Annotated in this window: 43 protein-coding genes, 1 tRNA gene and 2 pseudogenes (1 of these 46 running past the window's edge); 35 read left to right on the top strand and 11 right to left on the bottom strand. The window is 55.2% G+C overall.

Features of this window, described 5'->3' with window-relative positions; all coding sequences use genetic code 11:
- Nucleotides 1–203 precede the first annotated feature (203 nt).
- Nucleotides 204–1,289, bottom strand: coding sequence for a TRAP transporter substrate-binding protein (locus tag LBR61_04145; protein MDR1731266.1), 1,086 nt, complete (start codon nt 1,287–1,289; stop codon nt 204–206).
- 294 nt (nt 1,290–1,583) lie between these two features.
- Between LBR61_04145 and LBR61_04150 the strand changes: the two genes are divergently transcribed.
- A complete protein-coding gene (locus LBR61_04150) occupies nt 1,584–3,599 on the top strand; it encodes a sigma 54-interacting transcriptional regulator (protein MDR1731267.1) in 2,016 nt (671 codons plus the stop codon).
- A gap of 3 nt (nt 3,600–3,602) precedes the next feature.
- Here the strand turns inward: LBR61_04150 and rpoN are convergent, their stop codons facing one another.
- The gene (rpoN, locus tag LBR61_04155) at nt 3,603–5,051 is read right to left on the bottom strand and encodes an RNA polymerase factor sigma-54 (GenBank protein MDR1731268.1); all 1,449 of its coding nucleotides are present in this window, start codon (nt 5,049–5,051) and stop codon (nt 3,603–3,605) included.
- Between the two features lie 295 nt (nt 5,052–5,346).
- Here rpoN and LBR61_04160 point away from each other — a divergent pair, with 295 nt between their 5' ends.
- On the top strand, nt 5,347–6,267 hold the full coding sequence (locus LBR61_04160; protein MDR1731269.1) for a diguanylate cyclase: 921 nt from the start codon (nt 5,347–5,349) through the stop codon (nt 6,265–6,267).
- Between the two features lie 76 nt (nt 6,268–6,343).
- On the opposite strand, the gene LBR61_04165 is transcribed toward LBR61_04160, so the two are convergent.
- A complete protein-coding gene (locus LBR61_04165; GenBank protein MDR1731270.1) occupies nt 6,344–6,844 on the bottom strand; it encodes a hypothetical protein in 501 nt (166 codons plus the stop codon).
- A 163-nt stretch (nt 6,845–7,007) separates the two neighbouring features.
- Between LBR61_04165 and miaB the strand changes: the two genes are divergently transcribed.
- From miaB to LBR61_04270, 21 genes are all read left to right on the top strand, one after another.
- Complete coding sequence (miaB, locus tag LBR61_04170; protein ID MDR1731271.1) at nt 7,008–8,357, top strand: tRNA (N6-isopentenyl adenosine(37)-C2)-methylthiotransferase MiaB; 1,350 nt, start codon at nt 7,008–7,010, stop codon at nt 8,355–8,357.
- Nucleotides 8,358–8,403: 46 nt separating this feature from the next.
- Complete coding sequence (locus LBR61_04175) at nt 8,404–9,264, top strand: helix-hairpin-helix domain-containing protein (protein ID MDR1731272.1); 861 nt, start codon at nt 8,404–8,406, stop codon at nt 9,262–9,264.
- Between the two features lie 98 nt (nt 9,265–9,362).
- Nucleotides 9,363–9,449: transfer RNA gene (locus tag LBR61_04180), tRNA-Leu, on the top strand.
- 275 nt (nt 9,450–9,724) lie between these two features.
- Entirely contained in the window at nt 9,725–10,783 is a 1,059-nt protein-coding gene (locus LBR61_04185; protein ID MDR1731273.1) for an ABC transporter permease, read from the top strand.
- A gap of 1 nt (nt 10,784) precedes the next feature.
- On the top strand, nt 10,785–11,714 hold the full coding sequence (locus LBR61_04190; protein ID MDR1731274.1) for an ABC transporter permease: 930 nt from the start codon (nt 10,785–10,787) through the stop codon (nt 11,712–11,714).
- A 145-nt stretch (nt 11,715–11,859) separates the two neighbouring features.
- On the top strand, nt 11,860–13,413 hold the full coding sequence (locus tag LBR61_04195; protein MDR1731275.1) for an ABC transporter substrate-binding protein: 1,554 nt from the start codon (nt 11,860–11,862) through the stop codon (nt 13,411–13,413).
- Nucleotides 13,414–13,500: 87 nt separating this feature from the next.
- Nucleotides 13,501–15,459: an ABC transporter ATP-binding protein gene (locus LBR61_04200; GenBank protein ID MDR1731276.1), complete on the top strand. Its 1,959-nt coding sequence runs from the start codon at nt 13,501–13,503 to the stop codon at nt 15,457–15,459.
- Between the two features lie 37 nt (nt 15,460–15,496).
- Entirely contained in the window at nt 15,497–16,399 is a 903-nt protein-coding gene (locus LBR61_04205) for a phosphatidylglycerol lysyltransferase domain-containing protein (GenBank protein MDR1731277.1), read from the top strand.
- A 215-nt stretch (nt 16,400–16,614) separates the two neighbouring features.
- Entirely contained in the window at nt 16,615–17,628 is a 1,014-nt protein-coding gene (locus tag LBR61_04210) for a C4-dicarboxylate TRAP transporter substrate-binding protein (protein MDR1731278.1), read from the top strand.
- Nucleotides 17,629–17,724: 96 nt separating this feature from the next.
- Complete coding sequence (locus tag LBR61_04215) at nt 17,725–18,231, top strand: TRAP transporter small permease subunit (GenBank protein ID MDR1731279.1); 507 nt, start codon at nt 17,725–17,727, stop codon at nt 18,229–18,231.
- 40 nt (nt 18,232–18,271) lie between these two features.
- On the top strand, nt 18,272–19,552 hold the full coding sequence (locus LBR61_04220) for a TRAP transporter large permease (protein ID MDR1731280.1): 1,281 nt from the start codon (nt 18,272–18,274) through the stop codon (nt 19,550–19,552).
- A 198-nt stretch (nt 19,553–19,750) separates the two neighbouring features.
- The gene (locus LBR61_04225; protein ID MDR1731281.1) at nt 19,751–20,722 is read left to right on the top strand and encodes a pyridoxal-phosphate dependent enzyme; all 972 of its coding nucleotides are present in this window, start codon (nt 19,751–19,753) and stop codon (nt 20,720–20,722) included.
- A gap of 171 nt (nt 20,723–20,893) precedes the next feature.
- Nucleotides 20,894–22,741, top strand: a complete 1,848-nt coding sequence (locus LBR61_04230) for a TRAP transporter permease (protein ID MDR1731282.1) — start codon at nt 20,894–20,896, stop codon at nt 22,739–22,741.
- Nucleotides 22,742–22,776: 35 nt separating this feature from the next.
- Complete coding sequence (locus LBR61_04235; GenBank protein MDR1731283.1) at nt 22,777–23,739, top strand: TAXI family TRAP transporter solute-binding subunit; 963 nt, start codon at nt 22,777–22,779, stop codon at nt 23,737–23,739.
- Nucleotides 23,740–23,752: 13 nt separating this feature from the next.
- Entirely contained in the window at nt 23,753–24,571 is an 819-nt protein-coding gene (locus tag LBR61_04240) for an aspartate dehydrogenase (GenBank protein ID MDR1731284.1), read from the top strand.
- Nucleotides 24,572–24,766: 195 nt separating this feature from the next.
- Entirely contained in the window at nt 24,767–25,744 is a 978-nt protein-coding gene (locus LBR61_04245; GenBank protein MDR1731285.1) for a tripartite tricarboxylate transporter substrate binding protein, read from the top strand.
- A 45-nt stretch (nt 25,745–25,789) separates the two neighbouring features.
- Nucleotides 25,790–26,221: a tripartite tricarboxylate transporter TctB family protein gene (locus LBR61_04250; GenBank protein MDR1731286.1), complete on the top strand. Its 432-nt coding sequence runs from the start codon at nt 25,790–25,792 to the stop codon at nt 26,219–26,221.
- Nucleotides 26,222–26,228: 7 nt separating this feature from the next.
- Nucleotides 26,229–27,737: a tripartite tricarboxylate transporter permease gene (locus LBR61_04255; protein MDR1731287.1), complete on the top strand. Its 1,509-nt coding sequence runs from the start codon at nt 26,229–26,231 to the stop codon at nt 27,735–27,737.
- Nucleotides 27,730–28,113 carry a VOC family protein gene (locus tag LBR61_04260; GenBank protein MDR1731288.1) on the top strand — a complete coding sequence of 128 codons (384 nt, stop codon included), beginning with the start codon at nt 27,730–27,732 and terminating at the stop codon, nt 28,111–28,113. The genes LBR61_04255 and LBR61_04260 overlap by 8 nt, the downstream gene beginning before the upstream one ends.
- A gap of 53 nt (nt 28,114–28,166) precedes the next feature.
- Complete coding sequence (locus LBR61_04265; protein ID MDR1731289.1) at nt 28,167–30,143, top strand: TRAP transporter permease; 1,977 nt, start codon at nt 28,167–28,169, stop codon at nt 30,141–30,143.
- Between the two features lie 36 nt (nt 30,144–30,179).
- A complete protein-coding gene (locus LBR61_04270; GenBank protein MDR1731290.1) occupies nt 30,180–31,151 on the top strand; it encodes a TAXI family TRAP transporter solute-binding subunit in 972 nt (323 codons plus the stop codon).
- Nucleotides 31,152–31,251: 100 nt separating this feature from the next.
- On the opposite strand, the gene LBR61_04275 is transcribed toward LBR61_04270, so the two are convergent.
- The gene (locus LBR61_04275) at nt 31,252–31,980 is read right to left on the bottom strand and encodes a GntR family transcriptional regulator (protein MDR1731291.1); all 729 of its coding nucleotides are present in this window, start codon (nt 31,978–31,980) and stop codon (nt 31,252–31,254) included.
- A gap of 357 nt (nt 31,981–32,337) precedes the next feature.
- Between LBR61_04275 and LBR61_04280 the strand changes: the two genes are divergently transcribed.
- The 5 genes from LBR61_04280 to LBR61_04300 all read left to right on the top strand — a co-directional run bounded on the left by LBR61_04280 (nt 32,338) and on the right by LBR61_04300 (nt 38,731).
- Nucleotides 32,338–34,287, top strand: a complete 1,950-nt coding sequence (locus LBR61_04280) for a TRAP transporter permease (GenBank protein ID MDR1731292.1) — start codon at nt 32,338–32,340, stop codon at nt 34,285–34,287.
- Between the two features lie 20 nt (nt 34,288–34,307).
- Complete coding sequence (locus LBR61_04285; protein ID MDR1731293.1) at nt 34,308–35,507, top strand: M20 family metallopeptidase; 1,200 nt, start codon at nt 34,308–34,310, stop codon at nt 35,505–35,507.
- 22 nt (nt 35,508–35,529) lie between these two features.
- Nucleotides 35,530–36,315: a class A beta-lactamase-related serine hydrolase gene (locus tag LBR61_04290; protein ID MDR1731294.1), complete on the top strand. Its 786-nt coding sequence runs from the start codon at nt 35,530–35,532 to the stop codon at nt 36,313–36,315.
- Between the two features lie 170 nt (nt 36,316–36,485).
- Nucleotides 36,486–37,448 (top strand): TAXI family TRAP transporter solute-binding subunit, encoded by a 963-nt coding sequence (locus LBR61_04295; protein ID MDR1731295.1) that lies wholly within the window; start codon nt 36,486–36,488, stop codon nt 37,446–37,448.
- Nucleotides 37,449–37,618: 170 nt separating this feature from the next.
- Nucleotides 37,619–38,731: an ABC transporter substrate-binding protein gene (locus LBR61_04300; protein ID MDR1731296.1), complete on the top strand. Its 1,113-nt coding sequence runs from the start codon at nt 37,619–37,621 to the stop codon at nt 38,729–38,731.
- A gap of 101 nt (nt 38,732–38,832) precedes the next feature.
- Here LBR61_04300 and LBR61_04305 read toward each other — a convergent pair whose 3' ends face one another.
- The 3 genes from LBR61_04305 to LBR61_04315 all read right to left on the bottom strand — a co-directional run bounded on the left by LBR61_04305 (nt 38,833) and on the right by LBR61_04315 (nt 45,125).
- Complete coding sequence (locus LBR61_04305; GenBank protein MDR1731297.1) at nt 38,833–40,827, bottom strand: methyl-accepting chemotaxis protein; 1,995 nt, start codon at nt 40,825–40,827, stop codon at nt 38,833–38,835.
- 109 nt (nt 40,828–40,936) lie between these two features.
- Nucleotides 40,937–44,026 (bottom strand): response regulator, encoded by a 3,090-nt coding sequence (locus LBR61_04310; protein MDR1731298.1) that lies wholly within the window; start codon nt 44,024–44,026, stop codon nt 40,937–40,939.
- Between the two features lie 7 nt (nt 44,027–44,033).
- Nucleotides 44,034–45,125: a response regulator gene (locus LBR61_04315; protein MDR1731299.1), complete on the bottom strand. Its 1,092-nt coding sequence runs from the start codon at nt 45,123–45,125 to the stop codon at nt 44,034–44,036.
- Between the two features lie 1,241 nt (nt 45,126–46,366).
- Here LBR61_04315 and LBR61_04320 point away from each other — a divergent pair.
- The 6 genes and pseudogenes from LBR61_04320 (at nt 46,367) to LBR61_04345 (ending at nt 53,304) form a co-directional block, all read left to right on the top strand.
- On the top strand, nt 46,367–48,814 hold the full coding sequence (locus LBR61_04320; GenBank protein MDR1731300.1) for a response regulator: 2,448 nt from the start codon (nt 46,367–46,369) through the stop codon (nt 48,812–48,814).
- 433 nt (nt 48,815–49,247) lie between these two features.
- Nucleotides 49,248–49,559, top strand: a pseudogene (locus tag LBR61_04325) (PAS domain-containing protein).
- 161 nt (nt 49,560–49,720) lie between these two features.
- Nucleotides 49,721–49,873, top strand: a pseudogene (locus tag LBR61_04330) (hypothetical protein).
- Between the two features lie 226 nt (nt 49,874–50,099).
- On the top strand, nt 50,100–51,314 hold the full coding sequence (locus LBR61_04335; GenBank protein MDR1731301.1) for a response regulator: 1,215 nt from the start codon (nt 50,100–50,102) through the stop codon (nt 51,312–51,314).
- A gap of 49 nt (nt 51,315–51,363) precedes the next feature.
- Nucleotides 51,364–51,981 (top strand): hypothetical protein, encoded by a 618-nt coding sequence (locus LBR61_04340; GenBank protein MDR1731302.1) that lies wholly within the window; start codon nt 51,364–51,366, stop codon nt 51,979–51,981.
- A gap of 300 nt (nt 51,982–52,281) precedes the next feature.
- A complete protein-coding gene (locus tag LBR61_04345; protein MDR1731303.1) occupies nt 52,282–53,304 on the top strand; it encodes a macro domain-containing protein in 1,023 nt (340 codons plus the stop codon).
- Nucleotides 53,305–53,416: 112 nt separating this feature from the next.
- On the opposite strand, the gene LBR61_04350 is transcribed toward LBR61_04345, so the two are convergent.
- Nucleotides 53,417–54,241, bottom strand: a complete 825-nt coding sequence (locus LBR61_04350) for an alpha/beta hydrolase (protein MDR1731304.1) — start codon at nt 54,239–54,241, stop codon at nt 53,417–53,419.
- A 205-nt stretch (nt 54,242–54,446) separates the two neighbouring features.
- Here LBR61_04350 and LBR61_04355 point away from each other — a divergent pair, with 205 nt between their 5' ends.
- The gene (locus tag LBR61_04355; protein MDR1731305.1) at nt 54,447–55,118 is read left to right on the top strand and encodes a VWA domain-containing protein; all 672 of its coding nucleotides are present in this window, start codon (nt 54,447–54,449) and stop codon (nt 55,116–55,118) included.
- A gap of 69 nt (nt 55,119–55,187) precedes the next feature.
- Here the strand turns inward: LBR61_04355 and LBR61_04360 are convergent, their stop codons facing one another.
- The 3 genes from LBR61_04360 to LBR61_04370 form a co-directional block, all read right to left on the bottom strand.
- Nucleotides 55,188–56,429 carry an ABC transporter substrate-binding protein gene (locus LBR61_04360; protein MDR1731306.1) on the bottom strand — a complete coding sequence of 414 codons (1,242 nt, stop codon included), beginning with the start codon at nt 56,427–56,429 and terminating at the stop codon, nt 55,188–55,190.
- A 62-nt stretch (nt 56,430–56,491) separates the two neighbouring features.
- Nucleotides 56,492–57,199, bottom strand: coding sequence for an ABC transporter ATP-binding protein (locus LBR61_04365; protein MDR1731307.1), 708 nt, complete (start codon nt 57,197–57,199; stop codon nt 56,492–56,494).
- Between the two features lie 44 nt (nt 57,200–57,243).
- Nucleotides 57,244–57,671, bottom strand: partial view of an ABC transporter ATP-binding protein gene (locus tag LBR61_04370; GenBank protein ID MDR1731308.1) — the 3' portion only. It continues 316 nt past the right edge of the window; only the last 428 of its 744 coding nucleotides appear in the window; its start codon lies off the right edge, out of view; the stop codon is at nt 57,244–57,246.

The following is a 57,671-nucleotide window of genomic DNA, read 5'->3' on the forward strand; positions in this document are numbered from 1 at the left end:
TAATGTTTGAATATCACTGCTTTTAGCTATTCTAACTTTATAAGCAGCGAACCGGTGAAGTATGAGCCGCGTGAGTCGCTTAGTTTCTTCATCAGGCCTTTTATTTCAAATTGGTATGATACCCTCACTGAAAATATTGGAGAATATTGGCCCTGTCAGAAAGCGGAACGGCCCCGGCTGACAGGGCAAATCGATTCTGAGATTTACTTTTTCTTTTTCTCCGCGACCTGCTTACGGATGGAGTCCAGCTCCGCGCGGATTTTCTCTCCCATCTTCTCGCCCGGCCAAACCTTATCGAGCCAGGGGTCGGCCAGTCCGGCCCAGATGGAGGGCATATCGGCTCTGTCCTTCCACACGGACACCTCTTCCGGGGTGAGCTCCGTCAGGGTCAGATTGGGGTAGTTCGTCTTCATGGCCTGGATGTATCGTCTGTCTTCCGCTTCGAAAAGGTCGCAGAAATTCCGCTCGGCTTCGCTGCCGGCTTTGAAGAGAGCCTCCTGATATTTGGGCTCCAGACCGTCCCACAGCTCCTTGTTGATGACGATGTTGAAAGCGTTCCATCCGCCCATGATTTCATGGGTGTAGTATTTGATGACCTCTCCATGCCGGCTGTCCACCATGCCCACGTAGGTGTCCCAGCAGCCGTCCACCACGCCTCTGGACAGGGCGTTGTACAGCTCCGCCCAGGCGATGGTCTCGAAAGTCAGGCCGACGCCCTTACCCAGGTTTTCCAAAGCCCGGACGTAGGCCAGAGAGGAGGAGACGCGAAGTTTGAGATTTTTCAGGTCCTCCGGCGTTTTCAGGGGCCGCACGTTGTTGGCGATGCCGTAACCGCCCTCCGATGAGTTGAAAATCAGCTCCATGTTGACCTCTCTCCAGGCTTCCTGCATCACTTTGAAAAGGATCCCATCGGGATAAGCGTAGGCAATGCGCGCCTCGTCGTAATTCGAGACCGTCCAGGGCATCCAGTTCAACATGCCGCCCGGAACCAGGTTGACGTAGGGGCACAGCATGGCCATTTCGATGATGCCGTCCCGGACGCCGTGAAAGGTTTCGTCGTGGGAGCCCAGCAGTCCGTTGGCGTAATACGTCAGTTCGATGTCCCCGCCCGAATATTCCTTCACCTTTTCGATAAAAAACGTCAATCCCTTGTCCTTGACGGGATTATTGAAAGGCGAAGCAAGCTGCCATTTATACTTCGGCGCCGCCTCCGCCGCGGCGACGAGGCCGACGAAAATACAAACCAGCAACAATGCCACCGCTCCAACGCGCTTTGCCCTGCAATACATAAAAACTCCTCCTTTTTGTTCGATATTTCCGTTTTTCGCAACATACAGCAAAATAGATCCCACATATTTTATTGAAGCAATTTTCGTGCCAATGTTATAAGATTTCGATTTCCCATTCGTCATTCAATGTCGAAAACTCCGATTTTCAAAGAGATTTTTACGGTTTTTTCGCCTCGTTTTTTTCCTCGCTTCCCTGGCCCGGGCCGAACCGGAAACGCAAAAACAGGTCAGAATAACAGGCTTTTGGGATATAATGGGTTGGAACGATAACCTGTTCTTCGACAAAGGAGGAGCATGATGCGAATCGGCATGGTGATGTGGCAGGACAGGCGAATGGGACGTTTTTATCAGGACCTTCTGGAGCGCCTTTTCGACGGAGCGCTGACCGTGAAAGCCTATTTTCTGGACGACGGCGTTCCCGAATGCGACGAGGAGGAGTTTGCCCGCCTGGTGATCACCTCCTCCTATTCCACCGACATCATTGGAAAAATCCCCACGGATCGCCCCATCATCTCCGCCAGTCTCACGTTCCGCAGAGAAGGGCTTCTGGCCCTGAGGCGCTTTCCGCCGGGGACGAAGGCGCTTGTGGTCAACACAAGCAACAAAAATGCCATCGACACCACGGTGCTGCTGTGTCAGCAGGGCATCGCCAACATTGAGTTTCTGCCCTGGGGCCCCGACTGTCCCAGGTACGTGGACACGAAAGACGTTCGCCTTGCCGTCACGCCGGGAGAATCGCAGCTCGTCCCGCCGGAGATCGAACAGGTGGTGGACGTGGGCGACAGAATGCTGGACGTCCAGAGCATCATAGAAATCGCTTCCCAAACGGGACTGGAACACATCCTGAAGGGCAGGGCGTTTCGGGAGTACGATGAAAGCATCACCGGCGGGATCCGTGACGTGGCGACCCCCCTTCTGCGCTCCGGCCGTCTGAAAAACGAGTATGACACGGTGATGAACATGATCGACATCGGAGTCATCGGCGTGGACGCGAAAAACATCGTCTACGCCTGCAACCGGAAGGCGGAGTTTCTTCTCGGAAAAAGCCGCGGGGATATTCTCTACCTGAACATCGCTGAAATTCTTCCCGAAATTCCCGTGGGGCGGTCCGGAGCGGAAAACGCGCCCCTGACCTGCCGCCACGAAAAAGCGGGGAACCGCGCCCTCAACATCACGATCACCCCCATGCGTCAGGAGAACCTTTACAGCGGGGCGATGCTGATGCTGCTTCCCGTGGGCGAGGACGAAACCCTCAAGGCCCAGATCGTCGGCAAGTTCATGCAAAAGGGGCATCGGGCGCGTTACACCTTCGGTCACGTGGTGGGGCACAGCGCGGCCATCCGGCACAGAATCGACCTGGCGAAAAAAATGGCGGACGTGGACTCCGCTGTTTTGATCACGGGGGAAAGCGGCACGGGGAAGGAGGTCTTCGCCCAGTCGATCCACAACGCCTCCGCCCGCTCCGACAAGCCCTTCGTGGCCATCAACTGCGCCGCCATCCCGGACAGCCTTCTGGAAAGCGAGCTTTTCGGCTACGAGGGCGGCTCTTTCACCGGCGCGCGAAAACAGGGAAAGACAGGGCTTTTCGAGGCGGCCAATCATGGCACGATCTTTCTGGACGAAATCGGGGACCTGAGTCCGAGCCTTCAGGCCAAGCTGCTGCGGGTGATTCAGGAGCGGCAGATCATGAGGGTGGGAGGCGACGCCGTCATTCCCATCGACGCCCGCGTCATCTCTGCCACCAATCAGGATTTGCTGGGCCGGGTTCGGGCCGGGATCTTCCGGGTCGACCTGTACTACCGAATCAGCACGCTTCCAGTGGAGCTGCCTCCCCTGCGGGAGCGCGAAAGCGACCTGTTTCTCCTAATCGACCTGTTCCGTCGGGAGGTCGGAGCTTCTTTCGTCCTCTCCTCCGAGGCGAAAAAAACTCTGGGGGGCTACTCCTGGCCGGGCAACGTCCGGGAACTGCGAAACTGCGTGGAGTATCTGCACTGCCTGAAGACGGACCTCATCGAAAACCACCACCTGCCGTCCTTCATTCTGGACCGACGGGACTCCGGGGAAGAAAACCTCCCGCGGAAAAACGCAGCGGACGACGGCGTTCGCGCCGCCGCCGCCATTCTGAGCCAGGGTCCCTGCGGACGCGGAGTTCTGAGGTCGCGGCTGGCGGACCGGGAAGTTCGCCTCACCGAAGCCCAAACCCGCGCCCTGCTGGCGAACATGAAAGCGAAAGGCTGGGTCGAATCCTCCGGAGGCAGAGGCGGCTCGGCTCTGACAAAAACGGGAGAGGAGGCTTTGCTGAAAGACTGACGGTCACGTCCGACGGCGCAGGGAGGCGGCGGGAATGTCCATGGCCAAACGGTATTTCGTCACCGTACGCCTGGAAATATTTGCGCCCATTGAGCACAGGACCCCCCGAAGGTTTTCGTCGGACAGGGGATGCCGGGGGTCTTCGTTTTCTATGCAGGACTTCAGGCGTTTTTTGACGGCGACCGTCGAAAGGGCTTCCTTTTCCTCTTCCGCCCGGTTTCCGGAGGGCACGGCGGCGGTAAACAGGGACTTCAGCTCCACCGCGCCGACGGCGCAGACGATGTACTTCCCCCGCACGGCGCGGCTCACGGTGGAAACGTTCAAGCCCAGGTCCCCGGCCAGATCGGACATCTTCATCGGCGCGAGAGGGCCAGCCTCCCGAAAATACCGGGGCTGCTTCGAAACGACGAGGCGCAGAATCCGCAAAAGAGTCTTTTTTCGGTCCTCCAGGGCTCTGATGAGCCGTTTCGCTTCGCTTCTTTTCCGTCTGATGTATTTTCCCGTTTCCTCGTCCCTGCCCCCCCTTCCCGGAAGGCCTCCAGGGAAGAAGCTCTCGTCGATCCTCAACCCGGGCACAATTCTGTCGTTCATGACGATGGAGCACGCACCGCCTTCATACCGGACGGACGCCTCCGGTATAACGTTCAGGTTCTGTTCTCCCGTGTCATAACCCTGAGAAGGAATGGGGTTCAGACTTTTGACGACCTCGGAAAGACGGCGGGCCTCCTCCCGGTCGGTTCCCAAAAGGACGGAAACGCCGGCCAGGTCGTTTCGCGCCAGCAGGGGCAGACCCTCTTCGATCAATTTGACGAGCCTCGGGTCGGGGGAACGGCCTTCGGAGGGCAGCTGAAGCAGAAGGCATTCTCGCAGAGAGCGGGCCCCTACGCCGGGCGGGGGCAATTTTTGTATGATCCCCACAGCCCGCTCCGCGTCGTGAGGGGTACAGCCGCACTTTCCGGCCAGCGTTTCCGCGTCGTCCTCGAAATACCCCCGGCGGTTCAGGCACGCGATCAGGCGGCGGCAAAGCAGAGCCGTTTCCTCGTCCAGGGGCAGGACGTCGATTTCCTCCAGAAGCATGTCGAAAAAAGACCTCCGCGCACAGCTCAAACCCAAAACGTCCCAGTCGCCTTCCGCCCCGCCTGCCCGCCCCGGGGAGCCGTGGACCGCCTCAATCCGCACATCGTTTTCTTCGCTCTCCGGCGCGTCCATTTCCAAATCCTGCATTTCCATATCCTGAATCGCTTCGATGGACAGGCGCGAAAAATCCCCGTCAGACGGTTCTTCCGTCGTTTCGGTTTCAAGAAGCGGATTTTCAGAGAGATGCCGCTCCACAAACTCTTTCAGTTCAAGAGCCGGCATACGCAATATCTCAAGGGATTGAAGCACTTCGCCCGTAATCGCCAGTTGCTGTCCGACTCCAGGAACCAGCGCGAGTTTACCTCCAGGCCGCATATTCCCATCTGACCTCCCGGAATCTTTTTCGGTGAAAAATCTGCTTTCACCGGCCGTTGACCACAGTGAAATTATACCTCCGCCGACGCCTCGCCGGAAATGGTTGAAAAAAGGATGAGAAAAAAGGATGGGAAAAAATGGCGGGAAAAAAACTGCGTCGATATTTTACAGCTCTTTTTATATTGTGAAGTTTAAAGCTATAATAACTGATACTTACATGTTATAAAATAAAAAACCTGACTTTTAAAAAACCTGAAAATCCTGAATGTGACGAATTGGGAAAAGATGTGATGGCATGGAATTCGACCTGAAAAACACGATTCTGATCGTCGACGATGAAAAAGCGAATTTATTGGCGCTCAATGAAATTCTTTCTTCGGACTACTCCATCTTTTTCGCGAAGACGGGCGAAAGAGCTATCGAGCTCGCGGAGCTCAATCAGCCCGACCTCATTTTATTGGATGTCATGATGCCGGATATGGACGGATTCGAGGTTCTTGCGAAACTGAAGGCTTCGGACAACACGAGGAACACCCCCGTCATTTTTGTCACGGGGCTGGTCGATCAAAGCGACGAAGAAAAAGGATTTCTGCTGGGCGCGGTGGATTACATCAAAAAACCCTTCAACGGCGCAATCGTCAAGGCGCGGGTCAATACTCACATGCAGATCGTGCGTCAGCTGCGAGCCAGCGAGGAACTCAGCCGCATCGATCCCCTGACCGGCATTCCGAACCGGCGAAAATTCAACGAACATCTGGCGTTGGAATGGAAGCAGGCCATCCGGGAGCAAAAATCCATCGCTTTTCTGATGATAGACATCGACAAATTCAAAAACTACAACGACACTTACGGCCATCCGCAGGGAGACGCTCTGCTCAGGGCCGTCGCAAGAATCTTCGCCCTCGCCGCCAGACGTCCGGCCGATCTGGTGGCCCGTCTGGGCGGGGAAGAATTTGGCGTGCTGCTGCTCGACAGCGACCTGGAAGGAGCCTGCATCATCGCGGAAAAAATTCGCAAAGACGTGGAGGCCGCCCGCGTCGCCACCGCCGACAGAAAAATCCTTACCTCCGCAACAGTCAGCATCGGCGTGGTTTCCACGGTCCCCGGCGTGGATGACTCCCCGGAAGATTTTATCGCAAAGGCGGACGTGAACCTCTACACTGCAAAAGAAACGGGCAGAAACAGGGTCTGGGGTCCCTCACAGCAGACGTCCTGAAAACCGGCTTCGTGATTTTCTCCATAGAATATCTCCATTGGCGGCCGTATCTGAAAGCTGCGTCTGAAACGGGAGATCATCGGATGTTCTTTTCCAGTTCGACGACCAGGCGGGCGGCGAAAGTCAGAAGCTCTTCTTCAGAAACGCTTTTCGTTTCGAAGGTCAGCGTTCGATTTTTTCCAAACGCAACGGCCATGACCTGCCCCGTAACCTCCCCGCGTTCGAGAATCGCGGATTTTCCCGCAACGTCCAGCGTTTTATAAACCGAAACAAACCCCAGAGGCGCGTCATCGCGGGAAATTTCTCCCTCCGGAACCCGCAGCGTTCCCGGGCCGGCCCCCTCCATCCAGTCAACTCCGATACTCGCCGGGGGCGCGGCGCGGATGTAGGTACGATTCTCCCACACCCCCAGGTCATGAGAGGCCGTTTCAAAACGCACAGACACAGGCGGCTCGGTCCGCCATTCGCCCAGCGCGTCCGGCAGTGGAGCCCCCTCCGCGGGAGAAACGACAAAAGCCCGCAAAGAGAAAATCATTGCGGAAAACAGGACGAAAAGAGGTACAGAAAAATTCTTCATCGCGAAATCAGCTCCCGGTCAACTCATAATCGACGCATACGCCACTTTTGTGACAACGGAGTTATTATAGGCGAAGCTTTCTTTTCCCGTAAGCTATAATTATTTGAAAACAAACGGATGTCGGCCCCTCATCGGCGTCCGGCACGGAGTGGAGGAAACTTTTTTGTATCATTTTCACATGAAGATTTACGGCTGTCAGATGAACGTCTACGACAGCGACAGAGTGCGTACGGCTCTCATAAAGCGCGGATGGAGCGAGGTTCCGGAAGAAGAAGCCGATATGATCATATTCGTCGGGTGCAGCGTCCGGGACAAGGCCGAACAAAAAGTCTGGAGCGAGCTGGGGCGTTACGCTCCCTCCTGGAACAAAGACCGGCGGCCCCGGGTGGCCCTGACGGGCTGCATCGCGCAGACTCTGGGGGAAAAAGCCTTCGTCCGCTATCCCTGGGTACGCCTGGTTTCCGGCCCCCGACACATCGGACTTTTGCCGGAGGGGCTGGAACGCGTTATGGAGGACGGCAGACGCGTCACCCTGCTGGACGAGAACCCCAGGGAGTTTTTCGACCTCGACGAATTCAGCGGCATTCGAGACAATAAATACAGAGGCTACGTCACCATCGCTCACGGCTGCGACAATTTCTGCACGTTCTGCATCGTTCCCCACGTGCGGGGCCGCTTTCTGTCCCGCCCGCCCCTGGACGTCCTGCAGGAGGTTCGCCGCCTCACAGACAACGGGGCGAAAGAAATCACCCTGTTGGGGCAGAACGTCAACAGCTACGGGAAGGACTTCCAGGAGGGCTGCGGGTTCGCCGGCCTGCTTCGGGACGTCGCCCGGACGGAGGGCGTGGAGCGGGTCCGTTTCGTGACTTCCCTGCCTCAGGATTTTACGGAGGACATCGTGCAGGTCATGGCGGAAGAGCCAAACGTCTGCCCGTCGCTGAACCTCCCCATCCAGGCCGGAAACGACAGAATACTCAAACGCATGAATCGCAAATACACCCGGGCCGAATACATGGAAAAGGTGCGGATGGCGCGCTCCCACCTCCCCGAACTGGGGCTTTCCAGCGACCTCATTGTGGGATTCCCCGGCGAAACGGAGGAAGAGTTCCAGGACTCCATGAGCGCCCTGGAGGAAATCCGTTTCGACATGGTTCACACGGCGGCCTACTCCGAGCGGCCAGGCACCCCGGCCGCCGCCATGCCCGACGCCTTACCCGGAGAAGTCCGTCTGGAGCGTCTCAACCGCATCAACCGGCTTCAGGACAGCATCACCCTTTCCATCAACAAAACGCTGCTGGGGCGGCGCTGTTCCGTGCTGACAGAGGGACCCGCGCCCAAAGGCGAAGGGCTTTTGCAGGGGCGCACCCCCACGGATAAAGTGGTCCTGTTTCCGGGAGACGAATCCCTTCTCGCCGGGCGTTTCGTCTCGGTGGAAATCACTGAGGCGGAATCCTGGTGTCTGCGGGGAAAAATCGTCAATGATACGCTGACGGCGGACAGATCTCTCAGATAACATAGAGGTGGATATCGAAAGGAATTTCACAGGCAGGAGAATTGAAATGTGGCGGGAACTCTGGAAAAAATATGGCGCGGCGTTGTGTCTGTGTGCGGGGATGCTTTGTTTTATCGTGGCGGGGCTGGCCGTTCGCGCTCTGCCTGGGGTGAGAGAAAAATTAATCGTGACGGAAACGGTTCGCCCTCAGCCCAGGCAGGAGCAAACGTCCGGGCAGGTCCGACCACAGCCTCAACTCCAGTCTCAGACTCAGGCGCAGGGGCCGGCGGAGGCTCAGCCCCAGCCCGTGGAATCCAGGGGACCGGAAATCGTCGGCCCTTCCCCGGAGCCGACCCCTCCCGCTCCCCGACTCCGGCAGAAAAGCGCGGTGAAAGCAACGGGCCTTTACGGGACTCCGGCAAACGAAAATGAGGAAGAAAACGAAGATGGATGGGTCCTGTACATCACAGGAAGTGTGCGCAAACCCGGTGTTTACAGAGTTCCTCGGGGAGCGAGGCTCTACCAGCTGGTGGAAATGGCCGGAGGACTCCAGTCCTTCGCCGATTCCGCATCGGTCAACATGGCCGCGCCTCTGGAGGACGGCCTGCATATCCATATCCCCCGCAAAGGTCAGCGTTATTACGGAAACTCGACGATCGTCGTCCAGCCGGAAGTCCGCTATCCCGCCTCGGCCGTTCCGCGTCCCGGTTCCGGAGGGTCTTCTTCGGCGGGCGTTCTTGACATCAACCGGGCCACCGCGGAGGAGCTGACGCGTCTGAAGGGCGTAGGCCCCGCTCTGGCCAGGCGCATCGTGGAATACCGCTCACAAAACGGCCGTTTTCAAAACATCAACGACCTGCTTCAGGTTCGGGGGATCGGGGCCAAAAAACTGGAAAAGCTCCGGAAATTCGTCACCCTGGGACCATAGCTCAGGCTCGGGACAAGGCTCAGGAAGGAGGTTGACGTTTCCGGCCAAATAAGGTAGACTTTCCTCCGTTTGATGCCATCGGGCAGGGTTTTAAAAGTGCGGGGGTGGCGGAATTGGTAGACGCGCAAGACTAAGGATCTTGTGGCTGTAAAGCTGTGGGAGTTCGATTCTCCCCCTCCGCACCAGTACACAGCATTCGGAAATTCGCAAAAACATTAAAGCCCCGTTCGGAAGCGGGGTTTTTTCGTTATCCAAACCACATCAATCTAATCTCAGAGAAAATGCAGATAAAGAAACACATCATGGACGTAAACTTGTTCGACCGTTCGAGGCGCGGTTTTTTACAAAATCATCTTTATTACGAAATCATCGGTGAATGAACTTTAAAATATAAGTGTTACCTTTTATATTTTTTGTGCTATTATAGGGCCCTGTACAAGATCGGATCAGGGGGCCGGAAATGAATTCTGCGGTTCAAACGGGAAAAATCGCTGTCTGTTCCAGAACGATCAGGACGCCGAGACGACAGTGGACGTCTTTTTGTCCGGCAATGACCTATATCGGGAAAAAGGCGCTGATGTTCCTCCTCATGATGTTCCTTTTGTCCACCATCGTGTTTTACATCTCGCGCCTCGCTCCCGGAGACCCGCTGGAGGCTTTTTACGGCGGAGCTGTGCAGTCCATGACCTCCGAAGAACTGGACGCGGCGCGGATTCGGCTGGGACTGGACGGCTCCATAACTTTGCAGTACGTCAGGTGGCTTGACAGCGTCATGCACGGCGACTTCGGCATGTCCCTGCGGCACAAACGACCGGTGATGGACGTGGTGCGGCCTCTTATCGGAAATACCCTCATTCTGGGGGGAACGGCGTATGTGCTGGTGTTCCTGCTTGCGACCGTTCTCGCGCTCTTCTGCGCCCGATTCGAAGATTCTCCCGCCGACCGTTTCATCTGTAAAGCGGGTACCGCGATTTTCTACGTTCCGGCCTTCTGGCTGGGGACCGTACTGGTGCTGGTGTTCAGCGTAAACCTGAAGCTGCTGCCCTCCAGCGGAGCCTACGACATTGGCAGGTCGCACGACGTGGGAAACCGCCTGCGCCACATGATTCTGCCTCTCACGGTCATGGTGGCGAGCCATCTCTGGTATTACGCTTACATGATCCGAAACAGGCTGCTGGACGAAACGCGCCGGGACTACGTGCTGCTGGCGCGCTCCAAAGGGCTCGGCAAAACCCGTATCCTCCTCGCCCACTGTCTGCGCAACGTTCTGCCCACCATCGTGAACGTCATGGCGATTTCCATCCCCCATGTGCTCAGTGGAACGTATATCGCCGAGTCGGTTTTCAACTACCCGGGCATCGGCTCTCTGGCGGTATCCAGCGCGAAATATCACGACTACAACCTGCTGATGCTCATGGTGCTCATCACGGGAGTTCTCGTCATCGTCAGCAGTCTGACGGCTCAAGTGATCAACGAAAAAATAGACCCCAGGATGAAGGTCAGAGCGGAGGTCGATTGACGTGAACGAGGCAAAAAAAGCGGACTCCGACAGCAGCGAAGATTTCACTCTGGTCGGGGCGGGATACAAATCTCACGAAGTCGTCGTTGAACGTCAGGGATTCTGGCGTGGCCTTCGACTATCGCAAAAGCCCGTATTTTCAGTCCTTATTTTTTCCATGATTCTTCTGGGCTGTCTTTTTTCGGAGAGCCTCGCCAACCATGACCCCGGGCAATTCTACCTCTCCAATATTTCCCAGCCGCCCAACAGGGAATTTTTCTTTGGAACGGACTCCCTGGGCAGGGACATTTACTCGATTATCTGGCGCGGGGGGCGAGCGTCGCTTCTTATCGGGCTTCTGGCCGCCGGCGTGTCCACCGTCATCGGCGTCACCTGGGGCTGCGTCGCCGGCATGTCCTCGAAAACCCTGGACAACGCGATGATGCGGGCCGTGGAGCTGGCGCAGAGCATTCCGGTCCTCCTCACCGTCCTTCTGATCGTGTCCATCATGGGCGAGCAAAACGTTCTTTCGATTTCTCTTGTCATCGGCGTCACCTCCTGGTTCACCCTGTCGAGGATCGTGCGCGGCGAGGTCCGGCAGATACGCGGCAGCGAGTACGTCCTGGCCGCAAGGTGCATGGGGGCGAGTTTCTGGCACATCATGCGCAGACATCTGATTCCCAATTTTGTGTCGGCCATCCTGTTCGTGGTGATTTCCGGCGTCAGCCAGAGCATGACGATGGAATCGACCCTCAGTTTCCTGGGGTTCGGACTGCCCGTGGGCACGCTCTCCTGGGGCAGTATGCTGGCCCTGGCGGATCGCGCTCTCCTGCTCAACACCTGGTGGGTCATCGTCATTCCCGGCCTGTTCCTGGTCGTGACCCTGCTCTGCATAACCGGAACAGGCAATTATTTTCGTCGTGAAATCAACAAGCGCCCCGGCAATTTATAGCCTGAAAAAGCCTGAAAAAGAATCTCCGGCCCAACCGAACCTGCAGGCGGAGCCGGCTGGAGTGTAATGGCAGTGTGGTGGCAGTGTAAGCAGTGTAAATGGATGGAATATGGACATGTGATGAATAAGGAAGGGGAATCGACTCATGAAAAAAACGCTGATCGTCTTTATGATGGCGCTTGTCCTGTTTTCAGGGTACTTTGCAGACCCCGACAGGGTGGACGCGGCGGGGCCGGCAAACACGCTGATTTACGCCGGAGAAAATGAAGACACTCTGAACCCCGTTCTGAACACCCACGGGGAACTTCCGAGCATCCTTTTCTCGGGCCTGATGAAATATGACGCGAAAGGAACGCCCGTCACGGATTTGGCTGAAAGTTTCACTTACGACAGCGGGTCCCTCACCTGTACCTTCAGGCTCCGTCAGGGCGTGAAATGGCACGACGGAAGGGATTTCACGGCAGAGGACGTCGTTTTCACCTACAAACTCCTGACCTCCGACGAAAACCTCACCGCCGCCATCAAAAGCAACTACGAGGACATTTCCGAGGTCTCCGCTCCGGACGCGAACACCGTCGTTTTCAAATTGTCCCGTTACAACGCGGCCATGCTGAATCATTTCACCATAGGCATACTCCCGGAACATCTTCTGAAAGGTCAGAACATCGCCACCGCGGCCTTCAATCAAAATCCGACGGGAACGGGACGTTACAAATTCGTGGAGTGGGACGCCGCCGGCGGAACAATAACGGTGGAGCGCAACGAGAATTATTATGGAAAAATTCCCAATATCGAGCGCGTGGTATACAAAACCGTAGCGGTGGAGAGCACCAAGGCCCTTATGCTGCAATCCGGCGAAGCCGATCTGGCCTGGCTCAACGCCAATTACGCGGAGCGTTTTCGCGGCAACTCCGCGTTCAAAAACTTCGATTTCGTTACGGCCGATTTCCGCTCCGCCGCCATGGACTTTCGCACCGATTTCTGGAAGCAAAACGGAGATTCCATCGGAGTGCTCAACTACGCTCTGGACAAACAGGCCATCATCAACGCCGTGCTGAACAAACAGGGCGTCGCCGCATTCAGCCCGATACAGCTCAACGCCTTCGGAGGCAACAGGCAGGCCGACGTTTATTCTTACGACCTGGAGAAGTTTGCCGGAGAGATGAAAAAACTCGGCTGGGTGAAGGGAAACGATGGCGTTTACGAGCGGAACGGGCAGAAATTTTCCTTCACGATACAGGTGCGGGACTACGAGGAAGAGCGCGTCGACATCGCGAACATCGTCGCCAGCCAGTTGAAGGCCGCGGGAGTCGATATGCGAATCGCGCTGGTGACCCGTTTCGACTGGAAAGCCGGCTACAACGGATTTCTTGCGGGGTACGCGGTGGAGTTCGACCCCGACGGGGCCTACGCCAATTTCGTCACGGGGGCCAGCGGAAACACGATGGCGTACTCCAACCCCGAAGTCGACGAACTGCTGAAGCGCGGACGACATACCCCAGACCCCGAAGAACGCCGCAAAATTTACGGAGCGTTCGAGGTCGCCTGGGCAAAAAAGCCGGGACATCTGCTGGTCGCCTATCTTCACGGGAACTACGTCGGGACGGCCGGCCTGAGCGGTCTCGATACGGCGCGGGTGCTGGGACACCACGCCGTGGGCGTCATGTGGAACATCGAGGAATGGACTCTGACGCGGTGACGAAGCTCTCCGGGCGGCGAAGGCAGGGAAAATCCGTTTCCCTCCCCGCCGCCGCTTCGTGAAATCTTTCTCTCGCGGGTTTGCCTTATGATTTTGGAACTGCGTAACCTTTCGGTGAGTTTTTATACGCCTTCGGGCGAGGTGGAGGCGGTGCGGGATGTTTCGCTGTCGCTGGAGGAGGGCGAAACTCTGGCCCTTGTGGGAGAGTCCGGCTGCGGCAAGACGGTGATGTGTCAGTCGGTCATGAAACTGCTGCCGAAAACCGCAAGGATAAAAGGGGGGCGGATTTTCGCCTGCGGCGAGGACGTCACGGACTACGGAGAACGGCAGATGCGCCCGCTGCGGGGAAACATTTTCTCCATGATCTTTCAGGATCCCATGACGTCCCTGAATCCCACCATCCCCATAGGCGCTCAGATCACCGAAGCCATCCGCAGGCACAAAAAGGTCGGGCGTGAAGAGGCCCGGCATCGCGCGGAGGAACTGCTGACCCTGGTGGGCATCGACGACCCTCTGCACAGGATGGAGCTTCAGCCGCACTACTTTTCCGGCGGAATGCGTCAGCGCTGCGTGCTCGCCATCGCGCTGGCCATGAACCCAAAAATCCTCTTCGCCGACGAGCCGACCACGTCTCTGGACGTGACCGTTCAGGCCAACATACTGGACCTGCTGCGGGATCTGCAGAAAAAAACCGGCGTCGGCATCGTCTTCATCTCCCACGACCTGGGCGTGGTAGCTCGCGTGGCGGATCGCGTGGCCGTCATGTACGCCGGAAGGATCGTCGAGGTGGGAACAGCGGAGGAAATTTTTTACGATCCGCGCCATCCTTACACCTGGGGGCTTTTGAGGGCTTTGCCCGCTGTGGCGGCGGAGACGGGAACTCTGCGTCAGATTCCCGGCGCGCCGCCTTCGCTTCTGTCGCCGCCTCCGGGGGACGCCTTCGCCGTTCGCAACGAATACGCCCTGGCCATCGACTACAGAGAAGCCCCGCCCATGTTCAGAATTTCCGACACGCACAGCGCCGCCACCTGGCTGCTGGACCCGCGCGCGCCGAAGGTATCCCCGCCCCCGCGGATTTTCTCCGGAACGACGCGGACGCGGCCCACTGGCGGAGCCGGCAAAACGACGCCCCACAATGAGGAAACAATCGTCAGCGTAAGGAATTACCGGCAGAATTTTCGTGTCAGCCGTTCGTTTGCGGTGGAGGCGGTGCGCGGCGTGAGCTTCGACCTGCGCCGGGGCGAGGTGTTCGGCCTGGTGGGAGAGTCCGGCTGCGGGAAATCCACAATCGCCCGGGCGATGATGGGGCTTTACACTCCCACGTCGGGAGAGATCTGTTTCCGGGACAGGCTCGTTTCCGAAAAACGCTCCTACCGGCGGAACCGGCGTGAAATTCAGCGGGGTATGCAGGTGATCTTTCAGGACTCCGCCGCAGCTCTGAACCCGCGGATGACCGTGGAAGATATCATCGCGGAACCTTTGATCATCCATCATGTTTATCGAAAAAAACAGGACCTGCAGGCAAAAATAGAGGAACTGCTGCTGATGGTGGGGCTGAATTGTCTGGATCGCACCAAATATCCGCCGGAAATATCGGGCGGGCAGCGTCAGCGCGTGGCCATCGCCCGAAGCCTCGCCCTGACGCCGGAGGTCATCGTCGCGGACGAGCCGGCAGCCTCCCTGGACGTTTCGATACAGGCTCAGATCATGACGCTGTTTCAACGCCTGCAAAGAGAACGCCGGTTCACGCTTTTCTTTATCACCCACGACCTCTCCATGGTGCGTTTTCTCTGCGACCGGGTGGCCGTTATGCACGCCGGCCGCATTGTGGAGCTCGCTCCCACGGACGAGCTGTTCGGCAATCCCCTGCACCCCTGCACCCGGGCGCTCCTGTCCGCCACGCCTCTCCCCGATCCCCGGTCGGAGCGCTCCAAAAAAATCCTGCCCTTCGAGCAGAAGTTTATTGCAATCGAAGAGGAAATGTATGAAACTGTTCCCGGACACTTTGTACTGACTCCGAAGAGACAGGGCCGCAGCGTGTTGTGAAAGTTTGCAGCTTTATGAAATCAGGGGCGAAATCGATTTGACTTTGGCTTTTACTCCGCTGTCAACGGACAGCATAAAGGAATATCACGAGCTTTTCAGCAAATGCCGGGAAAAAGCTTCCGACTATACTTTCATCAATCTGTGGGGATGGTCAGAGGAACGCCGCTATATCTGGGCCTTCAGAGACGGTTTATGCTGGCTGCGGGCAACCGCCGGCGCCTCCCCCGCCTGGTGGGCCCCCGTGGGAGACTGGAGACGGCCGGACTGGGCGCAAATCATGGAGGACAACGTTCCGCCGGAGACGGCGTTCGAGCGGGTCCCTCAGGAGCTCGCGGAGATCTGGTCCGAGCAGCTGCAGGGGCGCTGCCGCATGGAAGAACAGCGCAACGAATGGGAATATCTTTACGACTTCGACAAAATGGTCTCTCTCTCCGGCAATAAACTGCACAGGAAAAAAAACCTGCTGACTCAATTCAAAAAAAAGTACGACTACACCTATTCCCCCGTGTCCTGCCAAAACATCGGAGCCATTCGAGAGATGCAGGCAGAGTGGCGCCGGTGGCGCGGCTGCAGAGAATCTCCCGGGCTTGAGGCCGAAAACATCGCCATCACGCGGGTGCTCGACGAATGGGAAAGACTTCCTGGCATTTTGGGCGGAGAAATTTCCGTGAACGACAGGATTGCGGCCTACACCGTGGCGGAAGACCTGGGGAACGGGACTGTCGTCATTCACTTCGAAAAAGGGTTGGAGTTTTACAAAGGCGTCTATCAGGCCATCAATCAAATGTTTCTTTCCAGCCTTACCAGTCCCGCCGGTTCCGCGGGATTCCATACGGTGAACCGCGAACAGGACATGGGCGTCCAGGGCATTCGTCAGGCCAAGGAATCCTACAGCCCCACAGGTTTTTTAAAAAAATACAGAGTGACCTGGACGGGCTGATGATCGCGGTCGCGGGCGGACGAGATGCTTTCTTTATGTTTTTTATGCGTAAAATTTGAGGTATAATCTGAGAAAACTGGAAAGGAGGGACTGTGCTTCTTTCAGAGTTAAAATCTGTTTTTTGCGAACCATCGTCAGATTTCAGCATCAGAGTTTACGCGTCGGTTTTCCGGGTATCGAAGAGCAACGGCAAAAATAATACTGGAGGGATAACGGTGAAAAGGTTTCCTGGAGTTTTGTCTGTGGTTTTCGTGCTTCTGCTGACACTGGCAGTTCCTGCTTTCGCGGCATCGGCTGGCGCTCCCGTGGAGGGGGACGGTAAGGAGTATACCCTGCGGGTTTCCACGCAGATGGCGGATTCCGATCCTTACTGTGACGGATTTCGCGCCATAGCGGAACGCGTGGCGGAGCGCACCGGCGGAAAGCTCAAGGTGCTGGTTTACCCCAGCGCGCAGCTGGGCAGCGACGAGGATGTCATCGAGCAGGCGCTTCAGGGCGTCAACGTGGCGGTGGTCACGGACGCGGGCCGCATGGCCAACTACGTGAAGGAAATCGGTATCGTCGGAGTAGCGTATTTTGCCGACAGTTACGACGAACTGCTGAAAGTGGAGAAAACCGGCTACTGGGAGGACTGCATTCGCAAACTGGCTGACGAGAACGGTATCCGCCTTTTGGCGTTCAACTGGTTTGCCGGCGCCCGTCATTTCCTGACGAACAAGCCGATAAAAACCCCGGCGGACCTGAAGGGCCTTCGCATCCGCACCCCCGGCGCTCCCGCCTGGTCCGAGTCGATCCGCTCCCTTGGGGCCACGCCCGTGGCAATGGGCTGGACCGAGGTCTACACCGCCGTACAGCAGAAAGCCATCGACGGCTGCGAAAGCCAGCACTCCGCAAACTGGGGCGCGCGGGTGTACGAGGTGCTGAAGTACATCGATAAAACGGGACATTTCCAGCTTCTCAACGGCCTCATGGTCGGGGAAAAATGGTTTAAGACCCTTCCGGAATCCTACCAGAAACTGTTGGTCGAAGAATTCACCAAACAGGGCGAGCTGACCTCTCAGGTCAACATCAAGCTGGGCGACCAGTACGAGGCGCAGATGGTTGAAAAGGGCATGGAGGTCGTTCAGGTGGACCTCGACGCCTTCAGAGAAGCCGCAAAGGCCGCCTACGAAGTGCTGGGATTCACCGAGCTCCGCAAACAGATTTACGCGGAAATTGGCAAAAAGTAGACCGCACCGTCTGCAGGAAGAAGCCGCGGCAGCGCAAAGAAGGGTTGCCGCGGCGTTTTATGCGGCTGCTTTTAAATAAGAAAGGAGTGCTCCGGGATGGATGCGGTAAAACGCTTCTATGACATCGTCTGCAAAATGGAAGAAACGCTGGCGACAGCGGGCCTCATCGTGATGACCCTCCTGATCCTCCTCTCGGCCGCGGGCAGGTCCATCGGGCATCCCCTCAACTGGGCGGTGGATATTTCCCTGCTTCTTTTTTCGTGGGTCTCGTTCATGGGAGCGGATGTGGGCATTCGTCAGAACAGAATCATCAACGTGGATTTCCTCACCTCAAGGTTTTCTCTGAAAACCCAAAAGAAAATCTTCGTCCTCTGGTCCGTGATTATCATCCTGTTCCTCGTCATCCTGATCATTTACGGAATTCCACTTTGCATCAGCAACGCGAAACGCCAGTTCCAGAACATCACTCTGAGCTATTCCTACGTGACCGCGAGTCTTCCGGTCTGTTCCTTTTTCATGATCGTCTCCATGTCGATCAAACTGAAAAAACAACTCTGCGATTTTCCCTCAACTCTGAAATCGATTGAACGGGACTCCGTTTAAAATAATTTTGAACAAAGAAACCTGAAGGGCGTGAATCCTTATGACTTTACTGGTTTCCGTATTTCTCCTGCTGCTGTTTTTGGGAATGCCGGTGGCCTTCGCCATTGGTCTCGCGGGGTTCGTTTTCATCGTCAACAATCCGGATATTCCGGCCTCCGTGACCGTGCAGCGAATCGTCGCTCAGACCCAGAATTTCACCCTGCTGGCCATTCCGCTGTTCATCTTTGCCGGAAACCTGATGAACTCCAGCGGAATCACCGAGCGGCTGGTCAATCTCTCCAGAGTGCTGGTGGGGCACCTGCCGGGCAGTCTGGCGCAGGTCAGCGTCATCCTGAGCACCCTGATGGGCGGAGTCTCCGGTTCGGCCAACGCCGACGCCGTCATGGAAAGCCGTATCCTGGGCCCCGAAATGGTCAAACAGGGCTACTCCCGGGGTTACGGAGCCGCCGTCAACGGCCTGACCGCCCTGATCACCTGCACCATTCCGCCCAGCATGGGATTCGTCATCTACGGATCCGTGGGGGAAGTTTCCATCGGGCGGCTCTTCGTGGGCGGCGTCATTCCCGGACTGCTGATGATGGTATTTTTTATGCTGACCGTTCACTTCACCTCCAAACGGCGGGGGTATCGGCCCATCACCGACCGGCCTCCCACATTCAGAGAAGTGACGCGGGCCCTGAAGGAAAACGTCTGGGCACTGGTTTTTCCCTTCATCCTCATCGCGGGAATCCGTTTCGGCCTGTTCACTCCTTCGGAATCGGGGGCTTTCGCCGCGGCCTACGCCATATTCGTGGGGGTCGTGATCTACAAGGAAATGACCCTCAAAACATTCTGGGCGACCTCGAAGCAGACCCTGGTGGACGTGGGCGTTCTGATGCTCATTCTGGGACTTTCCGGAACTTTCGGATACGCCATCGTGTTTGGCCGGATCCCCCAGACCATCGCGGAAATCCTGCTGGGCCTCACGTCGAATCAGCACATGCTTCTCATCCTGATTATTTTCCTGCTGGTTCTGGCGGGCATGTTCATTGAGACCGGAGTCATTGCCCTTCTGCTCACGCCGGTGTTCGTCCCCGTGATCACGAAGATCGGCATCGATCCGGTGCACTTTGGCGTCGTCATGATGACCACGGTGACTTTCGGCATCATGACGCCTCCTGTGGGCGTAGCGCTCTATTCCACCTCCGAAATCATGGGCTGTTCTCCCCAGGAAACGACCAGGGAGGCTCTGCCCTTTTACGCCATGATTATCCTTCTCGTGGGATTTCTCATCTTTTTCCCGCAACTCGTGCTGTATCTGCCGAATCTCATCTTCGGATAAAAACATCGACCGCCCTCGGACGACGGGCCTCCCGACATCCCAATGGTCCTGTCTTTTCCTCTCCGCCGCGGAGGGCGAAAGGGCGGGGCCTTTTTTATGTCAAAAACAATACACGTAATGTATAATACAGGAAAAAGAATTCACCGTTAATTTTGTCCTTAAAGTTCATTTTTTATTCCAGGAGGAGGTCCGAACGTCATGAGTACGGACGTGAGAATTGTCGGCATCAGCGACGTAAAGAAGGCAAGGGAGCGCATTGCGGGAAAGGTTCGACACACGCCGATTCTGAGGGCGGACAAACTGGACTCTCTGGTAAACGCACAGGTGTATTTCAAACCGGAGAACCTTCAGATCACGGGATCGTTTAAAATCCGGGGCGCGACGAACAAAATTCTGACTCTGACCGACGAGGAGCGGGGAAAGGGAATTATCGCCTCGTCCTCCGGAAACCACGCTCAGGGCGTCGCTTACGCCTCGAAAATGCTGGGCGTGCGGGCGATTCTCGTGCTGCCTGAAAACGCCCCGCAAACCAAGATCGACGGGACAAAGAGCCTGGGCGCGGAGGTCGTTCTCCACGGCTTTGACTCCATTCAGCGTTACAAAAAGCTTTACGAACTCAAGGCGGAGTACGGTTACACGCTGGTGCACTCCTACAACGATCCGGAGCTGATCGCCGGACAGGGAACCAGCGGACTGGAAATCGCCGAGGACCTGCCCGATGTGGACACGGTGGTCGTGCCTCTGGGAGGAGGCGGCCTGCTGGCGGGAGTGGCCGTCGCCCTGAAGGAATCGCGCCCCGGCATACGGGTCATTGGCGTCGAGCCCGAGCATATCGCGCGTTATTCGGAAAGCCGCAAAGCCGGAAAGCCCGTGACGGTGGAGATGGGGCCAACCCTGGCCGACGGTTTGATGATCACCGCCACCGGAGAATGCAATTATCCCCTGATCGAGAAATACGTGGACGAGGTGGTTGTGGCCTCGGACCCCTTCATTCGACAGGCCGTAACGGAAATTCTGTTCCGGGGCAAGGTGCTGGTGGAGCCCTCCGCCGCCATCGGCCTCGCGGCCGCTCTGGAGGGAACCTTTAAGGTGAAAAATGGAGAGCGCATCTGTTTCTTCCTCTCCGGCGGCAACATCGATCCGGACCGGCTGGTTTCCTTCCTGGAATAGATTCCGGTGACGGAGGCTTCATACCAATTTGAAATAAAAGGCCTAAAGTTAGAATAGCTAAAAGCAGTGATATTCAAACATTAGCTTCTTCATTAACGCTCGATTGAAAGCAAATTGGTATCAAACCTTCGTTCAGATCGATTTCAGATCGACTGAGGAAAGAGTGATAGCATGTCTCGGACAAAAACGAACGGGGCGATTACCGTTTTATCGCTGGGAATGGTGTTTTTTCACCTTTATACCGCTGCCCGTGGCGTATTGCCCGCAGTGGAACAGCGGGGAGTCCACCTTGCGTTTGCTCTTACAATCGCCGCTCTTTACGATCTGAAAAAAAGCGACTGGCCTCTGGGAAAAACTATTAACCTTGTGCGTATCGTCGCCCCAGGCGTCATCGTTTTTTACCTTTTGTACAATTTTCACAGTATCATGGAGCGTTTTGGCATCCCCAGCGGCCCGGACATGGCGGCAGGAATCGCGCTGATTCTGCTGGTGCTGGAGTTCACAAGGCGTATTACGGGACCGGTGCTGATGGGAATCGCTCTGGTGTTTCTGGTTTACGCCTTCGCCGGTCCCTGGCTGCCGGGAATGCTGTGGCACAGAGGGTACGATCTGGAGCGTCTCGTTACACAAATTTCCCTGAGCACAGAAGGCATTTTCGGAACGCCTCTGGGGGTTTCAGCCAATTATGTTTTTCTCTTTGTCATTTTCGGATCATTGCTTGATATTACAGGAATAGGACAATTTTATATCGACGTGGCCATGCGGGCTGTAGGAAAAAGCTGCGGGGGAGCCGCTAAGGCGGCCATTGTAGCAAGCTCCTGCTTTGGAACGATTTCCGGCTCCGCCGTGGCCAACGTCATGGGAACGGGCTCCATAACGATTCCCCTGATGAAATCTCTGGGCTACACCTCCGCTTTTTCCGGAGCCGTGGAGGCTGTGGCATCCACGGGGGGACAGATCATGCCGCCCATGATGGGAGCCGGAGCCTACATCATGGCCGAAATTCTGGGAATCCCCTTCCGCTCTGTCATTCTGGCGGCCCTGCTGCCCGCGGTCATTTTCTACTGCACCCTTTTCGTAACCGTCCATTTTACAGCAAAAAGGCAGCAGCTGGTTGGAGCGGACACCTCCGAACTTCCCGGTCTGCCGGAGATGTTCAAAAAAAAGGGATTGTGTATCGCTCCTCTTGTCGTGCTGATTGCCATGCTGGTCTTTCTGCGCGTCTCGGTCATCAAAGCGGCTGTGTGGGCCATTTTCACTACCCTGGCCGTAGGTCTTTTTTATTCCCGGCGTGATTTAAAGCATTATGCCCTCGGGCTGAAAGACGCCTTCATCAATGGCGCCAGGACCGCGCTGGTGGTCATCGCCTCCACAGCCTGCGCGGGGATCGTGGTGGCCGTCATCAACCTCACCGGGATCGGAATGAAGTTTACCGGCATCATCCTGGCCATTGCCGGGGGAAATCTTTTCCTTGTCCTGTTCTTCATCATGCTGGCCAGTATGCTGATTGGAATGGGTTTACCCACAACCCCCGCCTATTTGATTCTGGCGGTTCTGGGAGCACCGACCCTGGTCAGACTGGGCGTCGTCCCCATAGCGGCCCACTTATTCGTCTTTTATTTCAGTTGTTTATCCATGATAACGCCTCCTGTGGCTCTGGCGGTTTACGCGGCCAGCGGTCTCGCAAAGGCCAATTTCTGGAGGACCGGCATAGAGGCCTGCAAGCTGGGTCTGACAGCCTTTTTTATCCCTTATGTTTTCGTGTACGACCCCATCCTTATCTGGCAGGGTCCTCTGTGGCACATCTTCCTCTCGGCTCTGACCGCCATTTTGGGGTCCATAGGAATTGGAGCAGGCATATGCGGCTGGTTTTTCAGAAAAACTTTTGTGTGGGAACGCATTGTTCTCATAATCAGCGGATTTTTATTGATTTTGCCCAATATTATTTTTTCCGTAATCGGTTTTGTTCTCCTTGTCGCCGTTTATTCATGGCAAAAACGCAGCTTAAAAACAATTTAATATAGAAATATTTTTCAGAAGGGAGAGAAGTAATTTTGAAAAACAGGTTCGTTCAAATAACGCTTATGGTCACTGTGCTTACCCTGTTGTTCTGCGGCAGCGTGCAGGGAGGAGAGGTCCGACAGATTTCCATCGCCGGAGCCGGAACTTCCGGTACGTTTTATATTATGGCTTCCGGATTTGCGGATTTATTCCAGAAAAATTTAAAAATCACGGCAGTCTCTGAGGTTACGGCCGGAGCCGTGGAAAACGCCCGTCTGCTGGACGCGGGCAAGGTGGAAATGGGCGTCCTCCAGCTGGACGTCATGCTGGATGCGCTGAAAGGGCAAAACGCCACGTTCAAAGAGCCCGTCAAAATTTCTTCTCTGGTTCCCATGTACCCCAACATCGTTCAGGTTATCGCGCTGAAGGACTCCCCCATCAAAACCTTTGCCGACCTCAAAGGGAAAAAGGTTTCCGTGGGCTCTCCCGGAAGCGGCATTCTGGCCACGAATAAGATTATCCTCGAAACCATGGGGCTGTCCATGGAGACCATCGATCCGCGGTATCTTTCCTTTGTCGAAACCACGGACGCCTTCCGGGACGGGCAAATCGACGCGGCCATCGTCAATACGGCGGCGCCGGCGCCCTGGGTTGTGGACCTGGAGACCACCCATCCCGTCAAACTGATCCCCTTTACAGCGGAAGACATTAAGAAATTTTGCTCTCAGTACACGTATTTCGTTCCCATCTCTCTGACCAAAGATACGTACAAATCTTTGGACGGAGACGTGGATACCTTTGCCCTGTGGATTACGCTGGCGGCGCTGGACAGCTTCCCGGAACAGACAGCCTACGACGCCACGCGACTGATCTTCGAAAACGTGGAAACTCTGAAAAGCATTCACTCGGCGGCCAAATATATTTCCCTCGAAAACGTAAAATCCATCAACGTCCCCTTCCATCCGGGAGCGGCCAGGTATTTAAAGGAAAAAGGAATAGACGTCAGGGTGAAATAGAAGGTGAAAGAGAATGATAAAACTGGGATTAATCGGCTGTGGAACCATCGGCTCTTATCTCGTTAAACAAATTACGGAAAAACCGGAGCTGAATTTGGAAATAAAGGCGATCTGCGGCCGCAGCAGCACCTCAAGAGGCAGAGAACTGGCCGGGAGCAAGGGTATTTTCTGGACTACGGACATTGAGGAACTGGCGGCGCAAAAGCCGGACGTCGTTGTCGAAGCCGCCTCCCATGAGGCTCTCGCCTCCAGCGGGGCTTTCTGCCTTGAACGTGGAATCGACCTCGTTCCAGCCAGTGTCGGCGCTTTGGTCGACAATCATTTGCTGGAAAAACTGAAAAACGCCGCACAAAAAGGCGGAGCTGTATTCTACATTCCTTCGGGAGGAATAGGAGGTATGGATGCCCTTCAGGCAGCCTGTATCGCCGGTGTGGACAAGGTGACGATGACGACTCGAAAAATGCCTCGGGCGTGGAAAAACATCCCTTACGTGGAGCGTTTAAACGTCGATCTGACGAACCTGAAGGAGCCCTGCCTGCTTTATGAAGGCCCAGCCCGGGACTGCGTCAAAGAGTTTCCTCAAAATATCAACATTGCCGCCGTGCTGAGCCTGTCGGGCATCGGATTTGACCGAACCCGGGTTCGCATTCTGGCTGATCCTTCTGTCACGCTGAATACGCACGAAATTGCCTGGGAAGGGGCTTCCGGAAAAGGCCGCATCATTCTGGAAAACGTGGCGGACCCGGAAAACCCCAAAACGACTTACCTTGCGGCTCTGAGCATTCTGACCGTGCTGAAAAGAATCAAAGCGTCCTGGAGGGTAGGATCCTGAATTGACAGGTATTAGTAATCGTGTACTAAAAAAAGACGCTTAACACTGGTAAGTGACGCACAAAAATTTATATGAACTCCTGGAGAGACACCCCTGTTTACGTTACAAACTGCAAACAATCTGTCAATAAGATTTTGAATGAGGTTGGCTCAAAAGAATTTTTGGCTTTTCAAAATCGTAAGGGAGGGAAGAGTTATGCAGGTGAACAGACGGACAGAAAAAACAGCATTTTTCCTTATTATTCTCCTGGTGGTATCGCTGTGTGCGGTTATTTTTGAGGTTTCCCCCGCGAACGCGGCTTTTCCGGAAAAACCGATAACCATCATCAACTCGGCGACAGCGGGGTCTCCGACGGATGTGCTCGCGCGCCAGATCGCCAACTGCGCGGAACAGTTTCTCGGACAGCCCATGGTTGTCGTCAACAAGCCGGGGGGCGGCGGAGGCGCGGCCTTTGCGGCGCTGCTCATGGAACCCGCTGACGGGTATACCGTTGCGTCCATCAACGCATCTCAGATTACCGCCCTTCAAACTCAGCTCAAAAAAGATTTCTCCTACGACGATTTTGACTTCGTCTGCAGTACACAGTTGGATCCTTACGCGGTGGCCGTTTTGGCGGATGGTCCCTTCAAAACGCTGCAGGATATCGCCGATTATGCCAAAAAAGAGGGTACCGTCATGGTGGGAGGACAGGGCACCGGGACGGGGCATCATCTGATGATTCTGCGTTTTGCGCAGCTCGGCGGTTTTGACGTCACATGGCTGCCTTACCAGGGAGGGGCTGACTCGGTGACCAACCTTCTGGGCGGACACGTTCAGGTAATCGCCACGGCGCCCGCCACCGTCAGCCAGTACGTAGAGGCCGGCAAAATTCGCATTCTCGCGGTCAGCGGGGAAAAACGCCTCGAATTCTTCCCCGACGCCCCCACGTTCAAAGAGTCGGGTTACGACATCGTCATGACGATTTATCGAGGTTTCATCGCCAAAAAGGGAATTTCGGCGGACGTCAGGGCAAAACTGTCCTCAAGCATACAGAAGGCGATGGAAGTTCCCGCTTTTCAGGAATTTGTAAGAAAATCGAATCAGATCATCACGTATATGGATTCAGAGGAATTTTCCGCGTACGCCAAAAAAGATTTTGAACAGATGGCGCAGATGGCGGAGCTTCAAAAATAATAACATTTAACTGATAAAATAAATTTAGAGATAGAAGGTGAATTGATGGAGATCTGGATTGGAGAATCTCTGTTGGCTTTCGCTTTCTCAGTCTGCGGTGCGCTTTTTTGGATGGCGGCCTCTTCGTTCGGTTCTTTGACGGACAGGATAGGACCGGCCCATTTTCCGAAACTGCTGGCTCTGTCGCTGATTCTGCTTGGAGGTATCAACCTTTTCCGGGCAATCCGACGGCGAAAAAAAGATAAAACGAAATTCTCCATCGATCTTCAGCTTCTGAGGGGCATTATCCTTTCTGCGGCCTATATTTTTCTCATTCCCGCAGGAGGCTATTTCATCGTCACTCCGATTTTTTCCATTTGCCTTCTGTTGTCGCTGGGATATCGAAATCCCCTGAAAGTCGCGCTGGTTACGATGGGATTCACCATCGTCGCATACGTTCTTTTTTACAAAATACTGTCCGTGCCGCTGCCTGTGTGATGCAATCATGCTGGAACATCTGACGGCTGGATTTGTACACATCTTCGAACCTTCGGCGCTGCTGGCCCTTTTGGCGGGCACGGTGATTGGTTATTTTGTGGGAGCCATGCCGGGACTGAACCCGACCTTGGGAATATCACTCCTCATTCCCTTCACCTTCGGCATGAAGCCCGTCCCGGCAATCGTCCTGCTGACCGGGCTCTATATGGCGTGCGAGTATGGCGGCGGCATCACGGCCATTCTCATCAATACACCGGGGACCTCCGCCGCGGCAGCTACCGCTCTCGATGGATATCCCCTCACGCGTCAGGGGCAGGCGGGCAGAGCGTTGGGCATTTCCATGATCAGTTCGGGAATTGGGAACCTTCTGAGCACCGTTCTGCTGCTCTTTTCTGCCGTTCCACTGGCAGCCTTTGCCCTGAAATTCGGAGGGCCGGAGTATTTTGCTCTGGCCTTCCTGGGACTCAGTATCGTGTCGACGCTCTCGGCGGAAGATTTGATCAGGGGCTGTATCAGCGCGATTTTCGGTCTGCTCCTGTCCTGTATTGGAGTAGACGCGGTCAGCGGAACATCCCGTTTTGTGGTGAGCTATCACTTTCTCGGAGGAATGCCCTTTGTCCCCGCAATGGTGGGGTTATTTGCTATTTCCGAAGTGTTCAGCCTCTTTGAAAAATCCGAAGAAAAAAGCCTCGCCGGCAACGTCGAAGGAAAGGTGGATTCCCTGCCCACTGTCGAAGATATTAAATATGTCATGCCGACGATTCTGCGGGGGACACTGTTGGGATATATTGTGGGCGTCATTCCGGCGGCAGGAGCCAACATTGCATCCTGGCTCGCCTACAATAACGCCAGACAGCGCTCCGGACACCCGGAAAAATTCGGACATGGAGCCATTGAAGGGATAGCGGCCTGCGAATCGGCGAACAACGCGGCCGTCAGCGGAGCTCTGGTTCCTTTGTTGACGCTGGGTATTCCCGGATCGTCCGCGGCCGCGGTTTTGATTGGCGCGCTGACGATTCAGGGACTTCAGCCGGGACCGTTGCTTTTTACGCGAAATCCCGAAATTCCTTATTCGATCATTGCCGCTTTTCTCCTGGGCGCGCCTCTGATGACGGGGTTGGGAATTTTTTGCGCCAGATTTTTCGCGAAGGTCACGCTGGTTCCCCGTGAAATCGTGGCTTTTTCCGTGCTGGGCGTTTGTATTTTGGGTACGTTTGCTCTCGATAACAGCATGTTTTATGTGTGGGTCATGTTCGCCTTTGGCATTGTAGGATATTTTATGAAAAAATGCGGATATCCTGCAGCTCCGATGGTATTGGCAATGGTTCTGGGGCAAATGGCGGAATACAATCTGCGTTTGGCCTTACTTATGGGAAAAGGGAGTTTCATGATTTTTCTCAGACGCCCTATTTGCCTGATTGTGCTGATTTTAACTCTGTTTTCACTCGCCTGGCCTTTATGGAGAAAATACAAAATGAAACGATATCAGGTCGAAAGGACCGCTAAGAATGGATAAACAAAAAGAAACGGAGAAAACGCCCTGGGCGGAACATGGTTTTTGCCTGCTCCATCTGGGAGTCAACTGCGCAAACCCGGAACAATCGAAAGAAATGGCGCAAAAGATGGCTTTTTTGTTCGGTTTTGAACTTCGGGAACGACCAAACTCCAGCTTTGCCGGAACAGGTTTTGAATTCATGAAACAGCCTGATTTAGGTGAAAAAGGACATATCGCCATAGGGACTTATGACGTCGCCCGGGCAGCCAGGTTTCTGGAGGCAAAAGGCATCCATACCCTTCCCGGTACGGAACGGTACGAGGAGGACGGGACTCTGCGGCGGGTTTATCTTGATCTTGATGTGATGGGTTTTGCCGTTCATCTGAGAAAAATGTGACGACACAATACCAGAGGACAGAGAATCTCAATTCTGCCAGAGGAGGGGGCGACATGAAAGAAGACAGTTCCAAAGCGGGCGGCAGGGAAGAAAACCCCTCGCCGGAAGAGCAGGGAGAACGCGTTCTGCGCGAGGCCTCTGCTGAAAATCGCTATCGCACCGACATGGAACCTTTTTGGAAATACTCGGTTCTCACGCTATCCTGTATTTTCGTTTTATATCACATCATTACGTCCCGTTTCGGAATGCCTCTGATGTTCAAGCACCGCGCCATCCACCTGGGAGTCATTCTCTGTCTGACCTGGCTTTATTACCCGGCTTCGAAAAGGTCGATCCAAAGGCGTCCCAGCGTTCTTGACATGATTCTGATCGCCGCGTCCGCCGCCGTGTCTCTCTACACCGTGTTCAACGTGGACAGCTTCGCCCTTCGGGGCGGAGTCGCCCTGCCCCGGGACTACGTGTTCGGCGCTGTGGCCATTGTGCTGGTGCTGGAAGCCTGTCGGCGCGTGGCCGGCAAGGGATTGCTCATTCTGGCCGTCGTCTTTCTGCTGTACGCCTGGCTGGGGCGTTATGTACCGGGAGTCCTCTCCCACCGGGGCTACTCGATTCAGCGGATCATCTACCAGATGTACCTGACCACCGAGGGCATATACGGTCTGCCCATCGGCATCGCCTCCACCTACCTCGTCCTTTTTATCGTTTTTTCGTCCATGCTGGAAAAGAGCGGTCTGGGTACGCTTTTCAACGATGTGGCCCTGGCCTGGGGCGGACGTCACGTGGGAGGACCGGCAAAAGTCGCGGTCATCGGCAGCGCCCTGGTGGGCATGATCAGCGGAAGCGCGGCCACAAACGTGGCGACCTCCGGGGCCTTCACCATCCCCTTGATGAAAAAAGTCGGCTACAGGGCTTATTTTGCTGGCGCAGTAGAGGCCGCGGCCTCCACGGGAGGACAGATCATGCCCCCCGTCATGGGAACGGGGGCCTTCATCATGGCGGAATTTCTGGGAATCCCCTACATCCGCATAGCCACCGTCGCCATCATCCCGGCCGTTCTTTATTTCGCGGCGGTCTACTTTCAGGTGGATATTCGGGCGCGCAAAATCGGCCTGAGAGGCCTGCCGGAGGACCAGATTCCAAAGGTGGGGAAAACCGTACGGCGTTATGGGCACATGTTCATTCCCATCGTCATTCTGGTGTGGCTTCTGATGGAGCAGTTCACGCCTCTTTACGCCGCTTTTTACTCTCTGCTGGCGACCTGGGCCCTTTCTCTGTTCCATCGGGAAACCCGTCTCGGACCGTCGAAGCTGCTTCCCATGGCGGTAAACTCCGCTCGCTCCTGCATCAGCCTCAGCGTCGCCATGGCCAACGCGGGATTTGTCGTCGCGGTTCTGTCCATGACGGGCATCGGAATCATCCTTGCGGACAATATCGTTCTTCTGTCCCGAGGCTACCTTTTCGTGGCCCTGATTCTCTGCATGGTGGTGTCGATCATTCTGGGCATGGGGCTTCCCACCAGCGCCTGTTACATCATCGCCGCCAGCATCGCGGTTCCCATTCTTCGGGAGATGAAAGTTCCCAACCTGCAGGCGCACATGTTCGTTTTCTATTACTCCTGCCTTTCGACGGTGACGCCTCCCGTGGCTCTGGCCTCCTACGTGGCGGCGGGGCTTTCGGGCTCCGGAACCAACGAGGTGGGCTGGGCGGCCTTCAAACTGGCTCTGGCGGGGTTCATCGTTCCCTTCTTCTTCATCTATTCTCCCGCGATTCTGCTGGAGGCGGACAGCGCCACGACCATTGTCTGGGCAGCGGCGACGGGACTTTTGGGGACGGCGCTTCTCTCGATTTCCGTCGAGGGTTATTTAAAGAGACCCCTTGCCATACCCCTGCGGATTTTATTTTTCATGGCGGCCCTTGCCCTGATTCACCCCGGCCTGATGACGGACTGCGTCGGATTCACTTTGGGAGCGCTGGGAGCGGGATACGTTTTTTACACTGAAGGAAAAAACGGAGGAGCTCGGACTCCTGCGTAAAGTGGCGGTAACATACTGTAAAGGAGGTCGTTGAAGGTGAACAGATTCATGAAGGCGGCAGCATGGGGTGTCGTGGCGGTACTTTGCATGACGGGAGGCGCTTTCGCGGCGGAGACGTACATTACGATGGGGACGGCCGGCGTGGGAGGAATGAACTATCCCGTGGGCATGGCAATGGCCAAAATATGGAACGCCGAAATCCCGAACATGAAGGCGGTTGCCATCTCCACGGCGGGCGCGGTTCAGAATATCGACATGCTTCGCACGAAGGACATTGAGGTGGCGACCTGCAGGCCCGTGGAAGCCTACCGGGCCATCAACGGCATCGAAAAATACAAGGAGAAGATGCCCTGGATTCGTGCGCTGAGCGGCGGCGTGACGGCTGACGCGAAACAGGTTCTCGCCCTGAAGAACGCCAACATTTCCTCCGTCACCGATTTCAAGGGCAAACGCGTGGCGGTGGGGCCGGTGGGCAGCGGCGGCGAGGCTGACTCCCGGGAGATTTTCGCGGCCTACGGACTGACCTACAAGGATTTCACGCCGGAATACGTGGAGGCCGGCCAGGCGGTGGAAATGATGCAGGACGGGCTCATTGAGGGCGCCATTCTGGGACTGACCCCGGGCGCGTCCGCCGTCAGCGAGCTGATGCTCTCCGGCAAGGTCGTGATTCTGCCTCTGTCCGACGAGGCTTTCGTCAATTTGCAGAAGGGAAATCCCTTCATCCGGCGGAGGACGATTCCAAAGGGGATTTATCCCAATCAGGACTACGAAATCCTGACGGCCGGAGATCCCCCCGATCTCGTGGTCTGCCGCGAGGATCTTCCTGAAGAGCTGGCCTATCAGATGACGAAGGCCATTTATCAGCCGAAGAACATGGAGCAGATTCGCGCCGTGGCCGCCGCCGTCCGGCAGTTCGGCCCGGATCTGGTGGACCAGCCCGAAAACCTGATGCTCCCCTACCATCCCGGAGCGCTGCGCTTTTTCAAGGAGATCGGATGGATCAAATAAGCAATTCCAATAAGCAGTTGCAGTTGCAGTACAAAACGCGTCCCCCGTTTCAGAGGGGACGCGTTTTTTGATTGCCTTCGTCTGACGGAGCGGAGCCGGATCAACGGACTTTCCGGGACCGATGTTTAGGGATTTCGGGCGCCGAAGACGCCACATCGACGACAGGGGGCTGAGAGAGCTTCGAGAGGGCTTTCAGGGTCCGATCCCGTCCATGAACGAGGTGCGCCTCCAGGGTCCTGAGCACGTCGTCCACCTTGCCACTCAGCAGGGCATCCACGATAAGAAGATGCTCTTTGGAGACCTCCACGAGAATGTTCTCGTCCGGAGGCATGCTTTCCGCGAAATAGCGGACTCGACGGGCATGTTCCACCAGATTGCGGAGGGCTTCCCGGACCAGATCGTTCTCCGCCCGGTCGCGAAGAAGCTCGTGAAGCTCCTGATCGATTTCCTGATAAAGCTCGAAGTTCGAGGGATTCGCCAGATGATACTCTATCCGGTCCCTCAGGCGATGCAGGTCTTTCGGATCGATGCGCGGAACGGCCTCGCGGGCGACGCACTGTTCCAGAATCGCGCGAAATTCCCAGACGTCGCGGACCATTTTCTCATCAATGGCGGAAACCATGGCGCCCCTGTTGCGTACCATGTTGACAAGCCCGACGCTGTTCAGGCGAACCAGAGTCTCCCGCACAGGGGTGCTGCTGACGCCCATTTCCTCCGCCAGTTTTTCAATCTGCAGCATCGTCCCCGGGGGATAGTAATTATTCAAAATCCGCTCTTTCAGGGTCTGATAGATTTGCTCTCCAAACGACAGGAAGACTTTTGCAGCCATTTACCCGTCACCTTTCCCTTTCTGATGTGACCCGTGTGCATACGCGGGGACAGTCCAACTCTCTTACATATTATTTTTTATAGAATCCATTATAGTATAACAATTTGAAATCTGGAAAATATGACTTCTGCAAAATTCATCGACACGAAAACACCTTTGAAGGGAAATATTGCTCCCTATTTTCTCCGTATTTTTGCATATTAGTAATAATATTTTTGCATTTTGCAATATATGTTATGTTATAATTGTTAAATTATTTCATCTTTATTCTTTATTATTATCAATTCTGTCATTCTCTGAAAATGAAAAGGAATTACAAAAGAGGAAAATAACAACAGGGAAAGGAATGTCCGCCTGATGCGTGCAGAGGACGAGAGACCGGTCGAAAATCAGGAGTTGAATTCGAAACTGGCCAGGCTGGATTCGGATTTTGGGATATGGGAGCCCAAGGGGTTCTGGAAAAAAATCGTTTTTCTGATCGCGGTGACTTTCTCCTGTTTTCAGCTTTACACGGCGATTTTCGGGTCGCTGGCGCCGCAGCTTCAGCGTTCGATCCACCTGGGCTTTGCCCTTGTCCTGGCGTATATTCTTTTTCCGGCAGGACGGGGAAAGCACGAGAGAGGGCCCGCCGTTTTGTCGATAATATTTGCGCTCGCCAGTATCGCCGTCGTCGCTTACTGGAACGTCTTTTACCTCGACATCATCCAGCGGGCGGGGGAAATGACGCAGGTCGATTTTGCCGTCTCCCTCGCGGCCACGCTGCTTGTCCTCGAAGCCACGCGAAGAACCTGCGGCCTGCCTGTTTTGTTTTTGGGGATCATGGCGCTTCTGTACTGTTATTTCGGAAACTACATTCCCGGTTTCTTCAACCACCGCGGATTTCGTATGCTTCGCATTTTCACCTACATGTACCTGAGCACGGAGGGGATCCTCGGAGTTCCCATCGGCGTCGTCAGCAATTTTGTCTTTCTGTTTCTTCTGTTCGGCGCTTTTCTGTCCAGGACGGGAGTTTCCGTCTTTTTCAACGATTTCGCCAACGCGATCTGCGGCGGCTCGGTTGGAGGCCCCGCAAAAGTGGCCGTGGTGAGCAGCGCTCTTCAGGGAATGATTTCGGGAAGTTCCATCGCCAACGTGGTGGGCTCCGGCAGCTTCACTATCCCTGCCATGAAGAAAACCGGATACACCCCGGAATTTGCCGCGGCCGTCGAGGCTTCGGCCTCCACCGGCGGACAGCTGATGCCTCCTGTCATGGGAGCGGCGGCCTTTTTAATGGCTGAATTCACGGGAATTTCTTATGGAAAAATTGCGCTTTCCGCGGCTATTCCCGCGCTTCTCTATTTTACGGGGATCTTCATGTCCGTTCATCTGGAGGCTAAACGCCTGGGGCTGAAAGGCCTGCCCCGGGAGGAGATTCCCGCTCTCCTTCCGCTGCTGTTCCGCCGGGGCATCCTTTTCACGCCCATTATCGTCATCGTCGCGGTGCTGGGATCGGGATACACGCCCATGAGGGCCGGACTGCTGGGCATCGTGACCTCCATTGTCGTGGGGGCTTTGTTCAGGGAAAGCCGCATCGGCGTCCGCGACGTGTTCGAATGCCTGCAAAACGGCGCGAAGCTGGCGATTGGGGTAGCGGCGGTGAGCGCAACCGCCGGTATCATCGTAGGCAGCATCACCCTCACCGGCCTCGGGCTCAAAATGGCCAACGGACTGGTGGAGCTCGCCAACGGAAATCTGCTGCTCACGATGTTTTTCACCATGATTTCCTCCCTCATTCTGGGCATGGGAGTTCCGACCACCGCCAACTACGTCATCACCTCCACCATTTGCAGCATGGCGCTCATACAGCTCAACGTCCCCATTATCGCCGCTCATTTATTTGTCTTTTATTTTGGAATTATCGCCGACATCACGCCTCCCGTGTGTTCCGCCGTTTTTGCCGGAGCGGCGATTGCCCGGGCCAACCCCATGAAAGCGGGAATCAACGCCACAAAACTGGCGATCGGAGCCTTTATCGTCCCCTACATGTTCGTGCTGTCTCCGGAGCTGGTGCTTGTGGACGTGCACTGGTTCGACCTGATGAGAATCACGATTGGCGCTTTGATGGGAATGTTTTGTGTCGCCAGCGCCATTCAGGGGTGGTTCCAGGGGGAACTCAACCTGTTTTTCCGCTTCGTTCTTCTGACGAGCGGTATTCTGCTCATTCATCCGGGATACTTCAGCGACATCACAGGACTGATCTGCGTCGCCGCTCTGTTTCTGTATTCAAAATGGCGTACCCGAACGGTTCAGGCGAATTCATCGCGGTAAAAAAACAGGAGGAAAATATCTTGAAAACAGATATGGCGGATTTCTGGGCAAATCGTAAAAAAAGAGAAGAGCTGGCTTCACTGCTCGAAAATGTGATCAATATCTACAGCCCCAGCGGAGACGCGGCATCTGTCACAAAAGTGGGGGACATTTTTGCCAGAGAGTACTCAAACCTGGGGTTTACCGTAAAACGAATCCCCCAGGGAGAGTACGGAAGCCACCTGGTGGCGGAGCTGAAAGGGACGGAATCAGGCCCCTGCGTCCTGTTGATGGGTCATATGGATACGGTTGAATCCTCTCACCCTCAGGACCGAAAATTTGACCTGAAGGGCGACATTGCCAGAGGACTTGGCGTTTTGGACATGAAGGGCGGTCTGGTGACAATGCTTTACGGCGTTCAATCCTTTCTGGAGGCATACGGCCCCGATTTTCCCGGAACGATACGCGTTTTTTACAACGCCGACGAGGAAGTGGGTTCGCCGGCGTCCCGACCGCTGCTCCCCTCCGTTTTGAAAGGCGTCACCGCGGCGCTGGTGGCGGAACCGGCCAAGCCGGACGGAGCCGTCAAATTCGTCCGCAAGGGCTGCGGAATTTTCCGGATTCGGGTCAGAGGACGGGCCTCCCATGCCGGTTCAGCTCCCGATGAGGGACGAAGCGCCATTCGGGAACTGATGGAGAAGCTCATAGCGATGGAGAACCTGAAGGGCGGGGGAACGACCATAAATACGGGCGTTATTCATGGAGGCATGAGTCCCTGGATCGTTCCGGAGGAGGCGTTTGCCGCCATCGACGTTCGCGTCCCCACCGTCGAAGAACGCCGGCGGATTGAGAAGGAGCTGGAGGCCATCCGACGCAAAAACTGGGTTCCCGACACCGAAACGGTCATCGAAGGGGAGTTTCACCGCCCGCCCATCACACTGATCCCGGGCAGCCGCGAGCTTATGGAGATTCTGCGCAAAAACGCCGAAGCCATCCAGGCGCCCGTCTCCTTTCCCGAGGACCCCGAAGGCGCGGTGGGAGACATCAACAACATCGTGGACTCCGGCATTCCCGGCGTGGACGGCATCGGTCCACTGGGCTCCGGCGCCCACTCCGAGGACGAGTATATCCTCTTTTCCAGCCTCTATGACAGAGGACACCTGACGAGTCTGACCCTGAAATCCCTGCTGGACGGAGATTTGACGAAAACTCCGGCGACCTCCGGAACCCCCAAATCCTGACCTGAACGAAAGGCGGCGCGCTATGCTGACGAAAATTTTGGAATACGCGCAGAGTTTTGGAGATTCTCTGGGGATGGTCGTTCGGGACATTCCCGGCGGCGGAGCGGTGACGCTCAACGAAAACCGGCGTTTTCCGTCGGCAAGCATCATCAAGGTCCCCATCATGTGGGAGTATTTCCGCAAACTTTCCGAGGGGGGCTTCAAATCGGAGGATCGATATATCCTGAAGAATGACGTCAAGGTCGGCGTTTCCCGCTACGACTGCGGCATTCTGCGGGAGATGCACGAGGGCATGGAGCTCACGTACTTCGATATCCTCTCCCTTATGATCATCATCAGCGACGACACGGCCACCAATATTCTCATCGACCTGCTTGGCATGGACAACATCAACGCGACCATGCGGAGCCTGGGGCTGAAAAACACGTTCATCCGCCGCGTCATGATGGACTACGACAAAGTTCGGGCCGGCATCGACAACGAAACCACTGCCGGAGATATGGACGCGCTGCTCATGCTGATGGTCACCGAAAACGAGCGCATGAAACCGGAGTACCGGCAGCAGATGCTGACCGTCCTGTCGAAACAGCAGATCAACACGGCCATTCCTCTGTTTCTCCCTGAGACCCTTAAAATCGCGCACAAAACGGGCTGCATCCCGGAATTCGATCTGGAACACGACGTCGGCATCGTGTACAGCCCCCAGGAGGAACCCCTGCTCGCGATTTCCCTGATGAGTAAAAACCTGCGGGACAGCAGGACGGCCTTTGGGACCATCGCAAAAATGGCGTATGACCTTCTCAGATGAAACTGCGAAAGAACCGCAAACCGTCTCGCAAACGCGAATACGGTCTCAACATGCGGACTTTCCGAAAAATAAATTTCGCCGGATAAGAAAAAGGAGGCAGAACCGGCAAAACAATACAAAAAATAATACAACCCGATTTATATTTTATTATTTTATGGAGGTGCAAAAATATGTGCAGGAAAAAAATGGTTGCGGTGGTACTTCTGGCGTGTGTGTTTGCGATGCTTTCGTGTTCATCGGTGATGGCGGCTCCACAGCGGCTGATTATCGCCACGGCCGGCGTTTCGGGATCCTATTATCCCTTCGGAGGGGCTCTGGCGAAAATATGGACGTCCAAACTGAAGGACAAAGTTTCGGTGGCGGCGCAGGCCACAGGCGGAGCCATTGAGAACACCAAGCTCATGGAGGGCGGCGAGGTGGAGCTGGCCCTGACGCAGAACGATTTGGCGGATTACTCCTGGAAACAGCAGCATATGTTTACCAAAGAATACAGAAAACAGCGGGCCATCGCCACACTTTTCCCCGAAGTCATTCATATTTTCTCCCTTCGCAGTTCCGGCGCCGATAACATCGCGGCTCTGAAGGGGAAGAGAATTTCCATGAGCCAGCAGGGCAGCGGCGGATTGATCAACTCTCAGCAGATTTTCAGTCATTACGGATTCTCGGAAAAAGACGTGCAGCCCTTTTATCTCTCCAACGTCGACGCGGTAGACCGTATGAAGGACGACCTGCTGGACGCCATTTTTGTGACCACCGGAGCCCCCAACGCCACCTATCAGGACCTCTGCTTCGCCAAGGACGTGGCGATTCTGGGCATGTCGGACGCGGATGTGGCCGCGATTACAAAGCAGTATCCCTTCTATCAGAAATATGTCATTCCTCAGACGGATTACGCCAAACAGAAAGGCGACGTCCAGACCGTGGCGGTGCAGGCCATATTGATCGCGTCGGAAGACCTCGACGATGAACTGGTGTATCAAATGACGAAGACGCTGTGGGAAAGCCGGGAAGAGCTGATCACCGCCATGGCGAAAGCCTCCTACATGGACCCCCAAAATCCCCTCAAAAGCGTCACCATCCCCATCCATAAAGGCGCGGAAAAATATTACAGGGAAAAAGGCCTGATAAAGTAAAATCCTGTGAAGGCTCAGGGGAACAGAATTTACTTCGCAAAATTTCGGCCCTCTGCTCTTCGGGCCTTCCTTACGTCAATTTCTTACGTCAGAGTATATAAATTGATCGAATCAGGAGGAGAATTCAGGTGAAAAAATCTGTGGTTTCATTCGTTGTACTGTTGCTTGCCATGCTGTCGTCAGTTTTTCCGTCCTGGGGTTCGGACACCATCAAAGTCGGAGAGATCGCCACACTGACAGGTGATTTTTCGGCCTATGGCATAGCGGAGGCCGAGTCGGTCAAAATCGCGGTGGAAGAAATCAATGAGAAAGGTGGAATACTGGGGAAGAAAATCGAACTGATCGCGTACGACTGCCGCGGCCGGCAGGAGGACATGGTAAACGCGGCCCGGCGCCTGGTTGGACAGGATAAGGTCGTGGCGGTCGTCGGCCCCAGCATAAGCGGCATATGCATGGCGGGCGCGCCTATTTTCAACAGCGGACATGTGCCCAACCTCGGAACCCTCCCCACAAACCCGCTGGTCACCGTCGACGAAACGGGCAAAGTCCGCCCTTACAACTTCCGCATCTGCTTCCTTGATCCCTACCAGGGCCGGATGATAGCCTACTTTGCGGCTAAGGACCTGAAATCCAAAAAAGCGGCGATTCTTTACGACGTTTCCAGCGACTACTCGCAGGGCCTGAGGGAGTTCTTCGTCTCCAGTTTTAAAGAATACGGCGGAGAAATCGTAGCAGACGAGGGATTTCGCGGAGAGGACGTGGATTTCCGGTCCCAGCTCACCAACTTCAAAAACAGCGGCGCGGACGTGATTATCTATCCCTTTGGAGGAAAACCCCTGCCTCTGGCAGTCAAACAGGCGCGCGAAATGGGACTGAATCAACCCATCGTGGGCGGCGACGGTTATGGTGGCTTCATGTGGGAGATCGCGGGAGACGCGATGCGCGACTCTTACTGGGTCAGTCACGTGGACCGCGACGACCCTGTTCTCAAGCCCTTTTTTGACAAATATAAGGAAAAGACGGGCACCGAATGTCAGGAATTTATGAACGCCGTTATGGCTTATGACTGCGTTTACTGGCTCAAAGACGCTGTTGAACGCGCAGGAAGCGACGACCCCGTGAAGGTGCGTGACGCGCTCGAAGCCACGAAGGGATTGAAACTGATGCACGCCGTTCTTACGATGGACGAATTTCATAATCCGAAAGACAAGGACGGTGTCATATTGGTCGCCGACACCGCTCAGAAGAAGGCCCTCTTTTTCAAAAAAATCCGTCCTGAATGAGCAGATTGCATGATAACTGATCATGCCACTTGAGTAACAGCGGATTGCGTAAGGGGGCGGAGGCTGTCTTGAGCGAGCCTCCGCCCCCTGTGTTACAGCCGTTACATTTTGAAGCGGGAGAGGGACTCTTTCAGCGAAGAGGCCATATTCTCCAGACTTTCCGCCGTGTGGGAGACCTGATGGGAGGCCTCCAGCGTTTCCGTCGCGTCGTTCCTGATGCTGCTTATCTGAGACGCCAGTTCCTCCATGCGCTGGACGAGGGTCTCCGTCCTGCCGGCCACGTCGGTTATGATGCCGGTTTGCTCCCGAACGATGCTGACGATGTGCTTCGTGGAGTCGTTGGCCGCGTCGATGCTCCGAGAAGAGGCTATCAGGTCGTTTTTGGCCACGGAGGCGTCCTCAATGGTTTTCCTGAGGATGGTCAGGGATTTTGCCGACCCGTCGATGACCTTCTGGGTTTTCCCCCGGATCGGCTCGATGACCTGATTGATGCGCTTGGCCGCGCCCGATGACTCCTCTGCCAGTTTCCGGACCTCCTCCGCCACCACGGAGAACCCTCTGCCGCTTTCGCCCGCCCGGGCGGCCTCTATGGCCGCGTTCAGCGCCAGCAGGTTCGTCTGGGCGGCGATGCCCGTAATGACGGAGACGAAGTTCGTTATCTCCTCAATGGACTGCTCCAGGGACGTGATGTGTTCGTTGTTGCCGTTGACCGTGGTCATGACCTGATCCATCTCGCTCAGGACGACGTTGAAGCTCTCCACCGCCGCCTGAGCTTCCATTGCCACGCCGTGCAGAGATTTGGCGGACTCCTCCGCCGAGGCTGAGACCTGGAGCGCGTCGGCGGACACCTGCTTCAGCCTGTCGTTGGCCTCCGCGGACAGGGTCTTCGTCTCCTGGGATATGCCCACGACGCCGGAGACGGATGCGTCGATTTTCTTCGCGGCCTCGCCCGTGGTCTCCGCCAGGGCCGACAGTTCCTCCGCGTCGCCGCTCACCGTGTCCGCCGAGTCTTTCGTCTCCCGCAGACAGTCGGCCTGGGTTTCCACGGCCTGTCTGAGCTGCGTGAAAATCACGCCCATTTCATCCCTTCCGGGGTAGTCGAATTCCCGCTTGGCGATGAGAAAGTCTCCCCCCTCGATCCTCCGAACGATGGTAACGATGCGGTTGAGAGGACGCGCTATGCCCCGCGCGATCAGGAGCGTCAGAAGAAACGCCAGAGCCAGAGCCCCCACCGACACCAGAGACACGCCCCGGACGATGGACCTGATCGCTCTGTTCAGCTCGGCTATGGGTTTGCCGGTGAAGAACATTCCCTTCACGCCGGGGGTCGAGTCCCTGATGGGGGTGTAACGGGCGAGGTAATCCTGGCCGAACAGCTTTATTTTGCCGCTGAAGGTCCCGCCCTTGTTCACCACGGCGTCCGTTACGGCGGGAGATGCGTCGGTGCCCACCACTCTCTTTCCGTTTTCCATGATGGTGGTGTTGATTCGCGTGCTCCCCGCGAAAACGGTGGCCTCCACACCGTAGAGGGCCCTGATCTCGTCCACGATCTTCTGATTTTCCAGGGAGAGCGCCGTCCGAACCATCCCCACCGTCTTCCCCTGGTATATTATCGGGCCGCCGCAGTAGTAGCCCAGTTTAGAGGACGGGTTGGACATGAACACGGCGTAGGAGGTTCCGCCGATGGCCGTTTTGAAGTCGTCGCCCTGCCCGATGTTGTCTCCGACTCTGGCCCTGTCATGAGGGCGGGCAAGAACTTCCCCGTCCGACGCCGCTATCACCAGGACGTCGACGTCCGAGGTATCCAGAAGAGGTTTCGTGAGTTCGTAAATGCCTTCTTTGTCCTTCTCGCTCACAAGGCGTCCCAGCTCGTTCAATTTAATCAGGCCGTCACGGAACGCCTCGGTTTTCTTCATCATGCCAGCCACGACTCTCTCGAATCCGTTAATGGAGCGAGTGGCCTCCTCTGAAAAGGTCTCCGTAATGGAAGCGTAGGTGTACCACAGCGCCGTGCCGCTGGAACAAACCACGGACAGCAAAACCAAAAAGAACGCCGAGGAAATGATTTGAGTTTTGATGTGCATGTTTTTGAACATATAATGCTCACTTCTTTCGTTGTAAAATTTATATATTATATAAATTATTTTGAAATTTATTTTATTTTTAAATTCGCGGTAAGCTGAGAGAAGTTCGTACTTTGAAAATTCAATTGCGTCTCAGGAGGTCGATTTTTTTCACGGCGTTGTCGTACTCGTACATCAATACGCTGGACTCGATCTCGTCAATGGCCTCTTTCGTTTGAGGGTCCAGCTTCAGCGTCATATAAAGGGAAAAAAATTCGTTGATTTTCCTGATATTCATGTCCAGAAGGGCCTGTTTCAGGTCCTCCAGATGCAGTTCCCGTATGGAAACGCGACCCTCGGCGTCCGACTCGCCGCTCTCCAGCGCCAGGGCGGAGCGTATGTTTTCCGTCAGTTCCCGCAGGCGCAGCAGCAAATCTTCCGTTTTCCCCCGTATCGTCTCCGTTTTACCATAAATGGCGGCTTCCTCCATCTGAGCCGCCGCGTCCGCAAAGCTGAAAGCCCCCACGTTTCGGGCCATGCCCTTTAAAGAATGGACGTGGATGGCGTACAGGGCAAAGTCTTCATTTTTCAGACAGTCCTCTATCCGGGGAATCATGCCCTTCGCTTCGCGGTGAAACATATTCAGCGCGTCCCGGTAAACGTCGAAATCGCCCCCCATGTTTTTGAGTCCCCACTGGGCGTTCACTCCGGGAATATCCAGCCCCTCCGGGAAATCGCTTTCCGGAGTTTTTTCATTCAGAGGCGCCTCGACCTGTTTTTCCAGGGGAATCCACATTCTCAGCAGGCGCTCCAGCCGCTGCATGTTGATGGGTTTGGACAGAAAAGCGTCCATGCCTTTTTTCAGAAGCATCTCCTTCTGGTCGCCCATGACGTTGGCGGTCAGCGCGATGATCGGCAGGTTGAGAAAGCGGGGATCGTTCCGGCCCAGTTCTCGGATGGCGGCGGTAGTCTCGACTCCATCCATATCCGGCATCATGTGGTCCATAAACACCAGGTCGTAGCGGTTGCGCCTGACGAGCTCCAGAGCCTCCCGCCCGCTGCCGCATGTCTCCACCCGCGCGCCATAATGAGCCACCAGCTCTTTGGCGACCTTCAGGTTGCTGGGAGAGTCGTCGACGATGAGCACCTCCGCGTCCGGTATGGCGAAACGGGTTTGGGGCTCATGAGACTCGCTGCCCGGCTTCTCGAAATACCCGGCGAAAGCGTCGGCCACCGACAGGGAATAAGCCGGAAGCAAAACACAGTTGTTCTCGTCGAAGGCGAAGGCCGCCTCCAGTTTCGTCATGACGATCAGGGGAAGGACTCTGTCGCGCCCGGCCATGGCCTCGAAGCAGTCCGAAGCGCGGCGCGAGGAGACGAAAATGTAATCCCACTCGTCGTGTTCCAGCTTCTCCAGAAACTCCTCCCAGGTCTCCGGATTGTGAGGCCTCACGCCCAAGTCCTCCAGGGCGCGCAGAATCGAGCGCTCGTAAAAGGACTGATCCTCGTGAACCAAAACGCGCAGCCGCCGAGGGTGGGGCACGACGGCGGCTCTTTCCCCGCTTTTGAACCCCTGAACGACCCTTGCCGTGAACACGGAGCCCTGACCGTAATCGCTTTGCACGGTGACGCTGCCTCCCATGAGCTCGCAGTAAGTGCGCACGATGGACAGGCCCAGTCCCGTCCCCTCCACGTGCTGTCTGCGTTCGTCATTCAGGCGGGAAAAATCGACGAAGATTTTCTCCACGTCCTCTTTTTTGATGCCTATCCCCGTGTCGCTCACGATAAAAATGAGCTCCAGACTGTCGTTATCCAGAATTTTTTTCCTTACCTCCAGGGACACGGAGCCGCTCGGGGTGTATTTTACGGCGTTGTTCAACAGGTTGAACAGGATCTGGCGCAGGTAAATTTTGTCGCCCACCAGCCGCGCCGGAATGTTCGGGTCCACGCAAACAAAGAAATCCAGCGGGCTGTCCACGAGGCGAATGCGGCTCATCCTCACCACGTCCTTGATCACAGAGGCGAAGGAGTATTCCGCGGGGTTCAGTTTGAGGACGCCGGACTCTATTTTCGAGAAGTCCAGGATTTCGTCGATGATGCCCAGAAGGGAGCTGCCGGACTGGTGGATGATGGAGATATATTCCCGGAAGTCGCTGGAGAGGTCCTTGCGCAGGAGAAGTTCGGACATTCCCATTATGGAGTTCATGGGCGTGCGGATTTCGTGGCTGATTCTCGCCAGGAAGGTGGACTTGCCCCTGTTTTCCTCGTCGGACCGCTGCTTGTCGACGCTGAGGCGAATGAGGAGATAGCTCAGGATCGACATGAAAAGGAGCCCCAGAAGCGTCAGAGTCGCGCCCATGAGGTAGACGTCCCGGTAGTAGCTCTGCACGGGCGTCGCGATGCCCAGATACCAGCCGTTGGCGGTGCGCCTGAAGAAAGTGACGACGTTGGCGCCCTCGGTGTTCTGCACCTGTCCGGAGGACAGTTCTTCGTCCTGCATACTCCGGGCGAAGTCGGCGTGGGAGGCGCTGAGGTTCCCGTAGGTCTTTCCCTCGTATCCCTTATCCGGGTAGGCGATGACCCGCAGGTCCTGCCCCAGGAGCACGCCGTACCCGCCGCTGGTGAGCCGGAGCGACCGAACATAGTCGGCCATTTCGTTCACGTCGACGTCCAGCACCACAATTCCGACGATCTCGCCCCCGGAGTTCTTCAGGTTTTTGGAGGCCGACAGGACGTACCTGCCCGTCCGGATGTCCACGTAGGGGAAGGTGAAAGCCACCCTGTTCTCCGTCTTCGCCTCCGCGCCCATAGCCGCCAGGTACCAGGGGCGCTCCTCGGGTTTGAAGCCCTCGGGCGGGGTCCAGTTGTAACCGTTGAAAAACTCTCCCTTCACCATCCCGTAAATCCCCAAAAAGCCCGCGATTCCCGACTGCGGGTCGGAGAAGCCCTGCGTCATGTTCGTGGCGTATTTCTGTATCTGATCGATGGACTGGCCGCTGTTCACGTCCGACTCAATGACCAGCGCCGCGTTGAGCACCGTGACCTCCATCTCCCGAAGCCGTGCGCTGACGGTCTTTTCCGCCGCCGTCAGCATCTCTCTGGCGTTGGAGAAAATATGCCGCTCCACGATGCGGCTCATGAAAAAATAGCTCGCCAGCACCATCAGCAAAAAGGCGATAAAAACGAAAATAAGCTGCTTTTTGTTGCTTTTCAGACCATTGATGAACGTCATGGCAGCCTCACTCCATTTGACCGATGCTTCGGAAACGATCGGATGAGGAAAGGAAAATATCGCTGAGGATCGGTTCGAAGTAGCCGCCCCGTTCCGCGTCGATGGTCCGGACCGCCTCTTCATGGGTCATTGAAGGCTTGTAGGGCCTTGCCGACACAAGGGCGTCGTAGACGTCGGCCAGAGCCATGAGACGACCCTGCAGGGGAATGTCGAACCTGGCGAGCTTTCTCGGGTATCCCCTGCCGTCCCATCTTTCGTGATGGTACCCCGCCATAACCCTGGCGTGAACGAGAAAATCGCTTTCCTGCGCGCTTCTCTGTGCTTTTTCGATAAGAATCTCCCCCAAAAGGGCGTGTTTTTTCATCTCCTCGAACTCCTCCGGCGTGAGGCGGGCCGGCTTCATCAGAATGTTGTCCCGAATGGCAATTTTCCCCACGTCGTGAAGCTGGGCGGACTGCAAAAACAAATTGCGGTCCCAGGTGTCCAGGACGTCGACGTAAACGTTCCGGGCTCGCATTTCGTCCAGAAAAATCTCCAGAAAGCGCGTCGTACGCTCCACGTGCTCCCCGGTGACGTCGTCCCGGTAGTCCACCAGATCGCTCACCATGCCCAAAAGGGCCTTCTGAAGCGTCAGAAGGGAGAGCATCTTCTGCTCCACCATTTTTGTGAGGTTCCTGTTCAGGTTCGCCAGCCCGCTTTTCTGGTCCTCCAGCAGCAGGTGAATATCCACGCGCTTCAGCAGCAGCGGGGACGAAAAGGGCTTTGATATATAATCCACAGCGCCGCGGGAGAGGCCCTCCAGCTCGCTCTCGGCGTTGGACCGGGACGTGAGAAAAATAACGGGAATATCCGCCGTACCCGGGTCCCGCTTCAGCCTGTCGATGGCTTCGTATCCGTCCATCTCCGGCATCAGGACGTCCAGAAGAATGAGGTCCGGACGCGTGGTTTCCAGGAACTGAAACATTTTTGCCGCGCTGGGCATGGTGAACACGTCATATTTTTCCATCAGCGCGTTTCTGCCCAGCTTCAAAATAAAGGGCGCGTCATCCACCAATACTATTTTTTTGCGTTCTTCAAATTTTTTGTTTTCTTCAAACATAGCAATCCCCCCTCCGACAAATCGTTTTCAGAGGTTGAAGTTAGGGAACATCCACACCGCGACCTGGGACGTTGCGGCGGCCGAATACGGCCGTTTGAAGAAAGCGTGGCAGCCCGTTCGCTGCCGGTCTTCTCATTGTCGCGTACCAAATTCAGGTCAGGAATTTGAAGTAAGGGAAGCTCTGATCAACACTCCTGCAAATGGAGCGACCGGAGACTCTGTCTGTTTTCGCCCGCTGTTTTCTTTTTTTAGCGCCGCTGTTTTCTTTTTAACGGAAAACATCTGCCGCCGCCTCCGTCGGAGCGGCTGTTATTGGAAGAATAAGAAAGACAAAGAGTAAAGCAAAAGTGGTTAAAGGGAATAAATGAACCCTGAGACCCTGAGACCCTGAGACCCTGAGACCAGGGTACCCGGCCCTTCGTTCGCAGTCAAGCGTAAAAACAGCATGATACGCAATCCTCCTTCCTGTTGCTCAAACATACCTCCTTCTCAGATATAAAAATAAGAGAGGTAAAAATATAAAATTTTTTAACAATATTTTCTTTTTCGCATATTGTACACCTGTTTCAGATATATCGTTCAGAAAGGAGCAAAAAAATTTATGTCTTCTCGATAACGGGTTTTACAGCGCCGTCTCAAAAATGCCTTCGGCGGCGTAACATCTGGCCTTTACTCCCTGAATTTTCACTCATAAATAAGGAATTTTAGTAAGTTTTGACAAGTTTTCGACCGAATGCTACAATAATGACACAAAAATGAAAGTTCTGCAGCCTGTCCCAATGGACAACAACGCGAACTCACGTCAAACAGGGCGTTTCATCGAAAAGGAGAGAATAACGCGGCGCGTAAGGACCGAAAGAAAAACTCGAAGGAAAAATGACGGAGGGCACAGAGAGATAAAGAGTGTTGAGCCCACGTTTTCCAGAGAGAGTTTACAGTCAAAAAAAGAGAGCAGGAGAGACGAAGAGATGAAAACACTTCACAACGACTTAAAATTAAAAACAACGTAAAACGCATATCCAAACATTGAGTTCAGGCCCGCACTTTTCCAACTGGAAATTGTACGCCTCCTCAACTGCTGAATAGTTGAATACCGAACGCATCGCGACGGAGACGCCGGGACCTCGCGCTTCATGTCGTTTTGTCCCCCGCATCGCTCTTCGTTCGCCGAAAGGTAAGTTTATGCCGTGATCCAGCTTCTTCATGCTCTGCCGATTGGATCAAAGGAGTCCAAAATGAAAATGAAACTAAGTGCAAGAATTTTTGTGACAATACTATCCATTTCGTTTTTGACCCTGATCGTCACAGGCGGCATCTTCATTTTGGCCACCACAAAAGTTCATGCTGTCATTCTGGACACGCTCACAGGCTGGGAAAGAGACGCCTCCAACGCGAGCAATCAGATCTTTATGTACCAAATCCGGCAGCAGATCCTGACGCTGGCAAAGGAAAAAGCGCTCAATGCCAGCAAACGCCTGATGAAAATCCAGGACAACACCTACCGCCTGGCGGACGCGGCCACCTTTCTCTACTCCAATCCGGCGGTGTCGATTCGACAGCCCATCGATTACATGGTTCCGGACAACGGGGATGTTCCTTACCTCATTACGGCGCCCTGGGTTTCCTCCGCGGACGTGATGGATGAAATTCACCTCCTTTCCGGCATTGCAAACGAACTCACCATGTTCCGTCTGGACAACGACGCGATCACGGGAACCCGCCTCACCGCAGAATCCGGGTTTACAGTGGCGTTCTGCACGGACGATCCCGCTTCGGGCCCCCACAGATACTGGGATCAAAAATATTGGGATCACATCAACGACCGTTACTACACCGGCGCGAAGAAGAAAAACGGCATCTTCTGGTCGATCCCGGTTGCGGGGGCGGCGCTGGATTCCACCGTATTCTGCTCCATGCCCTTCTATGAAATTTCCGACGAGAAAAAGACCTTCAGAGGCGTGGCGGCGACGGAGTGCCGGACGTCCTACATTGCAAGATACGTTCTGCTGTCCGCGAAAATCGGAAGGAACGACAAAACCTTCATCCTGGACGACGAGGGCGTGGTCATCTTTTCCTCCGACCCGGAACTGCTGGGCAAAAACCGTTTCCGGACCGGAACGATGTCCTTCACGGAGCTGACACCGTCGATCCGGACCAGAGAAAGCAAACTGACGGACGTCTACGCCGACAAAAAAGACTGGTTTATGGCCTTCCAGCCCCTGCCGAATTTCCCATGGACGCTGGTCATCGCCGGAGAATGGGATGAAATCGGCGAGCCCATCACGCGGGTGGAAAGCGAAATCCGCGCTTTCACCCAGAGGGAGAACGAGTCGATCCGATACACCATCCGCCTGTATCTGCAGACGTTCGGCTTCAGCTGCGCCATCGTCATCACCCTGCTTTTGTTCTTCACGGGGCGGATTTCAAACTCCCTGTCCCTGGCGCTGGCGGATCAGACCCGTCAGGCTCAGACCGCATCCGAGGCCAAAAGCAAGTTCCTCGCCTCCATGAGCCACGAGATACGCACGCCCATGAACGCCATCATCGGGATGAGCACCCTGATGCGCACCGACAACCTGGACCCGACCCAATTCCGGTATTTTCAGGACATTCGGGCAATGGCCCACTCGCTGCTTCAGATCATCAACGACATTCTGGACTTTTCCAAGGTCGAAGCGGGGAAAATGCCCCTGCTTCCCGTCGATTTCGACATTCGGGCGCTCTACGAAAACATCTGCTCGCTGACGCGATTCACCATGGGAGAAAAGAACCTGAAGTTTACGGCTTCGCTGGACGACTCCATCCCGCCGATCCTTTACGGGGACGAACTGCGCATCCGGCAGGTGTTCACCAATATTCTGAGCAACGCCATCAAATACACTCAGGAGGGATCCGTGAATTTTACGCTGAACAAATGCGAACGGGACGGAAAAACCTGGCTTCAGGGGATCGTGGCGGACACGGGAACCGGCATACGTCAGGAGGATCAGAAAAAGCTGTTTACCGCTTTTGAGCAGCTGGACGTGAAGAAAAACAAGACCATCGTCGGCACCGGCCTGGGTCTCGCCCTGACCAAAAACTTCCTGAACCTCATGGGTGGAGAGATTCAATGCGTCAGTGAATACGGGAAGGGCTCCACCTTCACCATTTACCTCCCCCTCATCGAAGGAGACGAGCAGAAAGTCAAAACTCCCGTCAGCGCGGAGGCCAATGTCACAGCGCCGGAGGCGTCCGTTCTGGTTGTAGACGACAGTATGCCCAACCTTACGGTGGCCAGGGGATTCCTGCTCCAGCACCAAATCCAGCCCGATCTGGCGAAAAGCGGACTTCAGGCGCTCAATATGGCCACGCGCAACGCCTACGACCTGATTCTCATGGATCATATGATGCCGGAGATGGACGGCATCGAAACCACGAAAAAAATACGCCTGCAGGGCGGAGCCAGCGCGAAATGCCCCATCGTCATGTGCACGGCCAACGCCATCGCGGGAATGAAGGAATACTACATGGACCAGGGAATGACCGATTTCATCTCCAAACCTCTCGACCCGCTGGAGTTGAACACGATTCTTTTGTCCTGGCTTCCGGAAGAAAAAATAAACCAGGAAAAAATAAACCAGGCAAAAGTGATAAATAATGACCATCGCTCCGGAGAGACGGAAGGAGAGACAGATCATGACTATCATTAAAAAATTACAAAATAAAGCACAAAAAGAAGCTCAAAAAGAAGCACAAAAACAGCGATGGGCCGCGAGCTTTTTGTCGGAAAACAGCGAACAGATTCAGATCATGGTCGATTCCGAAATGAATATCATTGAGACCAATTCCTTTGCCGTGCGGTATTTCGGTTACGCCGGCAAGGATGAGCTCAAAAAAGATTTCATCCGGATGATTTCGGCCAGCATACCCAAACACCAGCTCAACGGATGTTTATCGGTGGATCTGGCGTGGAGATTCCGGCAAACGATGGAAAACGGGGTCATCCGTTTCGACACCGATCTGTTTATTCATGAAAAACTGGTGATGTTCACCATCGTCGCCATGAAAGTCGTTCATGAAGGCTCCGTCTGCATCGCCGTGTACATGACCCCCCACACGGAAAAGGAGTCCAGGGATCGGGCGATGCTGGACTCGGCGCCCTTCGCCTGCTCGTTCATCTCCAGCAGCCACGAAATTGTGGACTGCAACCCCGAAGCGGTGCGCCTCAGCGGATTTTCCAGCAAAGAGGAATATCTGGCGCGTCACCGGGAAATCATCCCCCCTTTTCAGCCCGACGGCACGGACAGCGCGTCCCTGATGGACAGGAAAATCGAGGAAGCCTTCGAAACCGGTCAGTGTCACTTCAACTTCACCTATCGCCTGACCGACAGGGAAAAAACGATCCTTCCCACGGAGACGTCCATCATCGCCCTGAAGGCGCGGGACGAAAACGTGGCGATCCGTTACACCCGAAGCCTGAGAAAGCTCTCCGAGTGCGAAAATAAAAGCCGGGAACGGGAGAAATTGCTGTCCACCATCAACAAAATGGGAGTGCAAACGCTTCAGCCGAACAACGGAGACCCCATGATGCCCATCCGTGAGGCCCTGAAGATTCTGGGAGAGGACTCCGACGCGGACGCTCTTTCCATCTGGGAAAACACGGAGGAGGACGGGAAGCTCGTCGCCGTGCGGAAGATATGGTGGCGCAGGAACCCCATTCCGGAAAACGACACCACCCTGCGATTGCCCTACGAAGAATACCTGCCTGAATGGGATAAGGGCGTGAAGACTCGCAACATTCTGGATCAGTCTTTAAAAGACGCTCGCAGGATATTTCAGAGAATTCATATTCTGCACCGGTACAAGTCCCTGCTCCTGATTCCCCTGTACAATCAGGGGCAATTCTGGGGAGTTTTGAGCATCGGCCACGAAAGCAGGGCGTATACCTTCAAAATGCTGGAGAAAGACGTTCTGAACTCCGCCGGCTCGATTTTGATGAGCGCCATTATCCGGGAGGAGTACAACGCCGATCTGCAGAAGGAAAAAGAGCGGGCCATCGCCGAAAATCAGATAAAAAGCAAATTTCTGGCGAACATGAGCCACGAAATCCGCACGCCCATGAACGCCATCATCGGCATGAGCGAACTGATGCGCACCGACAACCTGAGCGCAACCCAGCGCCGTTACCTGGACGACATTCGCCAGATGTCCCATTCTCTCCTGCGAATCATCAACGACATTCTGGACATCTCCAGCGCGGAGGCCCAAAAATTGACGCTCATTAAGGACAATTTCAACATATTCGAGATGTTCGTCAATATATGTTCCCTGATGAAGCTGGTTCTGTCCAAAAAGGGCAACGCGCCCAGGTTCCTGCAATCCATCGACGACGACCTTCCTCACGCGCTCTACGGGGACGAAACCCGACTGAAACAGATCATCATGAACCTTCTGAACAACGCCATAAAGTACACCGCGGAGGGTTTTGTAGAGCTGAATCTGCGCAAACAAATCGTCGAGGACAGACCCTGCCTGGAAATCGAGGTGCACGACTCGGGAATCGGAATCAAAGAAGAGGATCAGGTTCGGCTGTTCACCGCGTTCGGGCGGGTAAACGAGAAGGAAACCCGCGACATCGCGGGGACGGGGCTGGGACTTGCTCTGACAAAGGAGCTGGTGGATTTAATGGACGGTTCCATCACGTTCACCAGCGAATACGGAAAGGGTTCGACGTTTACGGTGGTGCTCCCCATCGTGGAGGCCAGAAATATGACCGTGGAGGATTCGGAGTCCAAGTCGCCGCCCGGCATGGTGAAGGCGCTGGAGGTTTCCGTGCTGCTGGTGGACGACAACCTGACCAATCTGGACGTGGCGTCCGGCTACCTGGCGCGGCACGAAATCGTGCCCAGTCTGGCGAAAAGCGGGGAACAGGCGATTAAAATGGCGGCCCACAATGAATATGACCTGATCTTTATGGACCACATGATGCCAGGAATGGACGGCATCGAATGCGCGTCCCGAATACGAAAGCTGAACGGACACAACGCGCAGGTTCCCATCGTGATGCTCAGCGCCAACGCGCTCGCGGGAATGCGGGAATATTTCATCGACGAAGGGATGAACGACTTCATTTCGAAACCCATTATCCGGGAGGAATTGAACAGAGTTTTGGCGGAATGGCTCCCCCGGGAGCGATTTCAGTTGATGTGAGCCGATTTGGTTCAAAAAACACAATACTACAATAGCAGGAGGGAAAAAGATGTTGACCACTGTGCCTGTCGCGCTGAAAGACGTCAGCATAAACGGCGTCGATATTCAGCAGGCGATGAACCTCATGGGAGATAACGAATTGAGCGTTTTTTCCATGATGCGTTCTTATGTGAACCACGTTCCCGACGTTCTGAGGGTAATCCGCACGCCGGACGTCGATTCGCTGAAGGAGTTCGCGATTCACGTTCACGGCATCAAAGGCGCGAGTTTCAATATCTGCGCCAACCACGTGGGAGAGATGGCCCGGGAACTGGAAATGCTGGCGAAGGCGAAAGACCTGGAAGCGGTTGAGGCCAAACTCCACCCCTTTATCCAGACCGCCGAAAAACTGGTCGCCGACCTGAACGATTTTCTGGAAAGGTACAACGCGGACCTCACTCCGAAAAAAGGGAAAAAACCGGCGCCTGACAAAAACGTGCTCAGGACGATCTATGAAGCCTGCGTAAACTACAAAACAGCGCACCTCACAAAATCCATTGAGGAGCTGACGCGCTACGACTACGAGTCCGAATCCGGCAGCGAACTGATGAACTGGCTGGTCCGTCAATCCGAAAATCTGGAGTACGACCTGATCAGAGAACGCCTGGAAAACCTGTTGGTAAGCTGAAAACGACTTTAAACCAATTTGAAATCAAAAGCCTAAAGTTAGAATAGCTAAAAGCAATGACATTCAAACATTAGTTTCTTCATTAACACTCGATTGAAAGCAAATTGGTATTAAACCGCGAAACCGGCTGCGCTGAACCTCCGGTCCGAAAAACCGGGCCCGTTCCCCGGTTCAGCGCAGCCGCCCTTCGTTCCATCCCTGAATTCCCCATAAACTGCCGGATCGAATTATCTGGATTTGGAATCACGCATCGGTGTATCATATGTCAATGATTCGGGACAGAAAGCGAGGCCAGGGACCATGCCACTGACTATTGTTCGAAACGATATTACAAAAATGACCGTCGACGCAATCGTCAACACGACGAATATCGCGCTCCAGATGGGCGTGGGCGTGAGCGGCGCAATATTCAGGGCGGCGGGAGCGGAGAAACTCCAGGCCGAATGCGACAAACTCGCGCCGATAAGGATCGGCGAGGCCGTGGCCACTCCGGGATTCGACCTGCCCGCAAAGTACGTTATACACGCGGTGGGGCCGGTTTACAGAGACGGCAAACGGGGCGAGGAACAGCTGCTCCGCAGCGCCTACACCAGCTCTCTCCGGCTTGCGGTGGAAATGAAGTGCGAGAGCATCGCGTTCCCGCTGATAAGCTCCGGCACATACGGATACCCGAGGGACAAAGCCCTTAACGTGGCCACAACCGCCATTCAGGACTTCCTGCTCAACTCCGACAGGGACATCGATGTTTCACTGGTCGTGTTTGACCGGGCGGCCTTCGCGCTCTCCCGGAAGCTTCGCGGCGAGGTACAGTCGTTTATCGACGAGAACTACATCGCCCGGAACGAAGCCATTGAAGCAGACAGCCCGCTGAGAAACAACAGATTCATGGAGGAGGAAGCCGCTCAAATCTCTTTCAGTATGCCCGCTCCGTGCGCCCCGTGCGCTCCGCCCGCAGCGTCGGCGGACGGGGAAGTGTTCACGCTGGACGAACCCTTTTCGGCAGTGATTCTGCGAATAATCGACGCAAAGGGCATGAGTGACGCGGAGGTTTACAGACGCGCGAACATCGACCGCAGGCTCTTCAGTAAAATACGCAGACCGGATTACCGGCCGGGGAAGAGAACCGTCGTCGCGCTTGCCGTGGCACTGAAGCTGTCCTCCGAAGAGACCCGCGCTCTTCTGGCGCACGCCGGATTCGCGCTCTCCCGAAGCGTTCTGTTCGACGTGATCGTAGACTGTTTCATCAGGAAGGGCGAATATAACATTTTCAAAATAAACAACGTGCTTTTCGACAAAGACCAGCCGTTGCTGGGAGGATCATAGGCCATACCGGAAACGCGGCGGCAGCAACAATTTATATTTCGGTTTTCCTGCTGCCGCCATAATATTTTCATGCGCCGTTGGACAGATGGAAAGTCCCCGAAGCGCAAACCGTCTACAGGCTGTCGATGAATTCTTCCAGAATTTTGTTAAACTTCTCGTGATGTTCCCAGAACAACAGGTGTCCGCCCATGATGACGTTCTTTGTTTTCGGGAACAGCTTCGTCATAAACGGCTCGGCCTTCGCCGACCAGTGTTCCGCTATGAAATTCAACGTGGGAACGGATTCCGAAGCGGTCTTCGCCCCTTTTGTGCAGTCCGAGAAAAGCAGGGAGGCGAACAGCTCCCTCGCGATATGCGTCGGCGTCTTCGTGGACTGTTCTATAATCCAGAACATTTCGGCCGGCGACAACTTTCTTTGAACCATTATCTCCCTCGCGTACGCCTCCACAAAGTCCCGATGCCCCTTTGTGGTCTCAAGCATGTTATATGCCCCGCCCAGCTCCTCGAAAGTTCCCTCCGTCCAGTTCTCAGGATTGGGAGACATCGAAGTCGGCGACATATCTATTGTGACGAGGGCCTTCAACGCGGCGGTTCCCTCCTGCTCGACGTACTTCCAGACCGTATGGTTTCCCACCGACCAGCCGAGAAGGACAATATCCCTGAGACCCAGCGCTTTGATGAACCTGGCGAGGTCGGCGGCGTGCCGCTCGTAGTTGTTGCCGGTTTGTTGAACGGGCGAGCGTCCCTGACTTCTCGGGTCGAGCGCTATGACCCTGTACTTTTTCGAAAAATATTCAAGCTGGTACGCAAAAACTTCTGTGGTGAAAGTCCAGCCGGGAACGAGAAGCAGCGGAGTCCCTTCACCGACTTCCTCATAATAGAGCTCGATCCCCGGATGTATCTCAACGTACTTTCCACTCTCGGCCCGCTCGAACATTGTGACGCCCTCCTGTGTTTTCAGAATCACCTGAAAGTCTTGGTCTGAAACCTATTATAATCGAAATGCAAAAATAGCAAATTGCGCCCCTCGCCGTATGTCCGCCTCCCGCGCTCAGGTTTGGAATTGTCGCTTCGAAAGCGACCTTTTCAGCGCCTGCCTGAATTACACTCTGTTCATCATAAAATGAATGGAGGACATCACAATGGACATGGCAAGGGAAACAAATTTGACGGAAATCGTATTTATTCTCGACAGAAGCGGCTCCATGGGAGGACTGGAAAGCGATACCATCGGCGGATTCAATTCCATGCTGACCCAGCAGCAGGCAGAGCCCGGTGAAGCGCGAATCACGACGGTTCTGTTCGATCACGAGTATGAGATTTTGCACGACCGGCTGGACATACGCGCCGTCAATCCGATTACGAGTAAAGATTATTTCGTGCGAGGCAACACCGCGCTGCTGGACGCTGTGGGCAAAACGATTCACAAAATTGGAAACACGCAGAGGCATTCCAGGCCGGAGTTTCGCGCGAACAAGGTTATATTTGTCATCACGACGGACGGTCTGGAGAACGCGAGCCGGGAATATACGTACAACAGGGTGAAATCTCAGATCACGAGACATAAATCCAAATACGGCTGGGAGTTTATCTTCCTCGGAGCGGACATTGATTCCGCGGAGTTCGCCGGGCGCTTTGGCATCGCCAGGAACCGCGCGCAAAATTTCATCAAGGACCCCGAGGGGATCCATTTGAACTATCAGGTCGTCAACAAAGCCGTCGCGTCATTCCGTTCCCCGGCGAACTCCTGTCTCGACGACGGATGGAACGTGGAAATCGAGGCCAACTATCAAAGGAGAAAAAACCAGAGCTGACACTCATTTGCTTTCAATCAAGTGTTAATGAAACTCCCCCGGTTGCGCCGGGGGAGCGATTCAAAGCGATTATTTGTACTCGGCGGGATAAGCGAACTGCTGGTTGGAGTAATCGAAAGGCCAAACCGTTTTGTATTCGCCCTCCTGGATCTGGGCAATGGCCAGCGCCGCGCCGACGTTGTTGTGATGGTGCTTCACGCCGTCCAGTTCCATGTCCTCGAATTTGATACGGTCATAAGGGAGGATGATCTCCGGCCCGTTGGGGAACGATCCCTGGATGTCCAGCTTTTCCAGCGCGTCTTTCACCTTCGGCCCTTCCGAGGAGCCGGCCGCCTCAAAAGCGGTTTTCAGCGTCCAGATGGCCGTGTAGGATTCAGCGGAATGGCCGTTCATGTCCAGGCCAAAGATTTCCTTGAACTTTTTGTTGACCTCCCGACCCTTCGTCAGGTCAGGGTTCCACTCCACCACCGAGGTGAGGCCGTTGGAAATTCCCTGTGTGGCTGGGATGAAGCTGGGATCCGCAAAACCGTTGGCCTTGGCGATCAGGATCTTCGGCTTGCAGTTCTGCTCATGCATGGTTTTCATCAGCAGGATGGCGTCGGAGATGTAACCGTCCGTCACAACGGCGTCCGCACCGGCGTTTTTCAGCGCCAGCACTTCCGAGGTCATGTCCGCCGCGCCTTTGGTGTACTGAATTTCCTTCACCACTTCAAGATCGTATTGGGGCGCCCAGTAGTTAGCCCATTTGATGGTCTCCTGCCCGATCATGGTGTTATCCGCAAAAACGGCGACCTTCTTTATCTCCGCTCCCGTCTTCTTAGTTTGATCTTTCAGGAAGATGAACATATTTCTTTGATAAATGGAATTCATAGGCGCCAGCCGGAAGAAATACTCGTATCCGCCGGAAGAGAGGCTGTCAACCGTGGAGATGGCCGTGAGCACCGGAATCTGGTACTGCTCGCAGACCTGCTGGACCATGGCGGTGATCGAGCTTTGATGACAGCCCACGATGGCGTCGACCTTGTCCTGCGTGATCAGCCGCTCCGCTACGGAACGCCCAACCTTGGGGTCGCCCTGATGGTCGCCCCGAACGACTTCCACGGGCCGCCCGTTGATCCCGCCGGCCGCGTTGATTTCCTGAACGGCAAAATCGATCCCCCGGATGATATTGGTGCCGATGGCCGCCAGGTCACCGCTGAAAGCGTACATGGCCCCGATACGGATGGGCGTTTTCGCGTCCGCGCCGAAGGCCGCGCCGGTCAGGAGAGCCGCAAGAACAACCGCAAGGACAACCGTCAACAGTTTTTTCATTTTCATCAGACCTCCCGATATATAGGTTCAGAAGGCGTTGCCTTCCGAATGCCGTTTTGAATTTATATGCCCAGATACGCTTTCTTGACGTGATCGTTTGTCTTCAGGTTTTTCGCCGTATCCTCCAGCACCACTCTCCCGTTTTCGATGACGTACCCTCTGTCCGCCACGTTCAGCGCCTTCGTCACGTCCTGTTCCACCAGGATGATGGAAACCCCGTTTTCCCGGGCCATGTCGCTCGCCACGTCCAGGATGTCGTCCACGACGTTGGGCGCCAGCCCCAGGGAGGGCTCGTCCAAGATGAGGAGTTTGGGGCTGGCCATCAGCGCCCTGGCGACGGCGACCATTTGCTGCTCGCCGCCGGAGAGGGTTCCGGCCGATTGATTTTTCCTGTCACGCAGCTTCGGAAAACGGCTGTAGACGAACGACAGATGTTCCGCCATGCTCAGTTTGGCTTCTCTTGAGCAGGCTCCCAGCTCCAGATTTTCGTACACCGTCATTTCCGTAAACAACTGCCGGCCCTCAGGCACCTGCACAATGCCCGCCGCAAGGATTCGCCGGCTGTTTTGCCCGCACAGTTCCTGACCGTTGAATTTTACGGACCCGCCCGTCGGTCGAATCAGCCCCGTGACGGCGCGAACTGTGGTGGTTTTTCCAGCACCGTTGCCGCCCAGGATCGCCACTATCTCCCCCTCGCCCACTCTGAAACTCACGTCCCAGAGGATTCTCACACTGCCATAACCCGCACTCAGGGATTCCACGTTCAGCATCCGCTTCCCTCTTCCATCACCCTGTCATCACCCTGTGACTTTTCTCACCCATTTTGCTGCCCGCCTTTGCCCAGATAGACCTCCATGACGTAAGGGTCATTCATCACCTCGTCCGGGGTGCCAAACGCGATTTTTTCCCCGTGGTGTAAGACGATCACCTCCTCGCACAGACTGACAACCGCCTTCATAATGTGTTCTATCAAAAAAATCGTGACCCCGGATTCGTTGATTTTTCGAATGAGTTCTATCGCGCCTTCGGTTTCCGCCGGATTGAGCCCGGCCATCACCTCGTCCAGAAAGAGCATCTCCGGTTTGCCCGCAAGCGCCCTCGCCATCTCCAGGCGCTTCTGATCCGGGGTGCCCATCTCTTTGGCCAGCACGTTTCTTTTGGAATAAAGGTCGGTGAACTTCAGCGTCTCAAGGGCGATTTCCCGGGCTTCCCGAGTGTTTTTCGCTCCCTGTTTTCCGAAGA

This window comes from Synergistaceae bacterium, assembly GCA_031272035.1.
Lineage (GTDB): Bacteria > Synergistota > Synergistia > Synergistales > Aminobacteriaceae > JAISSA01.

Coding starts and splice junctions, on each gene's coding strand:
- LBR61_04145 (MDR1731266.1), bottom strand. CDS start 1,289: ATGTATTGCAGGGCAAAGCGCGTTGGAGCGGTGGCATTGTTGCTGGTT.
- LBR61_04150 (MDR1731267.1), top strand. CDS start 1,584: ATGATGCGAATCGGCATGGTGATGTGGCAGGACAGGCGAATGGGACGT.
- rpoN (MDR1731268.1), bottom strand. CDS start 5,051: ATGCGGCCTGGAGGTAAACTCGCGCTGGTTCCTGGAGTCGGACAGCAA.
- LBR61_04160 (MDR1731269.1), top strand. CDS start 5,347: ATGGAATTCGACCTGAAAAACACGATTCTGATCGTCGACGATGAAAAA.
- LBR61_04165 (MDR1731270.1), bottom strand. CDS start 6,844: ATGAAGAATTTTTCTGTACCTCTTTTCGTCCTGTTTTCCGCAATGATT.
- LBR61_04175 (MDR1731272.1), top strand. CDS start 8,404: ATGTGGCGGGAACTCTGGAAAAAATATGGCGCGGCGTTGTGTCTGTGT.
- LBR61_04185 (MDR1731273.1), top strand. CDS start 9,725: ATGAATTCTGCGGTTCAAACGGGAAAAATCGCTGTCTGTTCCAGAACG.
- LBR61_04195 (MDR1731275.1), top strand. CDS start 11,860: ATGAAAAAAACGCTGATCGTCTTTATGATGGCGCTTGTCCTGTTTTCA.
- LBR61_04200 (MDR1731276.1), top strand. CDS start 13,501: ATGATTTTGGAACTGCGTAACCTTTCGGTGAGTTTTTATACGCCTTCG.
- LBR61_04215 (MDR1731279.1), top strand. CDS start 17,725: ATGGATGCGGTAAAACGCTTCTATGACATCGTCTGCAAAATGGAAGAA.
- LBR61_04220 (MDR1731280.1), top strand. CDS start 18,272: ATGACTTTACTGGTTTCCGTATTTCTCCTGCTGCTGTTTTTGGGAATG.
- LBR61_04225 (MDR1731281.1), top strand. CDS start 19,751: ATGAGTACGGACGTGAGAATTGTCGGCATCAGCGACGTAAAGAAGGCA.
- LBR61_04230 (MDR1731282.1), top strand. CDS start 20,894: ATGTCTCGGACAAAAACGAACGGGGCGATTACCGTTTTATCGCTGGGA.
- LBR61_04240 (MDR1731284.1), top strand. CDS start 23,753: ATGATAAAACTGGGATTAATCGGCTGTGGAACCATCGGCTCTTATCTC.
- LBR61_04245 (MDR1731285.1), top strand. CDS start 24,767: ATGCAGGTGAACAGACGGACAGAAAAAACAGCATTTTTCCTTATTATT.
- LBR61_04250 (MDR1731286.1), top strand. CDS start 25,790: ATGGAGATCTGGATTGGAGAATCTCTGTTGGCTTTCGCTTTCTCAGTC.
- LBR61_04255 (MDR1731287.1), top strand. CDS start 26,229: ATGCTGGAACATCTGACGGCTGGATTTGTACACATCTTCGAACCTTCG.
- LBR61_04260 (MDR1731288.1), top strand. CDS start 27,730: ATGGATAAACAAAAAGAAACGGAGAAAACGCCCTGGGCGGAACATGGT.
- LBR61_04265 (MDR1731289.1), top strand. CDS start 28,167: ATGAAAGAAGACAGTTCCAAAGCGGGCGGCAGGGAAGAAAACCCCTCG.
- LBR61_04275 (MDR1731291.1), bottom strand. CDS start 31,980: ATGGCTGCAAAAGTCTTCCTGTCGTTTGGAGAGCAAATCTATCAGACC.
- LBR61_04280 (MDR1731292.1), top strand. CDS start 32,338: ATGCGTGCAGAGGACGAGAGACCGGTCGAAAATCAGGAGTTGAATTCG.
- LBR61_04290 (MDR1731294.1), top strand. CDS start 35,530: ATGCTGACGAAAATTTTGGAATACGCGCAGAGTTTTGGAGATTCTCTG.
- LBR61_04295 (MDR1731295.1), top strand. CDS start 36,486: ATGTGCAGGAAAAAAATGGTTGCGGTGGTACTTCTGGCGTGTGTGTTT.
- LBR61_04300 (MDR1731296.1), top strand. CDS start 37,619: ATGCTGTCGTCAGTTTTTCCGTCCTGGGGTTCGGACACCATCAAAGTC.
- LBR61_04305 (MDR1731297.1), bottom strand. CDS start 40,827: ATGTTCAAAAACATGCACATCAAAACTCAAATCATTTCCTCGGCGTTC.
- LBR61_04310 (MDR1731298.1), bottom strand. CDS start 44,026: ATGACGTTCATCAATGGTCTGAAAAGCAACAAAAAGCAGCTTATTTTC.
- LBR61_04315 (MDR1731299.1), bottom strand. CDS start 45,125: ATGTTTGAAGAAAACAAAAAATTTGAAGAACGCAAAAAAATAGTATTG.
- LBR61_04320 (MDR1731300.1), top strand. CDS start 46,367: ATGAAACTAAGTGCAAGAATTTTTGTGACAATACTATCCATTTCGTTT.
- LBR61_04335 (MDR1731301.1), top strand. CDS start 50,100: ATGAGCGCCATTATCCGGGAGGAGTACAACGCCGATCTGCAGAAGGAA.
- LBR61_04340 (MDR1731302.1), top strand. CDS start 51,364: ATGTTGACCACTGTGCCTGTCGCGCTGAAAGACGTCAGCATAAACGGC.
- LBR61_04345 (MDR1731303.1), top strand. CDS start 52,282: ATGCCACTGACTATTGTTCGAAACGATATTACAAAAATGACCGTCGAC.
- LBR61_04350 (MDR1731304.1), bottom strand. CDS start 54,241: ATGTTCGAGCGGGCCGAGAGTGGAAAGTACGTTGAGATACATCCGGGG.
- LBR61_04355 (MDR1731305.1), top strand. CDS start 54,447: ATGGACATGGCAAGGGAAACAAATTTGACGGAAATCGTATTTATTCTC.
- LBR61_04360 (MDR1731306.1), bottom strand. CDS start 56,429: ATGAAAAAACTGTTGACGGTTGTCCTTGCGGTTGTTCTTGCGGCTCTC.
- LBR61_04365 (MDR1731307.1), bottom strand. CDS start 57,199: ATGCTGAACGTGGAATCCCTGAGTGCGGGTTATGGCAGTGTGAGAATC.